We start from the raw sequence: 57,671 nt of genomic DNA on the forward strand, positions 1-57,671 counted from the left end.
GTGCGGATCTCGGTCCGCTGGGTGCGCACGCGGCGCCCGATGCGCAATCGGACATCCTCAACGCGCTGGTGGCGCTCGGCTACTCGGACAAGGAAGCGCTGGCCGCCGTGAAGAACGTGCCGGCCGGCAGCGGTGTGTCGGATGGCATCAAACTGGCGCTGAAAGCGCTGTCGAAAGGCTGATAACGCATGAGCATCCAGACCGACAGCTTCACGGAACAGCGCATCATCGACGCGGCGCCCATCTCGCACAACGAAGAGGCGATCGAACGGGCCTTGCGGCCCAAGCAGTTAGATGAGTACGTGGGCCAGGAAAAGATCCGCGACCAGCTGGAAATCTTCATCACGGCCGCGCGCCAGCGCAAGGAAGCGCTCGATCACACCTTGCTGTTCGGCCCGCCGGGCCTGGGCAAGACGACCCTGGCGCACATCATCGCGCGCGAAATGGGGGTGAACTTGCGCCAGACCTCCGGCCCCGTGCTCGAGCGCCCGGGCGACCTGGCGGCGATCTTGACGAACCTGGAAGCGAACGACGTCCTGTTCATCGATGAAATCCACCGCCTGTCGCCCGTCGTCGAAGAAATCTTGTATCCGGCGCTTGAGGATTATCAAATCGATATCATGATCGGCGAAGGCCCGGCTGCCCGTTCCGTGAAACTCGATCTGCAACCGTTTACATTAGTGGGCGCCACCACGCGCGCCGGCATGCTGACCAATCCGCTGCGCGACCGCTTCGGCATCGTCGCCCGGCTCGAGTTCTATAACACGGGCGAATTGACGAAGATCGTCACGCGCAGCGCCGCCTTGCTGAAGGCCCCGATCGACCCGGAAGGCGCGCATGAGATCGCCCAGCGCGCGCGCGGCACGCCGCGCATCGCCAACCGCCTGCTGCGCCGCGTGCGCGATTTCGCCGAGGTCAAGAGCAATGGCGAGATCACCAAGGTGGTGGCCGACCGCGCGCTGGCCATGCTCGACGTCGATTCCGCCGGCTTCGACGTGATGGACCGTAAATTGCTCGAAGCCGTGCTGTTCAAGTTCGGCGGCGGCCCCGTCGGCATCGGCAACCTGGCCGCCGCCATCGGCGAAGCGGCCGATACCATCGAAGACGTGCTGGAACCTTATCTGATACAGCAAGGCTTTTTGCAGCGCACGCCGCGCGGCCGGGTCGCCACGCCTGCCGCCTACCTGCACTTCGGCGTCAGCGCGCCGCGCATGGGCCCGGGCGGCGAAGCGTGGGAACTGTGATGGCGGACGAGGGAAGGCCTGGCATGCCGGGTATGCAAATCTGGATCGATGCCGATGCCTGTCCCGTGGTCATCAAGGACATCCTGTACCGCGTGGCCGACCGGCTGGAGTTGCCGCTCACCCTGGTGGCGAACCAGGGCTTGCGCGTGCCGCCGTCGCGCTTCATCCGCACCGTGCAAGTGCCGTCGGGCGCGGACGTGGCCGACCAGGAAATCGTGCGGCTGCTCAATCCCGGCGACCTGGTCATCACGGGCGACATCCCGCTGGCCGCCGACGTGCTGGCCAAGGGCGGCTTTGCGCTCAATCCGCGCGGCGAGTTTTATACGAAAGATAATATCGCCCAGCAACTGACGATGCGCGCCTTCATGGAAGAATTGCGCAGCGGCGGCGTGGACACGGGCGGCCCGGCCGCCTTCAGCCAGTCGGACCGGCAGCAGTTCGCCAACAGCCTGGACCGGCATCTGAGCAAGCATCACCGCAAGCCGGCAGCGCCGCAGACGTAAAAAAACCGGCGCAAGCCGGTTTTTTTTGTGCGCGTCAAACTTAACGCATGACTTTGCGCGTGCCCACCACTTCCACCGTCACGCGGCGGTTCTTGGCGCGGCCGGCGGCACTCGTGTTGTCGGCCACGGGCTGCGTTTCTCCCTTGCCTTCCGTGTAGACGCGGTTCGTTTCCACGCCTTGCGCCACCAGGTAAGCCTTGACGGCTTCGGCGCGGCGCAGGGACAGTTTCTGGTTGTAGGCAGCGGAACCGACGGCATCCGTATGGCCCACCGTGACGATCACCTCCACATCCATGCCGTGCAACTGGCCCAGCAGCTGGTCCAGCGCCGCCTTGCCTTGCGGCTTGAGCGTCGATTGATCGAAATCAAACAGCGCCTCCGCGGCAAACGACACTTTTTCCGAGACGGGGGCCGGGGCCGGTTCGGCCACGGCGACGGGCGCCGGCATGCTTTCGCTGATCGGCGGCAATGCCGCCGGTGGCGCGGGCTGGTAGGCCGGCGTGGCGCTGGCCGGGCGGCCCAGTTTATACACGAGGCTGACGGAATACAGGTCCGCATCGCCGCGGTTGCCGACGGCATCGTTCACGCGATAGCGCTCCACTTCGCCGCGCAGGGCCAGCGCTTCGCTGAACTTGTATTCCAGGCCCAGGCCCAGCTTGGCGTTGAGCTTGCGCTCGCTCGCATGCATGTTGGACGAACCCAGCAGGCGGTTGCCGCTGAACTCCGTGCTGGTCTTCGTGTAATGCATGCCGACGCGGCCCAGCAGTGACAAACGCTGCGACAGCGGAAGCTGGCCCAGCAAGTCCAGGTTCACGCCGCGAAAGCCCGCTTGCCCGTTGAGTACGCCGTTGCCGCTGGTGGTGGACTGGAAGTCGAACTTGCCCAGGTCAAAGTAGCCCGCTTCCACGGCGACATACTGGTTCAGTTGCCGGCCGACAAACAGTTTATAGCCGGTGTCGCGCTGGTCCTTGGTGAAACCGGTGACGGTTTCGCCGTTGGCGGCCAGGCTGGCGCGCAGGCGCGGTTCGTCGATGGTGGCGCGCGACTGGCCCACGCCCGCGCCGATGTACCAGGCGCTGTTGGCCCAGTCCGGGTTGATGAAGGTGTTGTCCTGCGCCTGCGCCGAGTGGGCCGCCAGCAAGGCGCCGGTCATCACGCTCAGGGCGCCCAGTGTGTGTGCGATCGTCATGGTCATGTCCCGTTTATTTGGTGATCTGGTTGTTGCGCAGGGTGACGGCGGCAGCCGTCAGCACGCGGCCGTTGAGCAGGGTCGTGTTGTCGCCCACCGTGATGGCGGCCGACTGGCCCAGGATGTTGCCCTTGAAGACGCTGTTGGCGGCCAGGGTGGTGGGGCCGACGGGCAGCCAGCTGACGTTGTCGGCCGTGGCGCCATTGTTCAGGGCCACCACCGAGTTGACGGTCGAATCGAGCGTCAATGCCGTGCGGAAGATGTACACGCCGGGACCGTTCAGGGTCAGCGTGCCCGTGATGCTGATGGCGCCCGCATAGCAATACACGCCGGGGCCGAAGGTCTGGCCGCCCAGATCGATGCCGCCGGCAAAGCTGACGTCGCAGGTCCGGCTGTTGCCGTCCGTGATAGCCGCTTGCAGATCCGTCATGGCGCCGGCCAGGATGGCGCCCGACTTGTAGTTATTGAAACCGGCCGCCTGGGTCGGATCGACCGTTTGCGATGGCGCGCCGACGTCGCCCGTGATCAAGGTGGTGCCGCCCGAATTGTTGGTGATCGAGGTGCCGGCCAGCACGCCGAACGGTGCCGCGCGGCCCAGGATGATCGGGTTGAGGACGGGCGGGATGGCGACTGCCGTAACGGTCAGCAGCGCGCTGCCCGACTGGCCGCCGGCCGTGGCCGTGATGCTGCTGGTGCCGGCGGCGATGCCGGTGGCGATGCCCGTGTTCAGTACCGTGGCGTTGGCGACGGTGCCCGAAGTCCAGCTGGCGCTGTTGGTGATGATGGCGCTTGAGCTGTCGGAATAGCTTGCCGTGGCAACGAATTGCTGCTGGGCACCGACGGCGACGCTGGCGGTGGCTGGCGTGACGGCGATGCTGACCAGGGTAAGGGCAGGGACGGTGACGGTGGTGCTGGCGGTCTTGCCGTTGAAGCTGGCGTTCATGACGCTGCTGCCAAAGGCAACGCCGGTGACGCGGCCGCTGCTGGCGACCGTGGCCGCCGCTGGCGTGACTGACACGAAGCTGCTGCCGGCCGTGACGTCAGCGGTGCTGTTGTCCGAGTAGGTGGCGATGACGGCCAGCTGGCGCGTGGCGGCCACCGGCACGATGGGGTTTTGCGGCGTGACGGCGATCGACAGCAAGGTCGCTGGCCTGACGGTCAGCACGGTGCTGCTTGTCAGCGTGCCCGTGCTGGCCGTGATCTGCGTCGTGCCGGCAACCTTGCCCAGCGCCAATCCGCCGGCGCCGATGCTGGCCGTGGCGGGACTGGCGGAAGCAAAGGCCGATATGCTCGTCACGTCGCGCGCGGAGCCGTCGCTGAAGCTGCCCGTCACCGCAAATTGCTGCGTGGCGCCGATGGCGATCGATGGCGCGAGCGGCGTGAGGGCGATGGCCGTCAAGGTGGCGGGCGAGACGGTCAACTGGGCCGCTGCGCTCTTGCCGCCGAACGCGGCAGCGATGCTCGAGGTGCCTGCAGCGATGCCGGTGCTCAAGCCCGTGCCCGCATTGACGCTCGCGCTGGCCGGCGTGGCCGACGTCCAGGCCGCCTTGGCGCTGACGTCTTGCGAGGAACCATCGCTATACGTGGCGACGGCCGTGAATTGCTGGCCGGCACCGATAGCGACCGTGGCCGTGGCGGGCGTGACGGCCAGGCTGGACAAGGTGGCGCCCGGCAAGCCGAGAATGGGATCGCGTCCCTGGTCGCCGCCGCCGCAGCCGGCCAGGATGGCCATGGCCAGCAAACCGGCCGGGACGAGCAGCGGGCTCAAAAATCGCTTGAAGAGTGTCATATAGTTCCTTTGTGCATGGCAGTCATTGCCGGGCATCCGCGGATGAGGTCATCCGGCAGAGCCATGCCGCCTTTCGCTGCAGGGCGATGGCGTCACAGGCATGCACTATTTCATTTAGGAAACTTCAAGTATGTTCGGTGGCGCGCATAGGCTGCCGGGATGGGCAGATAGCGTCAAAAATGTGCACTTCGGCCTGGAAAACAACAGCAGGGCAGGCGGACAGGCGCAAAAAAAGCCGGCGGGGCCGGCTTCGGTCGGGAAGCGATGAGGTTTATTCTTCGCGCACCCACGTCTGCGAGCGGCCAAACATCGGCACGCCCACATAGCCGCGCACTTGCAGCTTGGTGCCGCCTTCAATCAGTTCGGCCTTGCTCTTGTAGGTCTTGCCATTGGCCGGGTCCATGATTTCGCCGCCCGTCCATTCCTTGCCGTCATATTTCAGGCCGGACAGGATCACCATGCCGACGATGGGCTGGTCTTTCTTGGCGCCCGTACACTTGTCGCACTTGGGGTTTTGATCTTCGTCAGGCCCGCGGAACAGCTTGTCGATCTTGCCTTGCAAGACGCCGTTGCTTTCCGTGATGACGATCAGCGATTTCGGCTTGCCGCTGGCGTCGTCGATGGTTTTCCACGTGCCCACGGGGGTGTAGTTGCCGTCGCGCGCGGCGGCGCTGCCGGCGATGGCCAGGGCGGCCACCATGATGCTTGCTGTGATGCTTGCTTTGAATATTTTATGCATTGCCAGTCTCCAATGGTTTTTTTGATCGGGTCACGAACAGTTATATACCAAGGCAAGACCAGCAGTGCTGCGCGGCGTCACGGATGACGCCGCGCAATCCTTCCCAGCTTGCCTTATGCGCTGGCTAGTTTAGCAAACTGTTCGCGCAGTTTTTCAATTGTCGCCGAAAAACTGAGCAAACGCTCGTTTTCTTGCGCAACGATGGCGGCCGGGGCGCGCGCGACGAAGCTTTCATTGCCCAACTTGCTGTTGACCTTGGCAATTTCTGCTTCGATGCGGGCGATTTCCTTGCCCAGGCGCTCGCGTTCGGCAGCCACGTCGATTTCCACTTTCAGCATCAGCTTGGTGGTGCCGACGATGGCGACGGCCGCTGGCGAGTCCGGCAAGGCATCGACGATCTGCACGTCGGCCAGCTTGCCCAGCGACTGGATGTACGGCGCGTACGAGGCCAGCGCGGCCTTTTCCGTCGCATTGCCCGCTTCGACGATCAGCGGCACGCGCACGGATGGCGAAATCTGCATTTCACCGCGCAGGTTGCGCGTCGCATCCGTCAAGGCCTTCAGCTGCTGCATCCACGCTTCGGCCGACTCGTCGAGCTTGTCGGTGTTGGCGATCGGATACGGCTGCATCATGATGGACACGCCCTTGGGCTCACCGTCGGCCTTCGGCAGCTTGCCGGCCAGCGGCGCAACGCTTTGCCACAGCGCTTCCGTGACAAACGGGATGATCGGATGGGCCAGGCGCAGCACCACTTCCAGCACGCGCAGCAGGGTGTGGCGGGTGGCGCGCTGCTGGCCTTCCGTACCCTGCTGTACCTGGACTTTCGCTACTTCCAGGTACCAGTCGCAATACTCGTCCCAGACGAATTTGTAGATCGATGCGGCGATGTTGTCGAAGCGGAAGTCTTCGAAGCCCTTGGCCACGTCCAGCTCCGCTTTTTGCAGCAGGGAAATAATCCACTTGTCCGCTTGCGACAGATCAACATCGTTGGCCGTGCAATCCTTGCCTTCCGTATTCATCATGACGAAACGCGTGGCGTTCCACATCTTGTTGCAGAAGTTGCGGTAGCCTTCGCAGCGGCCCAGGTCGAAATTGATGTTGCGGCCCAGCGAGGCATAGCTGGCCATGGTGAAGCGCACGGCGTCCGTGCCGTAGGCCGAAATGCCTTCCGGGAATTCCTTGCGCGTCGCCTTGGTGATCTTTTCCGCGTCGCGCGGGTTCATCAGGCCCGTGGTGCGCTTGACGATCAAGCCTTCCAGGTCGATGCCGTCGATCAGGTCGATCGGGTCCAGCGTGTTGCCCTTCGACTTGGACATCTTCTGCCCCGTCGAGTCACGCACCAGGCCGTGCACGTAGACGGTTTCAAACGGTACCTTGCCCGTAAAGTGCGCCGTCATCATGACCATGCGCGCGACCCAGAAGAAGATGATGTCGAAACCCGTGACCAGCACGGACGAGGGCAGGAAAGCCTTCATGTCCGGTGTTTCTTCCGGCCAACCCATGGTCGAGAACGGCACCAGGGCCGACGAGAACCACGTGTCGAGCACGTCGTCGTCGCGCTTCAAGGGGCCCGTGCTGCCGGCGGCCAGGGCCTTGGCTTCCGCTTCGGCTTGCGTTTTCGCAACAAAGATATTGCCCTTGTCGTCGTACCAGGCCGGGATCTGATGGCCCCACCACAGCTGGCGCGAGATGCACCAGTCCTGGATGTTGTTGAGCCACTGGTTGTAGGTGGTGCTCCAGTTTTCCGGCACGAACTTGATTTCGCCATTGGCGACCTTGTCCAGCGCCGTCTCGGCGATCGACTTGCCTGGGAAGAAAGTGCCTTCCGGGGCCGGTTTGCTCATGGCGACGAACCACTGGTCCGTCAGCATCGGCTCGATGACGACGCCCGTGCGGTCGCCGCGCGGCACCATCAGCTTGTGCGGCTTGACCTGTTCCAGCAAGCCTTGCGCGTCGAGGTCGGCGACGATCTGCTTGCGCGCGGCGAAGCGGTCCATGCCGCGGTAAGCCTCGGGCGCGTCGTCGGTGATCTTCGCATCCAGGGTCAAAATGACGATCTGCGCCAGTTTGTGGCGCTGGCCGACGGCGTAATCGTTCATGTCGTGCGCCGGCGTGATCTTCACGCAGCCGGTGCCGAATTCCTTGTCGACGTATTCGTCGGCGATGATGGGGATTTCGCGGTCCGTCAATGGCAGTTTCAGCATCTTGCCCACCAGCGCCGTGTAGCGCTCGTCCGTCGGATCGACGGCCACGGCCACGTCGCCCAGCATGGTTTCAGGACGCGTGGTGGCCACCGTCAGGAAACCGCTGCCGTCGGCCAGCGGGTATTTGATGTACCACATGGAGCCGTCTTCTTCTTCCGACACCACTTCCAGGTCGGACACGGCCGTGCCCAGCACGGGGTCCCAGTTCACCAGGCGCTTGCCGCGGTAGATCAGGCCCTGCTCGAACAGGCGCACGAAGACGTCGGTGACGACTTTCGAGCGCGGTTCATCCATCGTGAAGTATTCGCGCTGCCAGTCGGCCGAGGCGCCCAGGCGGCGCATCTGGCCGGTGATGATGGAACCCGATTTTTCTTTCCATTCCCACACTTTTTCCACGAATTTCTCGCGGCCCAGGTCATGGCGCGAAATCTTTTGCGCGTCCAGCTGGCGTTGCACGACGATTTGCGTGGCGATGCCCGCGTGGTCGGTGCCCGGTATCCAGGCCGTGTTGTGGCCCAGCATGCGGTGGTAGCGGGTCAGGCCATCCATGATGGTCTGGTTGAACGCATGGCCCATGTGCAGGGTGCCGGTGACGTTCGGCGGCGGCAACTGGATGCTGAAGGAAGGTTTTCCGGCATCGAGGGTGGCGGTAAAGTAACCGCGCTGTTCCCACTCGGTGCGCCAGAATTGTTCAATGTCGGCGGGCTCGAAAGACTTGGCTAATTCCATGATTTGGCGTGTGATTGGCAAAAGGAACCATTATAGATGACACGGCAACGCCTGCAGCGTGGCAACAAGCCTTTTTCAGTGTTTTGGCGGCCTGGCGGGCCGCGAACTAAGTAATCCTCAGGAAATTATTGTGAAATTATGACGAACAGAACCGGATGCTATGCAAGGCGCCAGCCGCGACGCAGTGCGAGCACTGCTAGCAGCGGGCAACGCCGCAGAGCGCCGGTTATGGAAGTCAGAAATCACAATAATTTATTGGGGCTTACTTAACAACAGAGGGCGCAATAAAACGGGGCTGAAAGGGCGGCCGATGCTATAATGCCGGCCTCGGCGCCTCCTGCCCCATCCTTGCGGACGGCGCCAGCAGACGCGGTTGCATAGCAGTTTCATATCCAGCACTCGTCCGCGTCTCAAGGCCAGCGCATCAGCGATGCCAGCCACCTTCAGTGCGTCCCCTCCGGGCCGGGCGCCTGAGCCACGCGCACCGCCAGCGGTGCACCATTCACGGCGGAATCAAAGCGGAGCCTCATCGCTCGCCGCTGCCGCCACAGCTTAGCCAGGATCTGTTGTCCGGCGCGTCGTCTTGTGATACGGCACCCCCGCATGGCGCCTTGCCGCCTGTGGCCCCGCCGTGGCCGCCGCTTTCCTGGTTTCGCTTTTACAAGGAAATCATCATGAAAAAAATCGCCATCTTTGCCGGTCTTGCGACCACCCTGGGCGCCTTGCCTGCCGCCCACGCCCAGTCGTCCGTCGCCCCGTCTTCCGTTACCATGTATGGCCTGATGGATGCGGGCCTGGTGCAGGAAGGCGGCGTCAGCAAGCTCACCAGCGGTATCTCGGCCGGTTCGCGCCTGGGCCTGCGCGGCACGGAAGCGCTGGGCAATGGCTGGCAAGCCGTGTTCACCCTGGAAGCCGGTGTCCTGAGCGACACGGGCCGCTCGGACCAGGCGGGGCAATTGTTTGGCCGCCAGGCCTTTGTCGGCATCGACAGCCCGCTGGGCATGCTCACCGTGGGTCGCCAGTACAACCTGCAAAGCCAGGCCCTGACCGACGTGGCAGACCCGTTCGAAGGCGGCTTTGCCGGCGCGGCGACCAACCTGGCCGGCTATTCGGCCACGCGCATCGACAACACCGTGCGCTACACCTCGCCCGAGCTGCGCGGCGTCACCGCCACGGTGATGTACGGTTTTGGCGAACACACGGGTATGGTGGCGGATCAACGCTCGCTGGGCCTGTCCCTGGGCTATGTCAATGGTCCTTTGACCCTGCGCCTGGCGCGCCAGAGCCGTGGCGGCGAGCCGGGCAAGGCCGACGCGAACAACACTATCCTCGCAGGTAATTACAACTTCGGCGTGGCCACGGCGTTTGGCGGCTATGGTCGCAACACGGGCGAGGGCAGTTCCCTGTTCTTCGCGGAAAATCCGTATGGCGCGGCGCAGGCGCCCACCGCTTCGACGGACAGCCGCGACGCCATCGTCGGCGTCTCCGTGCCGCTCGGCGCGACCACCGTGCTGGCTTCCTATGTGCGCAAGGATGACCGCAATGCGGCCAACCGCGATGCGCAGCAGCTGGCCATCGGCGCCACGTACGCCTTGTCCCAGCGCAGCAAGGTGTATGTTGCCTATGCGCACATCCGCAACCGCAACGACGCCGCCTACATGGTGGGCAACGCCACGGAAGTGGGTACGGGCAACCGCGCCTTCAACATCGGCATGCGCCACTCTTTTTAAGCGGGCAGCATTTTTCTCTGCAGTAATAGTTGCTCGAAGGCGGGTGCGGCCAGCGGACGGCTGAACAGATAGCCCTGCATCTGGTCGCAGCCGTGCTGGCGCAGGAAGGCCAGCTGCTGCGGCGTTTCCACGCCTTCGGCAATCACCTTCAGGCGCAGGCTGTGCGCCAGCGAAATGATGGCGCGCACGATGGCCGCGTCGTCGTCGCTGTGCGTGATGTCGCTGACGAAGGTCTTGTCGATTTTCAGCACGTCGATGGGAAAGTGGCGCAGGTAGGCCAGGCTGGAATAGCCGGTGCCGAAGTCGTCGATGGACAGTTGCACGCCCAGCGCCTTGAGCTTGCCCATGATGGCCGTGGCTTGTTCCACGTCATGCATCACCATGCTTTCCGTCAATTCCAGTTCCAGCTGGGCCGCCCCGAGGCCTGTTTCCTCCAGCGCCTGCGCCACCGCGTGCAGCAGGTTTTTCTGCTTGAATTGCCGTGCCGACAGGTTGACGGCCAGGCGCAGCGGGCCATGGCCTTGCAGTTGCCAGGCGCGTGCCTGCGCGCAGGCCGTGCGCAGGACCCAGTCGCCGATGGGGATGATCAAGCCCATTTCCTCGGCCAGGCCGATGAAGCTGGCCGGCGCGATGCGTCCCAGCTGCGGATGCTGCCAGCGCAGCAGCGCTTCCATGCCCACCACCCGCCCGCTGGACAGTTCCAGCTGCGGCTGGTATTCGAGGTGGAACTGGCCGCGCGCCAGGGCGTGGCGCAATTCGCTTTCCAGTCCCAGCCGTTCCAGGGTGCCCGCATTCATGCCCGAGGCATAGAATTGCCAGTGGCCCCGTCCCTGTTCCTTGGCGCGGTACATGGCGATGTCGGCGTGCTTGATCAGGGTATCGGCATTACCGCCATCGTCGGGATATACGGCCACGCCGATGCTGCAGCTGAGAAAAAATTCATATTCGCCCAGCTGCAGCGGCTGCGCCACGGCGTCGAGGATGCGCTGCAGCATGGCCGGCCCCGGCTCGCCGTTGCCATGCTGGGGCAGCAGCAGCACGAATTCGTCGCCACCGAGGCGCGCCACCGTGTCGACTTCGCGCGTGGCGCAGCGCAGGCGCTCGGCCACGTTTTTCAGCACGCTGTCGCCCGCGTCGTGGCCCAGGGTATCGTTGACGAACTTGAAACGGTCAAGGTCGATGAACACCACCCACAGCGGCAACTGGTTGCGCCGTGTCACGGCCATCGCCTGTTCCAGCCGCTCGCGCAGCAGGGCGCGGTTGGCCAGGCCCGTGAGGATATCGTGCCTGGCCTGGAATTCCAGTTCCTGCTCGAAGCGCATGACGGTGCTGATGTCGTATTGCGCCACGACAAAGTGACTGACGGCGCCATCGCCATCGTCGCGCACGGGCGCGACGAACAGCTCGCTCCAGTAACTGCTGCCATCCTTGCGCGCATTGCGCACGATGGCCTTGCCTTCGCGCTGTTCGCGCAGGGCGGCCGTAATGGCGTGCATGTCCTGCCGTCCTTGTCCCTGTCCCTGCACGTCTTCCAGGCGCTGTCCGATGACTTCGCCGGCCGCATAGCCGGTGATGCGCTCGAAGGCGGGATTGACGTACTCGATCAGGTAGCCCGGCGCGTCGGCGCTGCACAGGATGATGGCATTGGCCGACACTTCGATGATGCGTTCGCGCAAGCGCAGCGACTTTTCATTGTGCATGCGCGCGGCGATGTCTTCGGACAGGCGCAAATTGGCGAACTGCAGCGCGGCCGTGCGCTCGCCCGTGATGCGGGCAATGACGCTGTTGCGCGACACCAGTTGGTATACATAGGCGGCCGCCAGCAGGCTCGACAGCACTCCGCCCAGCAGCACGTACAGCGAACCGCGGCGGTTGGCGTCCAGGCTCATGCCGTGGGCCGGCAGCATGGCCGCGCCCAGCGTCTTCATGCTGGCGTGGTCCTGCAGCAGCAGGCGGGCGGTTTCCGCTTCGATCTGCCGCGCTGAGGCATAGCACAGCGCCGTCAGGCACAGTCCGACGGCCAGCGTGATCAGGGCCGACGTGGAGACGGAAATGGAGATGCGCTTGAAGAATGATTGCATGATGGCGTCCGGTAGCAGCGCCGGCGCCGATCCGTGATACGGCAGCCCTGGCAGTGATGGACTGTAGGGCGGCAAGCGCCGCGGGGTCCGTTCGCTACCGAACGGACGGTCATGCCAACAAGAAATATAGTCGGACCACCGTGCGAGCAGTGTGTTACGCTGCGCACCATGGCGACCCTCGTTCGGACGCCTTTCATCTATCTCCCTAGCTGACGACTGGAAACCAGGAAACCTGCCCATGTCGAGTCCGCATGTCCAGCTGCACAACCCGAATCAAAACCATTTGCTCGCCGCCATGCTCGACGCCGATTTCGCGCGCCTGGCCCCTTATCTGGAGCAAGTCTCCATGCTGCTGGGCGATGTCATCTACGACTCGGGGGACAAGCTGCAGCATGTGTACTTCCCCACCACGGCCATCGTTTCCATCCACTACCTGCTGGAAAACGGCGGCTCGTCCGAAATCGCCGGTGTCGGCAACGAGGGCGTGGTGGGCGTGTCGCTGTTTATGGGCGGCAATTCGACGCCGAGCCGCGCCGTCGTGCAGACGGGCGGCGTCGGCTACCGCCTGAAGGCCCACCTGCTGATGGAAGAATTCGACCGCGCCGGTCCCGTCATGCGTTTGCTGCTGCGCTATACGCAAGCGCTGATCACGCAGATGTCGCAAACGGCCGTGTGCAACCGCCACCATACGGTGGAGCAGCAACTGTGCCGCTGGCTGCTGCTGACCATGGACCGCCTGCCGAACCGCGAGCTGACGATGACGCAGGAATTGATCGCCAACATGCTGGGCGTGCGCCGCGAAGGCGTGACGGAAGCGGCGGGGCGCCTGCAGCAGCGCGGCCTCATCAGTTACCGGCGCGGCCACATCACGGTACAGGACCGCGCCGGCCTCGAAGGCAATGTGTGCGAATGCTATGGCGTCGTCAAGAAGGAATTCGCGCGCCTGCTGTCGGACGTGCGCCAGCGCCAGGATCGCTAGGCGCCGCATTTCCGTCCCCTTTATTGTTGTCATAGCCCAGGCTACCCATGCACTCAGTTGAAAATAACCCTAATCGCGCGCCCTCGCGCTGGCCCATGGCATTGGCATTCTCGTTCAGTGCCTTCGCCCTGCTGGCCGTCGGCGCGCTGGCCTGGCAGGCGCCAGTCGAGACGGCTTATCTGATCGATGCGCTGGTATTCCTGCTGCTGCTGTTGCTGCTGGCACTGTACCGGCGCACGGTGGCGGCCAGCCTGCCGCGCCAGCTGCTCAAGGCGGGCGCCTTGCAGGATGCGATTTTCAACAGCGCCAATTTTTCGTGCATCGCCACCGATGCGCAGGGCGTGATCCAGATTTTCAATGTGGGCGCCGAACGCATGCTCGGCTATGCGGCCAGCGACGTGGTGGACAAGCTGACGCCGGCAGGTATTTCTGACGCGCAAGAAATCGTCGCGCGCGCCGCCGCCCTCAGTGCCGAGCTCGACACCGTCATCACGCCCGGCGTGGAAGCGCTCGTGTTCAAGGCCACGCGCGGCATCGAAGACATCTATGAATTGACCTACATCCGCAGCGATGGCAGCCGCTTCCCCGCCATCGTCTCCGTGACGGCCCTGCGCGACGCGCAGAGCAAGGTCATCGGCTATCTGCTGATCGGCACCGACAACACGGTGCGCAAGCAGGTCGAGGCGGAACAGGCGCTGCTGGACCAGCGCCTGCGCGAACAGCAGGCGTACACGCGCTCGCTGGTCGAGACCAATAATGCCGAGCTGAAGAAAGCGCGCCAGGTGGCGGAAAAAGCCAACCGCGCCAAGTCCGAATTCCTGTCGAGCATGAGCCATGAATTGCGCACGCCGCTGAATGCCGTGCTGGGCTTTGCCCAGTTGATGGCGTCCGACGTGCCGCCGCCGAGCCCGCCGCAGCAGCGCTCGATCGAGCAAATCCTCAAGGGCGGCTGGTATCTTTTGCGCTTGATCAATGAAATCCTCGACCTGGCCATGATCGAATCGGGCAAGGTCACCCTGTCGCAGGAAGCCATGTCGTTGCTCGACGTGCTGCAGGATTGCCAGGCCATGATCGCGCCGCAGGCGGAAAAGCGCGGCATCCGCATGCATTTCCCCCGCTGCGGCAAGGCCTTTTATGTGCATGCGGACCGCACGCGCGTGAAACAGGTGATGATCAACCTGTTGTCGAACGCCATCAAGTACAACCAGGGCGGCGGCGCCGTCACCGTCGAATGCAGCCGGCATGGCGAGCGCGTGCGCGTGAGCGTGCGCGACAGCGGCGCCGGCCTCGACGCGGCCCAGGTGGCGCAGCTGTTCCAGCCCTTCAACCGCCTGGGACAGGAAAACAGCACGGAAGAGGGCACGGGCATCGGCCTCGTCGTCACCAAGCAACTGGTCGAATTGATGGGCGGCACCATCGGCGTCGACAGCGCCGTCGGCGTGGGCACCACCTTCTGGTTCGAGCTGGCCGCCAGCAGCGCGCCGGAACTGGTGCTGGGCGACGGCGACGCGCTGCCGCAGGTGCAGGAACCGCAGGAAAGCCAGCGCACCTTGCTGTACGTGGAAGACAATCCCGCCAACCTGGCGCTGGTCGAGCAATTGATCGCCCGCCGCAGCGACTTGAAACTGCTGACGGCCATCGATGCCCACCTGGGCATCGACCTGGCGCGCACCTACCAGCCCGACGTGATCTTGATGGATATCAACCTGCCCGGCATCAGCGGCTATGGCGCGCTGCACATCCTGCATGATGATCCCCTCACCAGCCACATTCCCGTCATGGCCCTGTCGGCCAATGCCGTGCCGCGCGACATCGAGAAGGGCTTGCAAGCGGGTTTCTTCCGCTACCTGACCAAGCCGATCAAGGTCGTCGAATTCATGGATGCGCTCGACGTGGCCCTGCACCATGCGGCCGCGCACGGCCTGGCCGACGACACTCACGCAATACGCTAATTCAGCACTCAATTTTAGGAATACCGCCATGCTTCAAGCCACCGAGATCCTGAACGCCAGCATCCTCATCGTCGATGACCAGGAGGCGAACGTCATGCTGCTGGAACAGGTGCTGCGCAATGCCGGCTATACGCGCATCACGTCCACCATGGACCCGCAAGCCGTGCGCGCGCTGCACCAGCAGCACCGCTATGACCTGATCCTGCTCGACCTGCAGATGCCGGAAATGGATGGCTTCGAAGTGATGGAAGGCTTGCGCGACCTCGAGGCGGGCAGCTACCTGCCGGTGCTGGTGATCACGGCCCAGCCCGGCCACAAGCTGCGCGCCCTGCAGGCGGGCGCCAAGGATTTCGTCAGCAAGCCCTTCGACCTGGTGGAAGTCAAGACGCGCATCCACAACATGCTGGAAGTGCGCTTGCTGTACCAGAAGCTGGCCGAATACAACAAGTCGCTGGAGCAGATGGTGGAAGACCGCACGGCGGAATTGCGCGAAAGCGAAGCGCGCTTCCAGCGCTTCACGGAACTGTCGTCCGACTGGTACTGGGAACAGGATGCGCAGGGCAATTTGACGCGCTTTTCCGGCCCCGTGGCCGAGATGCTGGGCATCGGCAGCGAGGAAGAACCGCAGCGCTGGAACGCCACCGAGCGTGCCTTGCTCGATGCCAAGATCGCCGCGCGCGAACCGTTCCTCGACTTCATCTACAGCCGCGCCAACCTCGACGGCAGCACGCAATACCTGCAGGTCAGCGGCGAACCGATGTTCGACAATGGCAGCCGCTTCATCGGCTACCGCGGCATCGGCCTCGATGTCACGGAGCGCTTGCGAGGGGCGTGATTTATACTTGGTGCCATCCATATCGACAAGGAACGCATCATGGCTGACAAAATACCTCCGCAATACTGGTTTCCCGCCAAGACCTATGGCTGGGGCTGGGGCTTGCCCATCACCTGGCAGGGCTGGCTGGTGTTCCTGGCCGCGCTGGCGCTGTTCGCCTGCGGCGCCTTCCTGTTCCCGCCGCAAACCATGCTGCTCGGCTACATCGTCTATGAAGTGGCCATCGTCGCCGTGCTCATTTTCATCTGCCAGCGGAAGGGCGAACCGACCGCCTGGCGCTGGGGCAAGAAGAAATAAGCGTGACGCCGTCTGCTGCATTGCAGCAGATGCGCAAAGACTACACCTGCAAGAAATCATCTGGCCACGCGGCGCGAAGCGCGTATAATTGGCTCGCTGCCGCAAGGCGGCAAACGCTAGGGGTCCTGCCTTTCGCTGTAGAAATACAGTGCAAGCGCGGGTGAGAAATACCCTCCGAACCTGATCTGGATAATGCCAGCGAAGGGAAGCTTTAGGATGAACGCACCCCGCCTTTCCGCGTGCGCGCAGCCGAACCTCCTTAGCTGGCTCCAGGCTTAAAACAAGTCTAGCCAAGGAGCCAAAATGAACGCCAACCCGAAATTCCTCTCCGCCACCGCCACGGTCGACGAAGCCGCCATCGCGCCGCTGCCCAATTCGCGCAAGATCTACGTGCAGGGCAGCCGCCCCGACATCCGCGTGCCCATGCGCGAAATCAGCCAGTCCGACACGGAAGCGTCGTTCGGCGGCGAAAAGAATCCGCCGATCTACGTCTACGACACCTCCGGCCCCTACACGGACCCGGACGTGCAGATCGACATCCGCTCCGGCCTCGATACGCCGCGCCTGCCGTGGATCATGGAGCGTGCCGACACGGAAGAATTGCCCGGCCCCACCTCCGACTACGGCATCGCCCGCCTGGCAGATCCGAAGCTGGCCGAGCTGCGTTTCAACCTGCACCGCAAGCCGCGCCGCGCCATTGCCGGCAAGAACGTCACGCAAATGCATTACGCGCGGCGCGGCATCATCACGCCGGAAATGGAATTCGTCGCCATCCGCGAAAACATGCGCCGCCAGGAATATCTGCGTGAACTGAAAGCTTCCGGTCCCATGGGCGAGCGCCTGGCCGACCTGATGGGCCGCCAGCATCCGGGCCAGTCGTTTGGCGCCAGCATCCCGGCGGAAATCACGCCGGAATTCGTGCGCGAGGAAATCGCCCGCGGCCGCGCCATCATCCCCGCCAATATCAACCACCCGGAAGTCGAGCCGATGATCATCGGCCGCAATTTCCTGGTGAAAATCAATGCGAACATCGGCAATTCCGCCGTCACGTCTTCCATCGGCGAGGAAGTGGAAAAGATGACCTGGGCCATACGCTGGGGCGGCGACAACGTGATGGACTTGTCCACCGGCAAGCACATCCACGAGACGCGCGAATGGATCGTGCGCAACAGCCCCGTACCGATTGGCACCGTGCCCATCTACCAGGCGCTGGAAAAGGTCAACGGCAAGGCCGAGGATCTGACGTGGGAAATCTTCCGCGACACCCTCATTGAACAGGCGGAGCAGGGCGTCGATTACTTCACCATCCACGCAGGCGTGCTGCTGCGCTACGTGCCGATGACGGCCAAGCGCCTGACGGGCATCGTCTCGCGCGGCGGCTCCATCATGGCGAAATGGTGCCTGGCGCACCACCAGGAATCGTTCCTGTACACGCATTTCGAAGAGATCTGCGAAATCATGAAGGCGTACGACGTGTCGTTCTCGCTGGGCGACGGCTTGCGTCCCGGCTCCATCTATGACGCCAACGACGAGGCGCAGCTGGGCGAACTGAAGACCCTGGGCGAGCTGACGCAGGTTGCCTGGAAACACGATGTGCAGGTGATGATCGAGGGCCCGGGCCACGTACCGATGCAATTGATCAAGGAAAACATGGACTTGCAGCTGGAGCAGTGCGGCGAAGCACCGTTCTACACGCTGGGACCGTTGACGACGGACATTGCGCCCGGCTACGACCACATCACCTCGGGCATCGGCGCGGCCATGATCGGCTGGTACGGCACGGCCATGTTGTGCTACGTGACGCCGAAGGAACACCTGGGCTTGCCCAACAAGGCCGACGTCAAGGACGGCATCATCACCTACAAGATCGCGGCGCATGCGGCCGACTTGGCGAAAGGCCATCCGGGCGCGCAAATCCGCGACAATGCGCTGTCGAAAGCCCGCTTCGAATTCCGCTGGGACGACCAGTTCAACATCGGCCTGGACCCGGACAAGGCGCGCGAATTCCACGATGAAACCCTGCCCAAGGATTCGGCCAAGGTGGCGCATTTCTGCTCCATGTGCGGCCCCCACTTCTGCTCGATGAAGATCACGCAGGAAGTGCGCGAGTACGCGGCCGGCATGGGCATCGCGGAAGACAAGGCGCTCCAACAGGGCATGGAAGTCAAGGCCATCGAGTTCATCAAGAACGGCGCCGAGCTGTACCGCAAGGTCTGAAGGAGAGCGTGATGCCTGCATTGATATCCATCACGCTCAACGGCGCGCCGCACCAGGTGCCGCCGGGGCAAACCCTCGATCAATTGATCGCCGCGCTGTCGCTGGAAAACCAGGCGCTGGCGCTGGCCGTCAACCGCAACGTCGTGCCGCGCAAGGCGTGGCCGGGACAGGTCTTGCAAACGCAAGACCAAGTAGAGATCGTGCGCGCCATCGGCGGCGGCTAGTTTGAGAAAAGACAAGGAACAGAACATGAACACGGAAATAAACAACGACCTGCTGACCATCGCAGGCAAACAGTACCAATCGCGCCTGCTGGTCGGCAGCGGCAAGTACAGGGATTTGCCGCAGACGCGCGAGGCGACGGACGCGGCCGAGGCGCAGATCATCACGGTGGCGATCCGTCGCGTGAATATCGGGCAAGACCCGAACGCGCCCAGCCTGCTGGACTTCGTACCGCCGGACCAGTACACGATCTTGCCGAACACGGCCGGCTGCTACAACGCGAAAGACGCCGTCTACACCCTGCAGCTGGCGCGCGAACTGCTGGGTGGGCGCAATCTGGTCAAACTCGAAGTGCTGGGCGACGAAAAGACCCTGTTTCCGCACATGCCGGAAACGTTAATTGCCGCCGAAGCGCTGGTCAAGGATGGTTTTGACGTGATGGTCTATTGCAGCGACGACCCCATCCAGGCGAAGATACTGGAAGACATCGGCTGCGTGGCCGTCATGCCGCTGGCCTCGCTGATCGGCTCGGGCATGGGCATCTTGAATCCGTGGAATTTGTCCTTGATCATCGACCAGGCCAAAGTGCCGGTGCTGGTGGACGCGGGCGTGGGCACGGCGTCGGATGCGGCCATTGCCATGGAGCTCGGTTGCGATGGCGTGCTGATGAATACGGCCATCGCCGGCGCGCGCGATCCCGTGCGCATGGCGCGCGCCATGAAGCTGGCCGTGCGGGCCGGGCGCGAAGCGTTTCTGGCGGGACGCATGCCGCGCAAATTTGCCGCTTCCCCGTCGTCGCCGATGGCGGGCCGCCTGGCGTGATGGTGCCAACGTTGCCGACGGTGCTGGTGTTTGCCGGCGTCGATCCTTCCGGCGGCGCCGGCATCGCCGCCGATATTGTGGCCATTGCGGCGCAGGGCGCGCACGCCTTGCCCGTCGTCACGGCGCTGACGGTGCAGGACAACGACAGGGTCTTCGGCGTGCAGCCGGTGGCGCCGGAATGGCTGCGCCGGCAGGCGCTGGCGCTGAGCGACAAGATGGCGATTCACGCCGTCAAGATCGGCATCCCCGGCAGCGCCGCGAATGCGGCCGTCATCGCGCAGCTGATCGCGCAATGGCGGCAAACCCGGCCGCACTTGCCCGTGGTGCTCGATCCCGTGCTGGCCAGCGGCCATGGTGACGTGCTCAGCCGGGACGATGCCGTGCTGGCGCTGGCGCCCTTGCTGCCGGTGACGAGCGTGATCGTGCCGAACGGGCCGGAAGCGCTGGCCCTCGGCGGTGCAAGCCGCCTGCTTGCGCAAGGCTGTGCTCACGTGCTGGTGACGGGTGGCCATGGCGACGGCGCGACGGTCGTCAACCGCTGGTTCGGCGCCGATGGCGGCGAGCGCGAGTGGCGCTGGCCCCGTTTGCCCGGCGAATTCCACGGCAGCGGCTGTACTTTGGCCTCCGCCATCGCGGCGCGGCTGGCCTTGGGACAGGCGTTGCCGGAAGCGCTGGACCTGGCGCAAGCCTATTGCCATGCGGCCTTGTCCGATGCGTATGCGATTGCGCCCGGTCAACTTATACCGCAACGATTCATTCAATAAGGAAACATCATGCGTGGACTGTATCTGGTCACCCCGAACTGGGACGACACCGACCGCCTGCTCGATATCACGGAACAGGCCTTGCACGGCGGCGTGGCCCTGCTGCAATACCGCCACAAGAGCGCCGAGGCGCAGCAGCGGCGCGAGCAGGCGGGCGCCTTGCTGGCCCTGGCCCGCAAATATGGCGTACCCTTCATCATCAATGACTTTATCGAACTGTGCGAAGAACTCGACGCGGACGGCGTGCACGTGGGTGGCCTGGACGCGTCCGTCGCGCAGGTGCGCGCCCGCCTGGGCAAGGACAAGCTCGTCGGCGCCTCCTGCTATGGCGACATGGCGCTGGCCAGGACGGCCGAGGCCGGCGGCGCCAGCTACGTGGCCTTTGGCGGTTTTTATCCCTCGCTGGTGAAAAAGTATCCGGTCACCACACCCCTCGATATCGTGCCGCAGGCGAAGCGCGAAATCGCCTTGCCCTGCGTGGTGATCGGCGGCATGACGTCGGACAACGCCGCGCCGCTGGTCGCGCGCGGCGCCGACATGGTGGCGGCCATCAGCAGCGTCTTTAACGATGCTTACGGGGCGGACGATGTGGATATTGCGGTGCAGCAATTCAATCAGTTGTTTGCTGCATGAGCATGGGGGTGCAAGGCTGATTTGGGGCAATAATCGGCATATAATAAGAACATCATTCATTACCGAGGTCCCCCACCCATGAGTCAGCCAGCCGCCACGAAACGCCTTATCCTGATCGTTGACGATGACCAGCTGCTGTTGGAATTCCTCGGCGAAGTCCTGCGCCATGCCGGCTACGAGACGGCCCTGGCCCATTCGGCCGAAGTGGCGCTGCAGCTGATCGCCCAGCGCGAGCCGGACCTGGCCTTGCTCGATATCCATATGCCCGGCATGTCCGGCCTGGAACTGGCCAAGCGCCTGCATGGCGAGACGACCGTGCCGTTCATGTTCCTGTCCGGCAGCGGCGACAGCGAATCGGGCAAGCAGGCGGCCGCCTACGGCGCCGTCGGCTACGTGGTGAAACCCGTCGATGAAGGCCGCTTGATGCCCGCCTTCGAAGCGGGCCTGGCGCGTGCCGACGAGATCCGCCAGCTGCGGCGCACCGAGCTGAACCTGAATGCGGCGCTGGCCGCGGGCCGCGAGACGAGTCTGGCCGTTGGCTTGCTGATGGGCAAGTTCCAGACGGACCGCAACACGGCCTTCGAGGTGCTGCGCGACCACGCCCGCTCCAGCCGCCGCAAGATCAATGAAATCGCCAGCCAGCTGCTGCTGGCCGAGGAAACCCTGAACGGCTTGCACGGTGCGTTTTTGAACCGCGCGAAAAGCAAGTAAGCGTTGCACCGGCGCCGGCGTGGCACGTCGGCGCCTGCCTTGTTATGATGTGGCGATACGGCGCGCTGGCGCGCCTGGTTCAACCATAGACAGGACATACATGAAAACCAAAGCAGCGATTGCCTGGAAGGCGGGCGCCCCGTTGACCATCGAAGAAGTCGACCTGGCCGGCCCGCGCGAGGGCGAGGTATTGGTCGAGATCAAGGCCACCGGCATTTGCCACACCGATTACTACACCTTGTCGGGCGCCGATCCGGAAGGCATCTTCCCGTCCATCCTCGGCCATGAAGGCGCCGGCATCGTCGTCGACGTGGGCCCGGGCGTGAAAAGCCTGAAAAAGGATGACCACGTCATTCCCCTGTACACGCCGGAATGCCGCCAGTGCAAGTTCTGCCTGTCGCAAAAGACGAATCTGTGCCAGTCGATCCGCTCGACGCAGGGCCGCGGCCTGATGCCGGACGCCACCTCGCGCTTTTCCATCGACGGCAAGCCCATCTTCCACTACATGGGCACCTCCACCTTCTCGAATTACATCGTCGTGCCGGAAATCGCGCTGGCCAAGATCCGCGAAGACGCGCCGTTCGACAAGGTCTGCTACATCGGCTGCGGCGTCACCACCGGCGTGGGCGCCGTGCTGTTTACGGCCAAGGTCGAGGCGGGCGCGAATGTGGTCGTGTTCGGCCTGGGCGGCATCGGCCTGAACGTGATCCAGGCGGCGAAGATGGTTGGCGCGGACAAGATTATTGGCGTCGACATCAACCCGGCGCGCCAGGCCATCGCGCGCAAGTTCGGCATGACGCATTTCGTCAACGCCAACGAGGTGGACAACGTGGTCGATACCATCGTGCAGCTGACGGACGGCGGCGCCGACTATTCGTTTGAATGCATCGGCAACACCACCACCATGCGCCAGTCGCTCGAGTGCTGCCACAAGGGCTGGGGCCAGTCCATCATCATCGGCGTGGCGGCGGCCGGCCAGGAGATTTCCACGCGTCCATTCCAGCTGGTGACGGGGCGCGTGTGGAAGGGTTCCGCTTTCGGCGGCGCGCGCGGCCGCACGGACGTGCCGAAGATCGTCGACTGGTATATGGAAGGCAAGCTCAATATCGACGATTTGATCACGCACCGCCTGAAGCTTGACGATATCAACCAGGGTTTCGACTTGATGAAGAGCGGCGAATCGATCCGCTCCGTCGTGCTGTACTGATTGAAATACGCCGTACCACGGCGTTTTTTGCGGAGGCCTACGGCCTCCGTTTTTTTGTCCGCCTTTTCCACCGATCGCGCAAATCCGCCTTTCAGGCCATCATCCATGCAGTCTGTCGCACGGTGCTGGAAGCGCCTGCCATGCGGCGCTACAGTCCATGTTCGCCGTACCACGGCGGTTTTTGCGGGGGAATTCCGACCTCCGCTTTTTTTTTGCCTGGCGTTTCCCGTCTATCGTGCCAGCCTGCCTTCCAGGCTGTTTTTTTTGCAGTCTGTCGCATGCTGCTGGAGCCGCTTGCCGCTCGCCGCTACAGTCCATATTCCACTACTTTTGCGACGAGGCTAACATGTCCACTTCCCACCGTTTGATCTTCAGCCTGGCCGGCATGGTGTTTAGCGCCGGCGCCCTGGCCGTGCAGCCGCCGCAGCCGCCGGCGCCGCCCGTGCCGCCGGCGCCGCCCAGCAAGCAGATCAGTATTTCCATGGATGGCGGCGACGGCTATGCGCTCGTCGATGGCGGCAAGGACAGCGTCACCATGTCGGGCACCGATGTCGATCGCCGGCAGGTCAAGCAGCTGAAGGCGTCGATCAAGGGGCAATTCCTGTGGTTCCGCGACCAGGGCAAGAGCTACGTCACGCAGGACCCGGTGCTGCTGGCCAGGGTCAGCGCGGCGTGGAAGCCGTCGCAGCAGCTCGGCGAGCAGATGGGCAGCCTGGGCAAGCAGATGGGGGCGCATGGCAAGGCGATGGGCGAACTGGGCAGTAAAATGGGCAGCCATGGCCTGGCGCAGGCGCGGCTGGGCACGCGTGACACGGAGCAACTGCAGGCGCTGGGGCGCCAGCAGCAGGAACTGGGCCGCAAGCTGGGCGAGGCATCGCGCCGCCAGGCGCAGGCCGGCACGGATGCCGCGCGCCGCGCGGCCGAACGCGAGGTGGAACGCCTGCAACAGCAGATGGAAGACGCGCAGGATGCCATGGAAGAGGTCAACGACCGCATCGCTGGCGCACAAGAACGGGAAGCGGGCAAGGCCGATGCGCTGTCGCGCCAGATGGATGAACAGGGCAAGCCGATGGAAACGCTGGGCAAGCAAATGGGCGAACTGGGCCGTCAGCAGGAGAAGGCCAGCAAGGCCGCGGACAGGACCACGCGCCAGGTGATCGCGCAGGCGCTCAGCGAGGGCAAGGCCCGGCTGCTGCGCTAAACCCGCTGCCAGGTGGCGGCGACGGCGCGGTATTGCTCCGGCAGTTGCTGCCTGGCCTCGGCCACGCTGGCATACAGCTCATCCTGCATGCTGTCCCACTGCGCGTCGCAACTGAAACGGTAGATGCCTGTTTCGCCCGGGGCGCCCGGGTATTGGCACAGGGCCAGGCCATGGATGGCGACGGGGGCCGCGCCGGCCTCGCTGGCCACGTGGCCGAACGGCAGGTCGGACCAGGCCCAGGCCAGTACGCGGGCGCCGTCGATATGGCTGGGAGGTGTCATGTATGCCGGTTTCATCAACAATGCAGGAAGGCCGATTGTAGCGTGCGGGCGGCATGCATGGCGCGACCGCTGGACAAATGCACAGTATATTTAGCCATGCCGGTATAATCACGGCATGCACAATCTTCTTCACAACCTCAATCCCGAACAATACGCCGCCGTCACCTTGCCGGCCCAGCATGCGCTGATCCTGGCAGGCGCCGGCTCGGGCAAGACCCGCGTGCTGACTACCCGCATCGCCTGGCTGATCCAGACCCAGCAGGTATCGCCGGCCGGCATCCTGGCCGTGACCTTTACCAATAAAGCCGCCAAGGAAATGCTCACGCGCCTGTCGGCCATGCTGCCGATCAATACGCGCGGCATGTGGATCGGTACCTTCCACGGCCTGTGCAACCGTTTGCTGCGCACGCATTACCGCGACGCGGCCTTGCCGCAGACCTTCCAGATCCTCGACTCGCAGGATCAATTGTCCGTGATCAAGCGCTTGTTGAAGGCAAATAACATTGATGATGAGAAATTCCCGCCGAAGACGGTGATGTATTTCATCAACAATGCCAAGGACCAGGGCTTGCGCGCCACGGACGTGGAGGCGTATGACGCCCACGAGCGCAAGATGGTCGAGCTGTACCAGCTATACGACGACCAGTGCCAGCGCGAAGGCGTCGTCGATTTTGCGGAATTGCTGCTGCGCACATACGAATTGCTGAGCCGCAACCAGCCCCTGCGCGAGCATTATCAGGCGCGTTTCCGCCACATCCTGGTGGACGAGTTCCAGGATACGAACAACCTGCAATACAACTGGTTGAAATTGCTGGCCGGCCACGGCAGCCGCGATGGCGGCGCCCTGTTCGCCGTCGGCGACGATGACCAGAGCATCTATGCCTTCCGTGGCGCCAACGTGGGCAACATGAGCGCCTTCGAGCACGAGTTCCAGGTGCAGAACTTGATCAAGCTCGAGCAGAACTACCGCTCGCATGGTCACATCCTCGACAGCGCCAACTTGTTGATTGCAAACAATAGCAAGCGCCTGGGCAAGAATCTGCGCACGGACGCGGGCCATGGCGAGCAGGTGCGCGTGTACGAAGCCAGTTCCGACCTGCAGGAAGCGCAGTGGATCATCGAGGAAGCGAAAAGCCTGATCGCCGATGGCGCCTCGCGCAGTGAAATCGCGATTCTGTACCGCTCGAATGCGCAGTCGCGCGTGATCGAACATGCGTTGTTTTCAGCCGGCATGCCGTACCACGTGTATGGCGGCCAGCGCTACTTCCAGCGCGCCGAGGTCAAGCACGCGATTGCCTATTTGCAACTGATGGACAATCCGCACAACGATTCCGCTTTCTTGCGCGTGGTCAATTTCCCCACGCGCGGCATCGGCATGCGCTCGATCGAGCAGCTGCAGGCCGCGTCGGAACAGTACGGCATTTCGCTGTATGCGTCCGTGCCTTACGTGGCGGGCAAGGCGGGCAGCGTGCTGGCCGGCTTCGTCAAGCTGGTCGAGGGCGTGCGTTTCGAGACGCAGCAATTGTCGCTGCCGGAGATGGTGCGCGTGGTGCTCGAAGCGAGTACCTTGCTCCAGCATTATCAGAATGAAAAGGAAGGCGCCGACCGCATCGAGAATCTGGAACAGATGGTCAGCGCGGCCAGCCAGTTCGTCTCCGAGGAAGGTTTTGGACAGGGCGCACCGGCCCACCTGGGCCCTGCCGCCCAGGCCCAGTCGGGCGCGCCCGTCGTCAACCAGGACGGCATCGAGATTATAGATGCCGACGCGCCGCTGCCGGCCGTGATGTCGCCGCTCTCCGCCTTCCTCTCGCATGCGTCCTTGGAAGCGGGCGACAACCAGGCGCAGGCGGGCCAGGATGCGCTGCAGATGATGACCGTGCACTCGGCCAAGGGCCTGGAATTCGACAACGTCTTCATTACGGGCCTGGAAGAGGGCCTGTTCCCGCACGAAAGCAGCTCGAAGGAAGACAATGGCGTGGAAGAGGAACGCCGGCTGATGTACGTGGCCATCACGCGCGCGCGCAAGCGGCTGTACATGAGTTTTTCGCAGACGCGCATGCTGCATGGCCAGACGCGCTACAACATGAAGTCGCGCTTCTTCGACGAATTGCCGGAAGAGTCCTTGAAATGGCTGTCGCCGAAGGTGCAGGCGAACTGGTTCGGCAACCGCAAGTCGGCCTGGGACGAGGCGCCCAAGGTGGCCAGCCTCGGTTCGGACAATGCGATTGCGCAAAAGATCGCGCAAAAGTCGCCCGGCAGCGGCTGGCGCATCGGCGAATCGGTGGCGCATGCCAAGTTCGGCGAAGGCGTGATCGTCAATATTGAAGGCGGCGGCGGCAACGCGCGCGCGCAGATCAATTTCGGCCAGCACGGCATGAAGGTGCTGGACCTGGGCATCGCCAAGCTGGAACGGCTGGGACGGTGAAGTGGTACGCTGGATGGCTGACGATGGCGTCGGATTACGCGGCGTGCCGCCGCTGATCCGACCTACGCTGTGGCATTGCAAGGCATTCGGCGGCGCGTAGGTCGGATTAGCGCAGCGTAATCCGACAACATTGTTGGCCTCGCAGCGTCGGATTGCGCGGCATGCCGCCGCTGATCCGATCTACGCCTGACCGGCGATCACTCGCCGGTCTTATCCAGCGACACCGTCTTGCTCTCATCGACGGGCAAGCCGAAGATCTGGCGGTAGGCGGCGTAGAACGAGCAATGCATGATCACGGTCAATATCATCGACAGCGGCATCATCAGTTGCACGGCCATGGGCGTGCGCCCGACGATCATGAACAGCAGCTGGCTGGTGACGACGCTGATGGCGAACCAGGTGGTGGCAAACACGATGAAGGCGGACAGCGACCGCCAGACGGCGAAAAAGCTGAAGAACAGCGACTTGCCCAGGCTGACTTTTTTCCAGTAGATCAGCGGCGCGGCAAAGCAGAAGGCCATGGCGGCCGGCACGTACAGGATGATGGTCAGCAGGATGGCCATGCCGATATTGGAATCGCGTATGACTTCGGGCGAGGCTTGCGGGTTGAGCTGGCCCGTGGCCAGCTGCCACAGGACGCCGCCGTCGACCAGCGACGAGGCGCCGATGGCCACGATGGCCATGATGATGTACAGCACGCCCAGTGCCAGCAGCACGGGGAAGGCAGGCTTGCGGAAACCCGACATCAACAGGCTGGGCAGGACGCGCTTGCCCTGGTCGATATTCAGGCAGCCTTGCACGAATGCCACGGAAAACACGGGCACGAGTATGACGGGCAGCAACTGCCCCAGCAGGGGGACGATGCTGACGGCCAGCATGCAAAACATATAGCCGAGAAACAGCATCGACAGGCCGCCAGGTTGCTTGCGAAACAGGCCAAAGCCTTGTTTCACCCATTGCCAGCCTGTACTTGCAGGTAATTTTTCCATTTTTTAAAACAGTTCCGGGGCAGGTGTGGCGATACGTTCGCGCAGGATGCGTTCGAAATGCGCGGGATCGTGCGGGGTCAGCATTTCTGCTTCGCGCGGCTGGTAATAATCGTACAGGCGCGACAGCCAGAAGCGCAGCGCGGCGGCGCGCAGCATCGCTTGCCATGCCGTATGTTCCTCGGCCGTGAACGGGCGCACGGCGTGGTAGGCGTCGAGCAGGGCGCGCACGCGCACCGTGTCGAGCACGCCCGTGGCCAGGTCCACGCACCAGTCGTTGACGGTGACGGCCACGTCGAACAGCCAGGTGTCGCAGCCGGCAAAGTAAAAGTCGAAAAAGCCCGTCAGTTGTTCGCCGTCAAACATGACATTGTTGCGGAACAGGTCGGCGTGCACGGGACCGCGCGGGATGGCCTTATACGTGTCGCAGGCGGCAAAGGCGTCCTGGAAATGGATTTCCGCGCGCAGCAAGTGCGCCCTGGCATCGTCGAGGTGGTGCAAGACCAGCGGCGTGGTGGTGTTCCACCAGTCCAGGCCCCGCAAATTCGGCTGCTGCAGGGGAAAATCGCGCCCCGCCAGGTGCATCTTGGCCAGCATGGCGCCGACGGCCGCGCAATGCACGGCTTGCGGCGCCATCTGCGAGCTGCCGTCGAGCTTGCTGACGATGGCGGCCGGCTTGCCTTGCAGCGCCGTCACCAGCGCGCCGTCGGCGTTGGCGATCGGCGCCGGCACCAGCACGCCCCGGTCCGCCAGGTGGCGCATCAGTTGCAGATAGAACGGCAATTGCTCGAAGCTCAGGTTTTCAAAGATCGTCAGCACATATTCGCCGCGCTCCGTGCTGAGGAAGAAATTGCTGTTTTCGATGCCGGAGGCGATGCCCTTGAGCGCCAGAGGCTTGCCAAGTGGAAATTGCGTGATCCACTGGCCGATATCGTCCAGGTGTAGCGCGGTAAAAACTGCCATGGGAAAGAGGGGAGGTCAAAAATGGTCAAAAAAAGCCGGCTGCCCCGCAGGTGGCCGGGGCATGGCGTAGGAGAGTGGCTGCTTACTTCGCTGGTGCCGGTGGTGCCGGCGCGTCCGCTGCCTCTTCGTCGCGTTGTTTCTGTTTCTTCTTGCCCAGGTCGAATTCCAGCACTTTCCATTGCGGGCCGCGCAGGGCGTTGCCGTTGGCCTGGTCGGCGCCTGCGGCCGGCTTCATGTAATAGGTGCTGCCGCCCGAGGTCACTTTGACTTCGGAGGTGACGCCCGCTTCGCGTTTTTCGGTGATCTGCTGCTTGGCGGCGGCCGGCACCACGGTGATGGGCGCTTCGCCCATTTCCTCGATCCGCTCCAGCTGCGGTGGTGCGTCGCTCGGTTTGGCCGGCGTCTGGGCGCTGGCAAGGGCCGAACATGCCAGCAGGGGCAGGGCGAGGAATGTCCAGAGTGTCGATGTACGCATCATGATGGGTTCGCTTCCATGTGTGGGACTGCAGCACGTGCAGTGGTGTAATGCCGTCAATTTATCTATAAGGCATTGTAACAAACTGGTAGGCAATGCTGCTTAATACGGCTGATTAAATGCGGCGAAATGGCTGGCAGCGGCAGCCCGCGCGCACGCACGGGGCCGCCAGGGCGGCAAAAACAGCAGGAACGGCGCGCGTGGCGGCCGGTGGCGCGGCCTTAAACTCTGCGATAATTGGGCGATATTCCACCCGCCCGCCGCTGTTTCTTCCAGGCCGGCGCGGCTCACCTTATTTTATTGGCATTATGCAAAACACCCTGCTGTTAGTCGACGGTTCCAGTTACCTTTATCGCGCCTTCCACGCGCTGCCCGACCTGCGCAGCCCGGACGGTTATCCCACGGGCGCCATGCACGGCATGGTCAACATGCTGCGCCGCCTGCGCGCCGACTACCCGGCCGCCTACATCGCCTGCGTCTTCGATGCCAAAGGTAAAACTTTCCGTGATGACATGTATCCCGAGTACAAGGCCACGCGCGCCTCGATGCCGGACGACCTGCGGCTGCAGATCGAACCGATCCACGAAGCCGTGCGCGCCATGGGCTGGCCTATTTTGATGGTCGACGGCGTGGAAGCCGATGACGTGATCGGTACCCTGGCCGTGCAGGCGGCCGCCGCCGGCATGAACGTGGTGGTCTCCACGGGCGACAAGGACCTGGCGCAGCTGGTCAACAGCCAGGTGATGCTGATCAATACCATGAGCAATGAAAAGCTCGACGAAGCGGCCGTGCTGGCCAAGTTCGGCGTGCCGCCGAACCGCATCATCGATTATCTGTCGCTGATCGGCGATACCGTCGATAACGTGCCCGGCGTGTCGAAATGCGGCCCGAAGACGGCCGTCAAGTGGCTGACCCTGTACGACAGCCTGGAAGGCGTGATGGAAAACGCGGCCAAGGTGGGCGGCGCCGTCGGTGAAAACCTGCGCACGGCCCTGCCATGGCTGCCGCAGGCGCGCGCCTTGATCACCGTCAAGACCGATTGCGATCTGTCCGGCCACATGACGACCATCGCCGACTCGCTGGTGGCAAAACACGAAGACAAGGAAGCGCTGCTGGCCTTCTTCAACCGCTACGGCTTCAAGGCCCTGCTGCGCGAACTGGGCGCGGCGCCGCCGCCGATGTCGCCCGTCGGCGCACCGCCTGCCGCCGGCGCCTCCGCCGTCAACACGACGGGCGACATGTTTGCCGACGCCGCGCCTGCGGTGGAAGCCGTGTATGAAACCGTCTTGAGCGATGAACAGCTCGATAAATGGATCGCCCTCATCGATGCCGCTGCCCTGACGGCCGTGGACACGGAAACCACCTCGCTCGAACCGATGACGGCGCAAATGGTCGGCATTTCCCTCTCGGTGGCCGAACACAGCGCCTGCTACATCCCGCTGGCCCACGATTACGCAGGCGCGCCGGAACAGTTGACGCGCGAACACGTGCTGGCGAAATTGCGCCCGTGGCTGGAAGATGAAACCAAGCCCAAGCTGGGCCAGAACCTGAAATACGACAGCCACATCTTCGCCAACCATGGCGTGACGTTGCGCGGCATCGCCCACGATACCTTGCTCGAATCGTATGTGTTCGAATCGCACAAGAAACACGACATGGACAGCCTGGCCCTGCGCCACCTGAACTACACGACGATCCCGTTCGAGGACGTGTGCGGCAAGGGCGCCAAGCAGATCACCTTCAATCAGGTCGAGGTGGAACAGGCGGCCAAGTATGCTGCCGAGGATGCGGACGTCACCTTGCGCTTGCACAATGCCATGTGGGGCAATGTGGCGAATGATGAAAAACTCACCTTCATCTATGAAAAGATCGAGATGCCGACGGCCGTGGTCTTGCAAAAGATCGAGCGCAACGGCGTGCTGATCGACAACGAACTGCTCAACATCCAGTCGGCCGAGCTGGCCGTCAAGATCCTGGAACTGGAAAAGAAGGCGTATGAACTGGCCGAGCAGCCGTTCAACCTCGGTTCGCCCAAGCAGATCGGCGAAATCTTCTTCGAGAAATTGAAGCTGCCGGTGGTCAAGAAGACCCCGACGGGCGCGCCATCGACGGATGAAGAAGTCTTGCAAAAGCTGGCCGAGGATTATCCGCTGCCGAAAGTCCTGCTCGAATACCGCGGCATGGCCAAGCTGAAATCGACCTACACGGACAAATTGCCGAAGATGATCAACGTCACGACGGGCAGGGTGCACACGAACTATGCGCAAGCCGTGGCCGTGACGGGACGCCTGGCGTCGAACGACCCGAACCTGCAGAATATCCCCATCCGCAGCGCGGAAGGCCGCCGCATCCGCGAAGCGTTCATTGCGCCGCCGGGCAGCCACATCGTCTCGGCCGACTATTCGCAGATCGAATTGCGCATCATGGCGCATATCTCGGGCGATGAAGCCATGCTGCGCGCGTTTGCCGACGGCATCGACATTCACCGCGCCACGGCGGCCGAGATCTTCGGCGTGCCGGCCGCGGAAGTGCAGAGCGAGCAGCGCCGTTACGCCAAGGTCATCAACTTCGGTTTGATCTACGGCATGAGCGCGTTTGGCCTGGCCGGTAACCTGGGCGTGGACCGCACGGCCGCGCAAAGCTATATCGACCGCTACTTTGCCCGTTTTTCCGGCGTGAAACAGTACATGGAAGACACGCGCCAGCAGGCGAAGGCGCGCGGCTACGTGGAAACCGTGTTCGGCCGCCGCTTGTGGTTGCCGGAAATCAATTCGCCGAACGGCCCGCGCCGCCAGGGTGCGGAACGGGCGGCGATCAACGCGCCGATGCAGGGCACGGCTGCCGACCTGATCAAGCTGGCCATGATCGCCGTGCAAGGCTGGCTGGAAACGGACGGCTTGCAAACAAAAATGATCATGCAGGTGCACGATGAGCTGGTGCTGGAAGTGCCGGACGCCGAGCTGGAGCTGGTCAAGCGCAAGCTGCCGGAACTGATGGCGGGCGTGGCCGCGCTCAAGGTGCCGTTGACGGCCGAAGTGGGGATTGGAAAAAACTGGGACGAAGCGCATTGATGCTGCGTCGGCTGACGCGGGGCATGCCCCGCTAAGCCGACCTACATGTTGAATTCAGCCATGACCGTAAGGCGAACACCAGTTTACTTGAGCAATGAGCGTAGGTCGGCTTAGCGCAGCGTCAGCCGACATTTTTTTGTCAACACCCCTTTCAGGAGAAACGCATGAGCGACATGATCACCGATTGTGAAAGTTTGCTGGGCCAGAGCAGCTTGTCCGGATCGGACGGCCGGCGTGGTTTCCTGAAGGTGGCGCTGGGCACGGGCTTTGCCGTGGCCGTGCTGCCGGTGGCGGCGCAAGACGTGATCAGGACGGATTCCGCCGGCCTCGTCACGGCCACCGTGTCCGTCATGGTCGACGGCCAGGCCGTGCCCGTGTATGCGGCCCAGCCGGAAGGCAAGACGGGTTTGCCCGTTGTGCTCGTCATTTCGGAAATCTTTGGCGTGCACGAACATATCGCCGACATGGCGCGCCGCTTCGCCAAGCAGGGCTACCTGGCGCTGGCGCCCGATTTGTTCGTGCGCCAGGGCGATCCCACCAAGGTGGCCAGCATCCCGGAATTGATGAAAGGCATCATCGCCAAGACGCCGGACGCGCAAGTGATGGCGGACCTCGACGCGGTCGTGGCGTGGGCGAAGCAGAATGGCGGCGACACGGGCCGCCTGGGCATCACGGGCTTTTGCTGGGGCGGGCGCATCACCTGGCTGTACGCGGCGCACAATCCGGCCGTCAAGGCGGGCGTGGCCTGGTATGGCCGCCTCGTGGGCGAAGCGACTGCCTTGCAGCCGAGCAACCCCATCGACATCGCCGCCAGCTTGAAAGTGCCCGTGCTGGGCTTGTATGGCGGCAAGGACACGGGCATCACGCAGGAATCGATTGGCAAGATGAAGGCGGCGCTGGCCAAGGGCGGCAACCAGTCGGAATTCGTCGTGTATCCCGATGCGGGCCACGCCTTCAACGCCGATTACCGCCCCAGCTATGTGGCGGCCGATGCGAAGGATGGCTATGCGCGCTGCCTGGCCTGGTTCAAAAAGCATGGGGTTGCCTGAGGTTGCAAGCTGAACGGCGCTGAAACTGCCTGATGGCGACATTTTTTGCAACAGTTAAGGCTAAGGCGCACCGGGCGGGAATATGCCCGCTGCGCGCCAATGCAGTACAATTGCATCTTCACTGCGCTACGCCGCCGCCATGCGCGCAAATGTAAATAATAAGTAATAGTCATCAGGCCAGACGCCAGCACAGCGGGCGCCAGTGACCCGGCGCCATTTTGAGGTAAGAAAATCATCGATCCCGTCCTTTTATCCATTTTGCTCGCGACCACGATCGCGGGCGTGTTCAGCATTACCGCGGCGGCGATCTTTTCGTTTGCATTCCTGTCCAAGGTGGTCGAGCGCATGGTCAGCTTGTCCGTCGGCATCATGCTGTCGACGTCCTTGCTGCACGCCTTGCCGGAAGCGTTCGAGTCGCAGGCGGACCCGCGCAGCCTGTTCGCCACCCTGCTGGCGGGCTTGCTGGCCTTCTTCATGCTGGAAAAATTCGCCATCCTGCGCCATTCGCACCACCACGAAGGCGATGGCCACCACCATGCGCACGGCCACGACAAGCACGAGGCGGGCAAGGCCGGCTGGATGATCCTGGTCGGCGACGGCATGCACAATTTTACGGACGGCATTTTGATCGCGGCCGCCTTCCTGGCCGATCCGAAACTGGGCCTGGTGACGGGCCTGGCCATCATCGCGCATGAAATCCCGCAGGAAATCGGCGATTTTATTGTCTTGCTCAACGCGGGTTTCTCGCGCCTGCGCGCCTATGTGTTCAACCTGCTGTGCAGCCTGATGGCGGTGGCGGGCGGCTTGCTCGGCTACTTCACCCTGGACCGCGCCAGCAATTTGATCCCTTACGTGCTTGTGTTCGCCTCGTCCGGCTTCATCTATATTGCCCTGTCGGACCTGATGCCGCAGATGCAGCGCCGCGCCACCCTGCGCGAAACCATCCCGCAAGTGCTCTTGATCGCGCTGGGCGTGTGCATCGTGCTGTTTTTGACGCGGCACAAGCACGGCGGTTGATACACTGGCTCGCTGGGTGTAATATTGCTTTTCTGACTAACTTGCACAGAAAGGAGGAAAATATAATGGAAGAAAACTTGTTGCTCGCCTTGTGGCGCGCACGCTCTTTAAGCGCATTTGCCAGCTCTTGCCCACGTTCTATCGCGCTGCGATAACCTGGCCAGAGCAAAGTCACCCTCCTAGACGAGTCCTTTCCTGGTACTCCGTTGTCGTTAGCGCTCCTGTTAACGCGGATGCTTGCATCCCGAACAAAGACAAGAGCCATGACTACCCTTATCTCTACCCAAGCATTACAGCTGGATACCCACGACGGTTTCCTCTTCAATGAACTCGCCTTTACCTTGCGCCAGGGCGACCGCATCGGCCTGATCGGCCACAATGGCTGCGGCAAATCCACCTTGCTCGGCTTGCTCAGCGGCACGCGGGAAGCCACCGCCGGCACCATCCACTATGCCCGTGCCTGCCGCTTGCAGCACGTGGAGCAGCACTTGCCGCCGGAACTTGCCAGCCTGAGCCTGTACGACGCCTTGCTGGCGCCCGTGCTGGACCAGCCCGAGCTGCATTGGAGGATCGACAGCCTGCTGGCCGAGCTGGGCTTCGATCTTGATACGGCGCAAGTGCCCGTGCATTCCTTGTCCGGCGGCCAGCACACGCGCTTGCTGCTGGGGCGCGCCCTGCTGCAGGAGCCGAACGTGCTGCTGCTCGATGAGCCGAGCAATCACCTGGACTTGCCGTCGCTGCTGTGGCTGGAGCAATTCCTGCTCGCATGGCGCGGCGCCTTCATCCTCGTCTCGCACGACCAGCGCCTGCTCGACAACGTGGCCACGCGCAGCTGGATCTTGCGCGATAGCCGCCTCTACGATTTTGACTTGCCCTGCGGCCCCGCGCTGGCGGCGCTGGTCGAGATGGACGCGGCCGCCGCCGCCAGGCATGCGGCCGAACAGAAGGAAATCGACCGTTTGTCCGCCAGCAGCGCCCGCCTGGCCCTGTGGGGCCGCACCTATGACAATGAAGATCTGGCGCGCAAGGCCAAGACCATGCAGCGGCGCATCGACAAATTGAAGGATGCGCAATCGTTCGTCAGCGATGGCGCGCCCTGGCGTTTGAGCCTGCGCGGCAAGGCGCTGGCGGCCGACCAGCTGCTGGCGCTCGACGGGCTCGACGTGCGTGCCGTGCCGGCCTCTCCCGTGCTGTTCCAGGCTGGCCCGCTGTGGCTCAAGCCTGGCGACAGGGTCGCCTTGCTGGGCGCCAACGGCAGCGGCAAGTCGTCCTTGCTGCGCCTGTGCTGGCAAGCGATCCAGGCGCAGGACGAGCGGCCCGACCTGCGCTACCACCGCGCCGCCAGCATCGGCTATTACGACCAGTCGCTCAGGCAGCTGGCCGATACGGCCGACCTGTCCGATGCCTTGTATCCGTTTGCCGTGCAGAACGAGGCGGCGCGCAGCCAGGTGGCGCGCAGGCAGGCCTTGATTGCGGCCGGTTTCCCGTATGCGCGCCATGGCCAGACGGTGGCGACGCTGAGCGGCGGCGAGCGGGCGCGGCTGCTGTTCCTGGGACTGTCGCTGGCCAGCTACCACCTGCTGCTGCTCGATGAACCGAGCAATCACCTGGACATGCAGGGCAAGGCGGAGCTGGGGCAAGCCTTGCGCGGCTTTGCGGGCGGCTGCCTGCTGGTATCGCACGACCGCGACCTGATCGAGACGGCCTGCAACCGTTTTTGGGTGGTGGCCGACGGCCGGCTGGAAGAGTGGCCGGACGCGGCCAGCGCGTATGCACGGCTGAGCGAGGAAGACGGGCAGGCGCCGGCACCGGTGGCGCGGGGGGAAAGCGCATCGCTTGCGCCAGCGCAAACTGATGTAGATCAACAGCTGGAACGCTTGTGCGAACTGGAGCAATTGCTGGCGGAAGACCAGGCGAGAAAGCCGCGCCACCAGAAGCGGGCCAGCCAGCAGGCGTGGCAGGCGGAGCTGGAGCGGTTGAATCAATCGCTGGGGATAACGTCGTAGTTATCCACCGGACATGAAAAAGCGGACCGAGGTCCGCTTTTTTTTTTAGTTACCCGTCGCCACAGGCCGCGCCGGATCCGCGCACCATTCGCTCCACGAACCCGGATACAGGGCCGCGCCGCTTAAACCGGCCACTTCCAGGGCCAGCAGGTTGTGGCAGGCCGTCACGCCGGAGCCGCACTGCATGATGGCCGCTTGCGGTGCATCAAACAGGGCGCTGAAATCGCGCCGCAGTTCTTCCGCGCTTTTAAAGCGGCCATCGGCTTGCAAATTATCCTTGAAGAAACGGTTTTTCGCACCGGGGATATGGCCGCCCACGGGATCGATGGTTTCGTTTTCGCCCCGGTAACGGTCGGGGGCGCGCGCGTCGATCACCGTCAAGGCTTGCGTTTCCAGGTTGGCGACGATGTCTTGCACGCTGACCGTGCGCACCAGGCTGGCTTTTTCCGTGAGCTTGCCGACCGGGCGCGGTGCCACGGGCGTGACCAAGGGTAAACCTTGCGCCTGCCACGCGGCCAGGCCGCCGTCGAGCACGGCCACATTCGGATGGCCGAGCCAGCGCAGCAGCCACCACAAACGGGCGGCGAACATGCCGCCCTGGCCGTCGTAGGCCACCACTTGCGTGTCGTCATCGATGCCCCAGCCGCGCAGGGTGGCCAGCAGGGTGTTGCGGTCGGGCAAGGGATGCCGTCCCGTAAAGTCCGGGCCACGCGCCGTCTTGGGGCCGGACAGGGCCGTGTCGATGTCGGCGAACTGCGCGTTCTGGATATGCCCGGCGGCAAACGCGTCGCTGCCGGCCGTGGGGTTGAGCAAGTCGTGGCGGCAATCGAGGATGACCCAGCCGCTGTCATGCAGGTGGTCGGCCAGTTCGCTGGCCTGTAACAAGGTGGTGTACATCGGGAACGCTCCTTTACACTTCGCTGGCGATGGGATCCGTGCGCGCGATCGCCGCGCCACGGGCCGTGTTGCGGGTATTGTAATAGGTTGCCGCGATGCCCGAGGCGAGGATGATGCCGATGCCGGCCCAGCCGTGCCAGTCGAACAGGTCGCCGAAGATCACCACGCCCCAGAAGCTGGAAAAGACGATGCCTGTATATTGCAAATTGGCAACAACGAGGGTCTTGCCCAGGCGGTAGGCGCGCGTCATGGCCATCTGTGCCATGGTGGCGCACAGGCCGATGGCGGCCAGCAAGCCGATGCCGTAGGCGCTCGTGTGCGCATGCCAGACGACGGGGCCGCCGCCGGCGCTGGCCACGTGGCCGATCACGCCGGCGAGGAAATTGACGACCGAGAAATAGAACACGACGCGGTATTCGGGCTCGCCCAGCAAGCCCAGCTTGCGCACCTGCAAGTAGGCGAGGGCGGACAGCATGCCGGAAATCAAGGCCGTGATGGCACCGGCCGCCTGCTCCGTCTCGAACACGGGCTGCAGCAGCAAGGTCACGCCGACAAAGCTCATGGCAATCGCCGCCACCAGCGGCCATTCGACCTGCTGCATGCCCTTGAACCAGCCGCCCGCGAGCAGGATCACGGCGATCCAGATGGGCGCCATATAGTTCAGGGTCATGGCCGTGGCCAGCGGCAGGATGGCGATGGCATAAAACCACAGCCACAGGGCGATCACGCCCACCACGCCGCGCCACAGATGCTGGCCCGGCATCGTGGTTCTGAAGCTGCCGCCCTGGTACAGAATCGTGCAGCTCATGACGAGCATGCCGATGATGCCGCGATACATGACGATTTCGGAGGTCGAATACAGATCCGACGCCAATTTGACGCACACGCCCATGATGGCGAACATGAAACTGGCAAACAGCATCCACAACGATTGCATTGGATTCCCGGGAAATGAAAGGATAAAAAAAGGGCCGCGCAATGCGGCCCTTCTGCTAATTACAGTTCGATATTGTTGCGGTACCACTCGTGGAAATGCTGCATGCCATCTTCCATCGGCGATTGGTAAGGGCCCACTTCGTTCACGCCGCGCGCCATCAGGACCTTGCGGCCCGCATCCATGCGCTGGGCGATTTCATCGTCCTCGACGCAGGTTTCCATGTAGGCGGCCCGTTCCGCCTCGACGAGTTCACGCTCGAACAGCACGATTTCTTCGGGGTAATAGAACTCGACCACGTTGCGCGTCTTTTGCGGACCATCGGGCCACAGCGTGGAGACGACGAGCACGTGCGGGTACCATTCGACCATGATGTTCGGATACAGGGTCAGCCAGATGGCGCCGTACGGCGGCGGTTCGCCGCCGCGGAATTGCAGCACCTGTTCCTGCCATTTCTTGTAGGCGGGCGAGCCGGCCTGCTGCAGGCCGCGGTGCACGCCCACGGTCTGCACGCTGTAATCCTTGCCGAATTCCCAGCGCAGGTCGTCGCAGCTGACAAAGCTGCCCAGGCCCGGATGGAACGGTTCGACGTGATAATCCTCGAGGTAGACTTCGATGAAGGTCTTCCAGTTGTAGTCGCACTCGTGGATTTCCACGTGGTCGAACATATAGCCGGAAAAGTCGAGGTCTTTCGAGACGGACAAATCTTTCAATTTTTCCATCACGTTGTAGCCATTTTGCTCGAACAGCAAGCCATTCCAGCTTTGCAGCGGCGTCTTCGACAGGTTCAGGCACGGCGTCTCGGGGAAATGCGGCGCGCCGATCAGTTCGCCCTTGAGGTCGTAGGTCCAGCGGTGCAGCGGGCACACGATGTGGTTCGCATTGCCGCGGCCGTTGAACATCAGCGCCTGCCGGTGGCGGCACACGTTGGACAGCACTTCGATGCCATTGGCGTTGCGCACGAGCATGCGCCCTTCGTTCTCAGACGCCAGGGTCGCAAAATCGCCGGTTTCCGGCACCATCAGCGCATGCCCGACATAGCGCGGGCCGGCCTGGAACAATTGCTGCATTTCACGCTGCAGTAGCGTTTCGTCAAAATAGACGTGGACCGGAAGTTGCGCGTTTGAGCGCGCCAGCTTGGCGTGAGTAGCCAGATCGGACATCCCAACCCCCCATAAATGTACAACGGTCAGCAGTGCCCCAGGCCATTCCCTGGGCAACCGCTACAGAGAGAAAGAATCCGCAAAGACCTGAATTCAAAATTGTTGAAACGGTATTTCGGACAGAACCGGCGATTATAGCGCGGATCGGCCTCGGCATTGCCAAAACTCCCGGCAAATGGGTACTTTCATGAGAAACGCTGTCATTTGCCGTGCAATTTCAGGAAGATGGGGGCGATTGCGCTAAAATCCACGGGCAGGCTGGCAACGTCCCCTTCTTTGAGCGCGCCGATTGCGCTTTAGTTTTCACTTAATAGTGTGGTTTGTTCTAAAATAACGCTTCTATGCTGGCCGGGAGTCCCCGGCGTCTCCCTACAAGCCCCTCGTGCCACGAAGAGATCTGAGTTTATGTCGAAGAAATTAACTGCCGCTGCCGCAGCGCCGGCCTCGTTTGAAGAGGCGATGGCGGAACTGGCGCAGCTGGTAACGCAAATGGAAGCGGGCCAGTTGCCGCTGGAAGCATCGGTCGCGGCCTACCAGCGCGGCTCGGAACTGGTCAAGTATTGCGCTACCCAGCTCGATAGCGTCGAAGCGCAGGTGAAAGTACTGGAAGGCGACATGCTCAAACCGTTCGTCGATGCCGGCGAGGCCGCGCAATGATGGCCAGCGTACAAGATAACACCGGCGTGACCTTCGGCGACTGGATGCAAGCGACCCAGGCCGGCGTGGAAGGCCGGCTCGACCAGTTCCTGCCGGCGGCGGACGTGGTGCCGCACAAGCTGCACGCGGCCATGCGCTATGCGCTCCTGGGCGGTGGCAAGCGCGTGCGCCCGCTGCTGGTGATGGCGGCCGGCGAGCTGTTTGATGCCGATCAAGATACCCTTGCGCGCGCGGCCTGTGCGCTGGAAATGATCCACGTGTATTCGCTCGTGCACGACGACATGCCGTGCATGGATGACGATGCCTTGCGCCGTGGCAAACCCACCGTGCACATCGCCTACGATGAAGCGACGGCCCTGCTGGTCGGCGACGCGCTGCAATCGCAGGCCTTCATGCTGCTGGCCGACGGCGCGGCGATTCCTCCCGCGCGGCAGATGGCGATGATCCGGCTGCTGGCGCACGCGTCCGGCTCGGCAGGCATGTGCGGCGGCCAGGCGATCGACCTCGACAGCGTCGGCCTGGCCTTGACCCTGCCGCAGCTGGAACAGATGCATCAACTCAAGACGGGCGCCCTGCTGCGCGCGGCCGTGATCCTCGGCGCGCTGGCGGGCAAGGACTTGACGGCGGACGAGATGACGGCGCTGAACGCCTATGCGCGCGCCGTCGGCCTGGCCTTCCAGGTGGTCGACGACGTGCTCGACGCGACGGCCGATTCGGCCACCCTGGGCAAGACGGCAGGCAAGGATGCGGCGGCCAACAAGCCCACTTACGTATCGATACTGGGGCTGGAACCATCGCGGGCCCTGGCAGAACAATTGCGGTGCGACGCCCATGCGGCGCTGGCGCCATTCGGGGACAAGGCACGCCGCCTGCGCGAGCTGGCAGACCTGGTCGTGCAGCGGAAGGCTTAAATGAAACTGTTAGAAACCATCAATGAACCAGCGCAAGTGCGCAAGCTGGCCCGCTCGCAACTGGTGCCGCTGGCCCAGGAATTGCGCAGCTTCCTGCTCGACTCCGTTTCCAAGACGGGCGGCCATTTGTCGTCCAACCTGGGCACGGTCGAGCTGACCGTCGCGCTGCACTACGTGTTCAACACGCCGCACGACCGCATCGTGTGGGACGTGGGCCACCAGACCTATTCGCACAAGATTTTGACGGGCCGGCGCGAGCGCATGCATACCTTGCGCCAGAAGGATGGCATTTCCGGCTTCCCGAAACGCGACGAAAGCGAATACGACACGTTCGGCACGGCGCACTCGTCGACGTCCATTTCCGCCGCGCTGGGCATGGCGCAGGCCGCCAAGATCAAGGGCGACCCGCTGCACGCGATCGCCGTGATCGGCGACGGTTCGATGACGGCCGGCATGGCCTTCGAGGCGATGAACAATGCGGGCGTGCAGGAAGACGTCAATTTGCTGGTGATCCTGAACGACAACGACATGTCGATCTCGCCGCCCGTGGGCGCGCTGAACCGCCACCTGGCGCGGCTGATGTCGGGCCAGTTCTATGCGGCGGCCAAGAATGTCGGCAAGTCGGTGCTGCCCGGCCCCGTGCTGGAATTGGCGAAGCGCTTTGAAGAGCACGCCAAGGGCATGGTCGTGCCCGCCACCATGTTCGAGGAATTCGGTTTCAATTATATCGGCCCCATCGACGGCCACGACCTCGATTCGCTGATCCCGACCTTGCAAAATATCAAGCAATTGAAGGGGCCGCAATTCCTGCACGTGGTGACCAAGAAGGGGCAGGGCTACAAGCTGGCCGAGGCGGAACCGATCCTGTACCACGGCACGCCGAAGTTCAATCCCTTGGAAGGCATCAAGCCGGCCAGCGCGCCGGGCAAGATGACGTACACGGAAGTGTTCGGCAACTGGCTGTGCGACATGGCCGCCCACGACAAGCGCCTGGTGGGCATCACGCCGGCCATGCGCGAAGGCTCGGGCATGGTCAAGTTCGAACAGCAATTTCCGAACCGCTACTTTGACGTCGGCATCGCCGAGCAGCATTCCGTGACCTTCGGCGCCGGCCTGGCCTGCGAAGGCTTGAAACCCGTCGTGGCCATCTATTCGACCTTTTTGCAGCGCGCCTACGACCAGCTGATCCACGACGTGGCCCTGCAAAACCTGGACGTGACGTTCGCGCTGGACCGCGCCGGCCTGGTGGGCGCCGACGGCGCCACGCACGCGGGCAACTACGACATGGCGTTTTTGCGCTGCATCCCGAACATGGTCGTCATGGCCGCGTCCGACGAAAACGAATGCCGCCAGATGCTGACAACGGGCTACCATTATCCGGGCCCGGCCGCTATCCGCTATCCGCGCGGCGCCGGTGCGGGCGCGGCCATCGTGCCGGAATTGACCAGCATCGAGATCGGCAAGGGCGAACTCAAGCGCCAGGGCAAGCGCATCGCCATCCTGGCCTTCGGCTCGATGGTGGCACCGAGCGTGGCGGCCGGTGACAAGCTCGACGCGACGGTGGCCAATATGCGCTTCGTCAAGCCGCTCGACGTGGCACTGGTGAAGCAGCTTGCTGCCGAGCATGATTACCTGGTGACGGTGGAAGAGGGCTGCATCATGGGCGGCGCCGGTTCGGCCGTGGCCGAGGCGCTGGCGGCGGAAGGGATCGTCAAGCCTATCCTGATGCTGGGCTTGCCCGACACCTTCATCGACCATGGCGACCCCGTGCAACTGCTGAAAAGCGTGGGCCTCGATGCCAGCGGCATCGTCGCCTCGATCGAGCAGCGCTTCCCGGCCGCCGGTCCGCGCCTGGCCATGGTCAGCTAAGCTTGTTTGTACGCATGAAAGCGGCACTGCGGTGCCGCTTTTTTTTCGTCGATGGCCTATTTACATTGCACTGCAACATTTTTCGCCCGGGAATGCTACGATGACGCTTTGATACCTTCTCAAAGTTCACCTTGCATTTCAGGAAACTCCACCGCCGTGCGCGCGCACTGGCCGGCCGCTGGCTGACGGGCTTGCACGCCTATACCGACACCCTGGCGCAGCGCCGTCCCCTGTGGATGGTCAGCCTGGCCATCGACGAAACGAATCTGTCCGAAGGCTTGCGCGCCGCCTGCGCCTCGAGCGCCATGCTGCTGCTGGGCCTGCTGTTCGACCACCCCGATTTTTCCTGGGCCGCCATCGGCGCCTTCTGGACTTGCCTGGCCGACGCGGCCGGCACGCGGCGCATGCGTTTTGTGTCGATGCTGGGCTTCGGCCTGCTGTCGACGGTGGCCGGCGGCTTGGCCGCGCTGGCGGCCGGCCATGGCCTGGCGACGGCGGCCATCGCCGTGCTGCTGTTTTCCTGGGCCGGCGCGCTGGCGCGCATCTGGGGCGCGGCCACGGCGCAAGTGGCCATCCTGGCGGCCACGGCCTGTGTCGTCATGGTCACGCATCCGCTCGAGTCGCTGACGCAGAGCGCGCCTTTCCTCGGCCTCTACATGGTCGGCTGCCTGTTTGCCACCGTGCTCAGTTTTACGGTATGGCGCATCCACCCGTTCGGCCCCAGCAGGCGCGCCATCCGCGCCGCATATTCGCGCCTGGCCGGCATTGCGCGCGACAATGCGCGTTTTCTCGAACGCGATGTGGCGCAGGCGGGCGTTGCCGCGCATGGTGCCAGCTACCGTTCGCAGGCGCGCGCCGCGCTGGAAGCGGCGCGCGTGGCGCTGGCCGCCGTGCCGCCGTCGCGCGCTGGCCGCAGCGCCCTGTACGACAACCTGCTGCTGGCGCTCAGCGACGCCGAGCGCATCTTCGCCTACCTGATCGCCGTCACGCATACCTGCGAGCGCGAACAGCAGCGGCTGCGCCAGGACGCGCGCGCGCGGCGCAGCCTGGAAGTGATGGCCGTGCTGCTGCGCCGCCTGGGGCAGGCCGTGCAGCGCCGGCCGGAAACGCCGCCTTTGGCCCTGCAGCGCCGCCTGGCCGCCTGCGGACGGCGCCTGGAAGCGGCGCTGGGCGCCTTGCTGCCGCTGCGCCTGAACGTGGAATTCATGGACCTGGGCATGCCGCGCGCGACGCAGCTGCCGTGGCGCGAGGCGGCCCTGCTGGCGTTGGGGCAGGCGTGGCAAATCGTCAAGGTCAACGCCACGCCGCAGTCGCTGAGCTGGCGCCATGCGGCGCGCGTGTCGCTGGCGACGACGGCCGGCTTCCTGCTGGTCGAGGCGCTGCACATCCCGTTCGGCTACTGGGCCACCATGGCCACCTTGTTGATATTGCAGCCGTCCGTGTCGAGCACCTGGCCGCGCGGCATCGAACGCGTGGCCGGCAGCGTGCTGGGCGCCGCGCTGGCCGTGCTGATCGGCCTGGCGGTACACACGCCGCTGGGCATCTCGCTGGTGGTGTTTCCCCTGATCGTCGCCACCATGGCCTTGCGCCGCGTCAGCTACAGCCTGCACGTGCTGTTCATGACGCCGGCCTTCGTGCTGGTGGCCGACTATGCGATGCCGGCCAGCGAGATGGCGTATGCCGCGAGCCGCCTGGGCAACAATGTGCTCGGCTGCGTGCTGGCCCTGCTGGCCACGTTCTTCCTGTGGCCCGACCGCGAAGCGGATGACCTGGACCAGCGCCTGGCGCAAGCCGTGTCGGCCAACCTGAAGTACCTGCTGGCCGTGCTGGCGGCCGGTGGTAAATGGGATAGCGCGATCGCGCGCCTGCGCCGCGAGGCGGGGCTGGCCAGCAATAACGCGGAACAGGTACTGCAGCGCCTGCGCATCGAGCGCCGCCTGGACCGCAGCAGCGGCGTGGGCCTGGCGGCGCTGCGCACCTTGCCGCTGCTGCGCCGCGTGGCGGGCAGCACGGCGCGCATCAGCCTGAGTCCCCAGGCCGAGCCGGCCACGCCCGAGCTGCAGCGCTGGAGCGCCGCCGTCAGCGCCGAGATCGACGCGCTGCTGCGCGGCGAATCGGGCACGCCGTCGCCCGCGCCCTGCGGCAGCGAGGGCTTGACGGCCCTGCAAGCCGATGCCGTGGCCCAGGTGCAGCTGCTGCGCGGCTTGCTGCGCGAGCATGTGCATGCGCAGCCGCAGCCAGCCAGCGCGCCGGGCTAGGCCGGGGACGTGGTGCGGATGCAACAGGGCGCCATGATTTTTTTACCAGTGTCAAAAAACCGGGGATCTTGGTTTTCCTGCATTGCCAATGTAAATAGTAATGGTTATCATTTGCAACTGGCAGCATGAGAAGGCGACACTGGCAGCGCGGGTGAAGGACGGCATCATGAGACTGCCTTTTCCTATCCGCAGTTGCAAGGTGTCCATGTCTTCCATTCTTACCGTGCGCCAGTCCGTACTGGCCATCGGCCTGGCCTTTGGCGCCAGCGCCGCCACGCCATTGCTCCTTGCCGCGGAGGCCGGCACTGAAGAGTCCATGCCGCAGGTGCTGCCCGAAGTGCGCACGCAGGCCGAACGTGTCTCCGTGGGCGAACAGCGCCTGGACAAGCGCCAGATCGAGGCCATGAATGGCGTCGACGGCAATCTCACGAGTTTGCTGCGCATCAACCCCAGCGTGCAATTCGATAACAAGCAGCAATCTTCCGTCAGCCAGGGCGAGCTCGCGCCGGCCGACATCAGTATCAACGGTGCCAAGTTCTACGACAATCTGTACCAGATCGATGGCATGGCGTTCAACAACGATATCGGTCCCGCCAGCAATGGCAGCAACGCCAATGTCTCGCCACCATCGGCCAGCCAGGGCTTTGCCATCGATACCAGCCTGCTGTGCGACGTGACGGTGCTCGACTCGAACATCGGCGCCGAATATGGCCGCTTCAAGGGCGGTGTCGTACAAGCCAATACCTGCGCCCCCACGCGCAAGCTGGCCGGCCAGGTCTCGGTCGAAAGCACGCGCTCGGCATGGATGCAATACAAGCTCAGCGACAGCCAGAAGGACAGCGCCGCCGAATCGGCGTCGGCCGCGCTGCAGCCCGCATTCGAGAAATGGACCTACCGCGCCGCGCTGCAGGGCAAGGTGACCGAGGATTTCAGCCTGATCGGCAGCTTTATCCGCAAGACCTCGGAAATTCCCCTGCAGGGCTATGCCAACGGCATGCAAAGCGCGGGCGACGCCAACCGCAAGGTGCAAAAGCGCGGCAGCGACAATGCCTTCGTGCGCGGTTTCTGGACCATCCGCCCCGGCGTGCTGGCCGACTTTTCCCTCATGCACGCGCCATCGGACGGCGACTATTTCATTGCCAGCGCCCGGAACAGCAACTTCCGCCTGAAAAGCGGCGGCCATGGCGTCAACCTGGGACTGACCCATCCGCTGCCGCTGCTGGGCAAGGCCACGGTCGAACACCGCCTGAGCTGGAAGACCATGGACAGCTCGCGCAGCGCGGATGAGAGTGTCTGGAAACTGTGGCGCTACTCGAGCGACAAGAACTGGGGCGTCAAGACGGGGACTGGCACCTCGGGATGGAACAGCGCTGAAGGCGGCTGGGGCGACGTCGACCAGCAACAGGAAAATACCGAGTACCAGGGCAAGCTGAAGTGGGAGCCGCTCGACCTGCTGGGCGCCGCGCACACCTTGCAGGCCGGCGTGGAACTGGGCACGCAACGTTCCAGCTACCGCCGCAACACACGCTATGAACAGTACATCGGCTCGCTCAACACCCATACCTGCGCTATGCTCGGCGGCGGGATCGATACGCAGTTTTGCTCCCTGGGCACGCCCTGGAATGCGGCCTCGAACGTGCGCGGCCAGTACCTGGCGTCGCGCATCATTTTTTATGCGGGCGCCTATGAACTGAGCAACAAGACGCGCGGCGCCTTCCTGCAGGATGACGTCCGGGCGGGCGACGTGCGCGTGCGCCTGGGCGCGCGCTACGACAGCGACGAGCTGTCGCCGAAGTCGACCATCGCGCCGCGTTTGTCCGCCTTCTGGGATGTGGCGGGCAAGGGCACGACGCAGCTGGAGGTGGGCGCCAACCGCTACTATGGCCGCAATTTCTTTGAATACTATGCCAGGTCGAAACGTCTGGCGCTGCAGACCGCGCCGCAAACGCGAACCCTGTCGGGCGGCTTGCTGAAGGATTGGGCGGCGCCCGTGATGGCCTCGAACGGGAGCTGGCTCAAGCTGGGCGACATGAAGGTGCCGTACACGGATGAAACAATGCTGGGCATCAGCCAGCAATGGGGCGGCGTGCAGTGGAGCGCCAAGCGCGTGCTGCGCGAAGGCCGCGACGAGATGGTGTACCACGTGGTGTCGGCCGCCAATTTCTACTGGGATAACGTGGGCCGCAGCGACAGCAAGGTGTGGACCCTGGCGGCCGAAACGCTGCGCCCCTTGCGCTGGGGCGCGTCGGCCACGCGCGTGCAGTTCGGCTATGACCACACGCGCACCACCAGCACGCATGCCGATTACGACGACAGCCTGAGCGACCTGGCGGGCGACCTGGACGACTATATCTATTTCCAGGGCAAGTTCATGCGCTGGGCCGAGCGCCCGGCCAATAATTACAACCGGCCATGGACGGCGCGCCTGCTGCTGTCGACCGACGTGCCCGCCTACCGCCTGAAGGTGGATAACTTCCTGCGCATGCGGGGACCGGAAACGGGCATGGTGACGACGGGCGAGGCCAAGCTGTTCGAGGGGGGCGTGGCCACCGTCTTCAAGGACATTACGGTGGGCAAGTCGATCACCTGGGACTTGCGCGTGCAATACGCGCTGCCGAAGACGGGGCCGGGCGAGGGCTTTGTGAACCTGGGCATCGAGAACGTCAGCAACCGCGGCAATCCCCTGTTCAATGCCAGCAACGAGGCGGTGTACGAAAAAGGCCGCCAGTTCACGCTGGAACTCGGTTACCGTTTCTAATGAATTGATCGGCAGGCGCATGAATATGGCATCCCACCTGAAAAAAACCTCTGTCGCCGTGGCCGCCGTGCTGGCGGGCGGCGCCCTGTTGCTCAGCCTTGATGGCCAGGCGCGCGAAGGCGCGCCATCCGCCAGTGATCCTTGCGCTGGCGCAAGCGGCTGGAACCTGGCCTGTCTGCGCCAGACGTACGCGCAGCCGATCGCCGGCTGGCCCCGGCCGCAGGTGGCCGATGGCATCACGCCGCAGGAAATGGCGCCCGTCTCGGCCATGCCCGCGCCGCCCGTGGCGCCGGCCGTCGCGGCGCTGGGCCAGCGCCTGTTCAACGACCCGCGCCTGTCGCGCTCGAACGCGGTGGCTTGCCTCAGCTGCCACAGTCCGGCGCACAGCTTTGCCGACAGCAAGCGTGTTTCCGTCGGGCATGAAGGGCGGCAGGGCCAGCGCAATACGCCGGGCTTGCTGGGCGTGGCGCAGATCAAGCCGCTGTTCTGGGATGGCCGCGCCAGCACCCTGGAAGAGCAGGCGCTGGGTCCCTTGCAGCATCCGGACGAGATGGCCATGGACGTGCCGGCCCTGGCGGCCAAGCTGGCCGCGCTGGACGATTACCCGGCGCAATTCAATGCCGCTTTCGGCAAGAAAGAGGGCGTGACCCTGCCGCGCATCCTGACGGCGCTGGCCGACTACCAGCGCACCCTGCTGCCGCCCGTCACGCGCTTCGATACCTTCCTGGAGGGCGAACGCACGGCCCTGAACGACCGTGAACTGCTGGGCCTGCATTTGTTCCGCACCAAGGCGCGCTGCATGACCTGCCACAGCGGCGCCCTGCTGACGGACCAGCAATTCCACAACCTGGGACTGACGTATTACGGGCGCAAGAAATATGAAGACCTGGGGCGCTACCTGGTGACGGGCAAGGACGAGGACGTGGGCAAGTTCCGCACGCCGGGCTTGCGCGGCGTGGCGGAGTCGGGACCATGGATGCACAACGGCCTGTTCCCGCAGATGGTGGGTTTGCTGAACATGTACAACGCGGGCATGTCGCGCCCCGTGCCGCACAACGCGCAGCAGGCGGCCGATCCGAAGTTTCCCGTCACGTCGCCGCTGCTGCAGCCATTGCAGCTGACGTCGGCGGAAATCATCGCCCTGAAGAGTTTTCTGGAAGCCCTGTAGGCGCGGCGCGTCATGCAGGCCCGTGACCATTTGTCACTGCCTGTTTTACCCTCTGGTGCGGTCATGCCGCCACAGCACGTCGCTGCCGCCGGCAAAGCGGTTCAGCACGCGCGACAGCACGAACAGCAGGTCCGACAGGCGGTTCACGTACTGGCGCGGATGTTCGTGCAGGGGCTCCGCATTGGCCAGCGCGACGATGCTGCGCTCGGCGCGGCGGCACACGGTGCGGCACACGTGCGCCAGCGAGGCGGCGCGCGAGCCGGCCGGCAGGATGAATTCGGAGAGGGCCGGCAAGTCCGCATTGTATTTCGCCAAGAGCGCATCGAGGCGCAGCACATGCTCTTCCTTGATCAGCTGGTAGCCGGGGATGCAGATTTCCCCGCCCAGGTCGAACAGGTCGTGCTGGATGGCCACCAGTTCGTCGCGCAGGGCGTCGGGCATGGCTTCGCACAGCAGCAAGCCGATATTGGAATTGAGTTCGTCCACGTCGCCCATGGCGTGGATGCGCACGCTGTCCTTGCTGGTGCGGCTGCCGTCGCCCAGGCCGGTGCTGCCATTGTCGCCCGTGCGCGTGGCGATTTTCGAGAGTCGGTTGCCCATGATGCTGATCCTGTCAAAGAAGAATGGGGGCAGCATACGACACTGCGCGCCGCCTGGCGCCGGATTTGCCTGCAAATCGGACAAAAAATGCGCCGCGCGCCACTTTTGTGCTTACAATCATTGCACGCCCATGCATTTTTGCCCCCTTAAGTTGCCCTTTATGCTCAATGCCGCCCCCGAACCCGGATTGACCGCCGCCCGCCAGCAAGCCGTCGTCGCGGCCCTGCTGGCCGTGCTGCCGGCCCGCTGCGTGCTGTCCCACGCCGAAGATACGCGCCCCTACGAATGCGACGGCCTGGCCGCCTACCGCCAGTTGCCGATGGTGGTGACCTTGCCGGACACGGAGGAACAGGTCATCGCCATCCTCGGCGTCTGCCGCGAGTTGAACGTGCCGATCGTGCCGCGCGGCGCCGGCACCGGCTTGTCGGGCGGCGCCCTGCCCATCGCCGACGGCGTGGTGCTGTCGACGGCGCGCCTGAACCGCATCGTGCGCCTCGACGCCTATGCGCGCACGGCCGTGGTGCAGCCGGGCGTGCGCAACCTGGCCATTTCCGAGGCGGCCGCGCCCTACGCGCTGTATTACGCGCCCGACCCGTCATCGCAGATCGCCTGCAGCATCGGCGGCAACGTGGCGGAAAACTCGGGCGGCGTGCATTGCCTGAAATACGGCTTGACCGTGCACAATGTGCTGCGCGTGCGCGTCGTGACCATCGCTGGCGACGTGCTGGAACTGGGCGGCGAATGCCTGGACTCGCCCGGCCTCGACCTGCTGGCCGTCTTCATCGGCTCCGAGGGCATGCTGGGCATCGTCACGGAAGTGACGGTCAAACTGATACCGAAACCGGCCACGGCGCGTGTCATCATGGCTTCGTTCGGCGACGTCGTCACGGGCGGCAACGCCGTGGCCAATGTGATCGCCGCCGGCATCATCCCGGCCGGGCTGGAAATGATGGACCAGACGTCCTCGCGCATGGTCGAACCCTTCGTCAAGGCCGGCTACGACACCGATGCCGCCGCCATTTTGCTGTGCGAGGCCGATGGCACGCACGAAGAGGTGGAGGAAGAAATCGCCCGCATGACGGCCGTGCTGGAAGGGGCGGGCGCCAGCGCCATCGCCGTCTCGCAGTCGGAAGCGGAGCGCATGAAGTTCTGGTCCGGCCGCAAGAACGCGTTTCCGGCCGCCGGGCGCATCTCGCCCGATTACTACTGCATGGATGGCACCATCCCGCGAAAAAAACTGGCGGAAGTGCTGACCGGCATCGCCGCCATGGAAAAGACCTACGGCTTGCGCTGCGCCAACGTGTTCCACGCGGGCGACGGCAACCTGCACCCGCTGATCCTGTTCGACGCCAACATGCCCGGTGAATTTGAACGTGCCGAGGCATTCGGCGCCGACATCCTGGCCCTGTGCGTGGCCGTCGGCGGCACGATTACAGGCGAACATGGCGTGGGCATGGAAAAGATCAATTCCATGTGCGTGCAGTTTACGCGCGCCGAACTCGATGCCTTCTTTGCCGTCAAGCGCGCCTTCGATCCCCACACCCTGCTCAACCCGGACAAGGCCATCCCCACCTTGAACCGCTGCGCCGAATTCGGCAAGATGCACGTGACGGCGGGGCGGCTGCCGTTCGCCAACCTGCCCCGTTTTTAACCGCCGGAGACTCCTTTGCAAGCGATAGTGGAACAATTCAGGCAGCGCATCGTCGCTGCCAGCGCGTCGGGCAGCCCCTTGCGCCTGCGCGGCGGCGGCACGAAAGACTGGTATGGCCAGCAATTCGATGGCGAGGTGCTCGACACGCGCGCGTACGCGGGCATCATCGACTATGAACCGACGGAGCTGGTGATCACGGCCCGCTGCGGCACGCCGCTGGCGGACATTGAGGCGGCGCTGGCCGCGCGCAACCAGATGCTGGCCTTCGAGCCGCCGCATTTCGGCCCCGGCGCGACCGTGGGCGGCGTCGTCGCCTGCGCGCTGTCCGGCCCGCGCCGCGCCAGCGCGGGGGGCTTGCGCGATTTCGTGCTGGGCGCCGTGCTGATGGACGGCCACGGCGAACGCCTGGCCTTTGGCGGCCAGGTGATGAAAAACGTGGCCGGCTACGATGTCTCGCGCCTGCTGGCCGGGTCCATGGGCACGCTGGGCCTGATCCTGGAAGTGTCGCTCAAGGTGCTGCCGCTGCCGCTGCGCGAAGCGACGTTCCGCGTGGCCTGCGCGGAAATCGCCGCCTTGCGCCTGCTCAATGAATGGGCGGGCAAGCCGCTGCCGATTTCCGCCAGCTGCTGGCATGACGGCGTCCTGAGCGTGCGCCTGTCCGGCGCCGAGGCGGCCGTGTCGGCGGCCTTGCACGTGCTGGGCGGCGAGGTGCTGGCGCCCGGTGACGCGGCCGCCTTCTGGCTGTCCCTGCGCGAGCAGACGCACGCCTTTTTTGCGGGCGCGGGCAGCCTGTGGCGCCTGTCGCTGCCATCGCACGCCAGCGCCGTGATCCTGAAAGGGCGCCAGCTGGTCGAGTGGGGCGGCGCGCAGCGCTGGCTCAAGCTCGATGGCGATGCCGATGCGGCAGGCAGCCAGCGCATCCGCCAGGCCGTGGCCGCTCTCGGGGGCCACGCCACCCTGTTCCGCGGCGGCGACAAGGCTGTCGGCGTGTTTCATCCGCTGGCGCCGGCCGTCGAGCAAGTCCACCAGGGCCTGCGCCAGGCTTTCGACCCGGCCGGCATCTTCAACCCGCACCGAATGTATTGAGCGCGCATGCAAACCAATCTCGCCGATTTCATCAAGAACACGCCGGCAGGCGACGAAGCCGAAGCCATCCTGCGCGCCTGCGTGCATTGCGGCTTTTGCACGGCCACCTGCCCCACCTACCAGCTGCTGGGCGACGAGCTCGATGGCCCGCGCGGACGCATCTACCTGATCAAGCAGGTGCTCGAAGGCGCGCCCGTCACCAGCAAGACGCAGACCCACCTGGACCGCTGTCTGACCTGCCGCAACTGCGAGTCGACCTGTCCCTCGGGGGTGCAGTACGGGCGCCTGGTCGACATCGGCCGCAACGTCGTCGAGCAGCGCGTGCAGCGCCCCTTGCGCGAGCGCGCGCTGCGCTTCGCCCTGAAGGAAGCCTTGCCGCGCCGCTGGCTGTTTACGCCCGTGTACAAGGCGGGGCAGGCGCTGCGTCCCTTGCTGTCCAAAGGCTTGCAGGATAAATTGCGCCCGGGCGCCGCCGCCGGCGCATGGCCCGCGCGCCGGCACGCGCGCAGCATGCTGCTGCTCGACGGCTGCGTGCAGCCGGCCATGTCGCCGAACATCAACGCGGCCACGGCGCGCGTGCTCGACGCGCTGGGCGTGCAATTGATCGTCGCGCCGAAGGCCGGCTGCTGCGGCGCGCTGCGCCATCACCTGAACGACCAGGAGGCGGCGCTGGACGACATGCGCCGCAATATCGACGCCTGGTGGCCGTACGTCGACAGCGCGGAAGCCATCGTCATGACGGCCTCCGGCTGCGGCGCCACGGTGAAGGAATATGGCCACCTGCTGGCGCACGATGCGCAGTATGCGGAGAAGGCGCGCCGCATCGCGGCACTGACGCGCGATTTGTCCGAGATCATGCCGGCGTTCGAGGCGCAGCTGGTGGCGCTGCTGCAAGGGCGCATCGGCAAGAGGGTGGCATATCACCCGCCGTGCACCCTGCAGCACGGCCAGCAGGTGCGCGGCAAGGTCGAACAGGTGCTGCGCGCCGTCGGCGTCGACGTGCGCCTGTGCGCGGACAGCCATCTGTGCTGCGGTTCGGCCGGCACGTATTCGATCCTGCAGCCGGAATTGTCGCAGCAGCTGCGCGACAACAAGGTGGCGAACCTGGAAGCGTGCGAGCCGGAGATGATCGTGTCGGCCAATATCGGCTGCCTGAGCCATTTGCAGTCGGGCACGCAGACGCCCGTGCGGCACTGGATCGAGCTGATTGATTCGGCCTTGACGCCCGTCAAATAGGTACTTCGCTGTATTGCGCGATACGCCATTGCGGCGCGGGGATGAATTTATCCGCCCATTCCAGCACGGCGTCGGCCGGCATGGGGCGGGCGATGCCGTAGCCTTGTGCCAGGTCGCAGCCCAGCTGTATCAGGCGCGCGCCGTGCTCGATGCTTTCCACGCCTTCGGCGATCACCGTCAGCGAGAAGGAACGGGCCAGGCCGATCACGGCGCGCACCAGGTGCAGGTCGTCGCGGTCGTTGAGCATATTGCGCACGAAGCTCTGGTCGATCTTGACGATGTTCGCCGGCAGGCGTTTCAAGTACGACATCGAGGAATAGCCGGTGCCGAAATCGTCGAGCGCGAAGGTGATGCCCAGCGCCTGGCAGGCGCGGATGATGCGGCGCACGTGCTCGATGTCGTGCAGGGCCGACGATTCGAGGATTTCCAGTTCCAGCATGCTGGCGCGCACGCCGGGAAATTCACCGAGGATGGTTTTCAGCCGCGAGACGAAATCGGGCTGCTGGAAGTGGCGCGCCGCGATGTTGACGCTGACCACCCAGTGCTTGCCCGACGCGCTCCAGCGCTGCATCTGCCACAGGGCCTGGCGCAGCACCCATTCGCCGATGTCGATGATCAAATCGGTCTGTTCCACCAGGGACAGGAACTGCGCCGGCGCCAGCACGCCGCGGCGCGGGTGCTGCCAGCGCAGCAGCGCTTCCATGCCGACCACCGCGCCGGCGCGCATGTTCACCTTGGGCTGGTAGTACAGCCGCAGTTCGCCGTTGATCAGCGCCTGGCGCACTTCCGTGCGCTGGTTGTGGTGCGTGCGCACCTCTTCGTCGAGGTTAGTGTCGAAGAAGTGGTACTGGTTGCGCCCGGTCAATTTCGCCTGGTACACGGCGTGGTCGGCGTGGCGCAGCAGGCTTTCCGTATTCAAGTCCTTGCCCGCATACACGGCGATGCCGGCGCTGGCCGTCATGTGCAGCGCCTGCTGGTCGCACTGGTAGGGCCGGCTCAGCTCGCCCATCAGTTGCGTGACGTTCTGTTCGATGCTGGCGATGCTGGCCTGGCCGCACAGCAACATGACGAATTCATCGCCGCCCAGGCGCGCCGCATAGTGCACCTGTCCCGTAAAGCCGTGCAGGCGGCCGGCCACCTGCTTGAGGATTTCATCGCCCGCTTCGGCGCCGTAGCGGTCATTGATGGCCTGGAAGTGGTCGAGGTCGAACAGGCAGACGGCGAGCAGGCGCTGGCGTTCGCGCGCGAGGAAGAGTTCCTGTTCAAAGCGGGCGGCCAGCGCGGCGCGGTTGGGCAAGCCCGTCAGCACGTCGTTGTAGTTTTGCCACGACAGCTTTTGCAGCGCCTGCTGCATGTGCACGGTCTCGTTCAATTGTTCGCCCAGGCGCAGCTGGCTGGCCTGGAGCGAAGCCAGCAGTTCCTGGATGTCGCCGGCCATGCCGTTGAACGATTGCGACACCGCCTGCGCCTCGGGCGTGGCGCCGGCGGCCATGCGCACGGCGAAGTCACCGGCGCGGAAGCGGTCGCTCGCCAGCACCAGCCGCGCCAGCAGCTTACGGTGCGCGAGCAGTATCAGGCCCAGCAGCACGTAGATGAGGACGATATTGATGGCGCTCAGCATGGCCTGGTGGCGCACCGTCTGCCACACCTGCGTCAGGGCGCGGCCGGGCGTGTAATGCAGGTCGAGGATGCCGTCGTCGCCGCCGGGCAGGGCCACCGTCAGGCGGCTGCTGATGGCCGTGATGCCGGCCAGGCGCGCGAACCACTGCGGCACGCTGGCCGAGAAGTCATCGGCCAGCTGACTGTCGGCTAGCACTTCGATATGCTCGGAGGCGCTGTTCCAGCGCACGGAAGCGAGGCTGCGGTTGAGCGGCAGGGCGTTGCGCAAGGCCTGGCGCACGCTGTCCATATTCGTTTGCACGGCCAGCGGCAGGACGGTATTGGCCAGGTAGAGATTGAGTTGCCGCGCGTCGCGCTGGTAGCGCGAATTGGCCAGCGCCGCTTCCGTGTCGAGCAGGGCGTGATAGCGAATGGCGGTAACGGCGAGTATCAGGAAGAAAATAGGAATGAAAAGACGGGAATAAATGCCCATCCGCATCCAAGAAGAGATTATTTTCCCAAAAGCTGGCATCGTTTTCTGATCGACATTGGCGAATAATTATGCAAACATTATCACCGAAAAATTGCTGTTTGAAACACAATATTGATATCAGTCATGAAATAAATACAGATTTATTGATTTCACATGATTGTTGTTATTAATCAATCTATGCCGGATTTATTCCTGTAGCAATTTCTCTATGTCGTTTGCCAGCGTCGCCGGCTTGGCGGTCGTCGCATAACGGCGATATACGCTGCCGTCCTTGCGCACCAGGAATTTGGTGAAATTCCATTTGATCGCCTGCGTGCCCAATATGCCCGGTGCCGCCTGTTTTAACTGCGCAAACAAAGGATGGGCATGGCGGCCATTTACGTCGATCTTGGCGAACAGGGGAAAGCTGACGCCGAAGTTCTTTTCGCAAAAGGCGCCGATCTCTTCATTGGAAGCCGGTTCCTGGTGACGGAATTGATTGCAGGGAAAACCCAGGACGACCAGGCCGCGTTGCTGGAATTGCCGGTACAGCGCCTCCAGTCCCCGGTACTGGGGCGTAAAGCCGCAGGCGCTGGCTGTATTGACGATCAACAATACCTTGCCCTTGTATTGCGCCAGGTCGATGGGCCTGCCATCGAGGCTGTTTGCCTGGAAATCATGGATGCCCGCCATCTCAGAGCAGCCCCAGTTTGCTGCCGCCGCTGCCCGCGGCAGGGGCGGGCGCGGTCTTGCTGTTGAGCTTGATCGCCAGCCGCAGGTCGTTGACGGAATCGGCATTGCGCAGCGCGTCTTCATAGCCGATCTGGCCCGCTTCATGCAGGTCGAACAGGGCCTGGTCGAAGGTCTGCATGCCCAGCTCGCGCGATTTCTTCATCAATTCCTTGATGTCATGCACCTGCCCCTTGAAGATCAGCTCGCTCATCAGCGGTGAATTGAGCAGCACTTCCATCGCCACCTTGCGTCCGCGGCCATCGCTGGCGGGGATCAGCCGCTGCGAAATCATGGCCTTCAAATTGAGCGACAGGTCCATCAGCAATTGCTGGCGCCGCTCTTCGGGGAAGAAGTTGATGATGCGGTCCAGCGCCTGGTTGGCGTTGTTCGCGTGCAGGGTCGCCAGGCACAGGTGGCCCGTCTCGGCAAACGCGATGGCGTGGTCCATGGTGTCGCGGTCGCGTATCTCTCCGATCTGTATCACGTCGGGCGCCTGGCGCAGGGTGTTCTTCAGGGCCGTGGCCCAGTCTTGCGTGTCGACGCCCACTTCGCGCTGGGTGACGATGCAATTGCCATGCGGGTGGATGAATTCCACGGGATCTTCGATGGTGATGATGTGGCCATGGCTGTGCGCGTTGCGGTGGCCCACCATGGCCGCCAGCGTGGTCGACTTGCCACAGCCGGTGGCGCCCACCATGATGACCAGGCCCCGCTTGCTCATCACCACCTCTTGCAGGATGGCGGGCAAGCCCAGCGCGTCCAGCTGCGGGATGGCGGTATTGATGGTGCGCAAGACCATGCCCGCCTGTCCCATTTGCACGAAGGCGGAGACGCGGAAACGCCCCAGTCCCTGCGGGCTGATGGCGAAATTGGCTTCGCGGCTGGCGGCGAAGTCCGCCGCCTGCCGTTCGTTCATGATGGCGCGGATGTAGCCGGCCGCCTGCGCGGCATCGAGCGGGCCTTCCGCCAGCGGCGTCATCTTGCCGTCGAGCTTGATCGCCGGCGGAAAGCCGGCCGTGATGAACAGGTCGGAGCCGCCCTGTTCCCGCATCCGCGCCAGCAGCGCGTGCATGGCGCCATAGTGCTCATGGTTTGTCTGCATGCTGCCTATCCGGGAAAGTTTTCAGGCGACTTGGCGGCCGAACGCGCCGTTTCCGCCGTAATCGTGCCGCGCCGCACCAGGTCCGTCAGGCACTGGTCCAAGGTCTGCATGCCCACGTTGGCGCCCGTCTGGATGGCCGAATACATCTGCGCCACTTTCGCCTCGCGGATCAGGTTGCGCACGGCCGGCGTGGCCAGCATGATTTCATGCGCGGCCACGCGGCCCGTGCCATCCTTGGTTTTGAGCAAGTTTTGCGA

General features: G+C 63.9%; 47 protein-coding genes and 1 riboswitch (2 of these 48 running past the window's edge). Of the genes, 30 read left to right on the forward strand and 17 right to left on the reverse strand.

Features of this window, described 5'->3' with window-relative positions:
- The 3 genes in view from ruvA to AC3RCJ_RS05355 are tightly spaced (at most 32 nt apart) and all read left to right on the forward strand, a layout consistent with a single transcriptional unit that may run on beyond the window.
- Nucleotides 1-182, forward strand: partial view of a Holliday junction branch migration protein RuvA gene (gene ruvA, locus AC3RCJ_RS05345; protein ID WP_034784779.1) — the 3' portion only. The gene continues 397 nt to the left of window position 1, outside the view; the window shows 182 of its 579 coding nt (coding positions 398-579); its start codon lies beyond the left edge, outside the window; its stop codon occupies nt 180-182.
- A 6-nt stretch (nt 183-188) separates the two neighbouring features.
- The gene (gene ruvB / locus AC3RCJ_RS05350) at nt 189-1,244 is read left to right on the forward strand and encodes a Holliday junction branch migration DNA helicase RuvB (RefSeq protein WP_034749202.1); all 1,056 of its coding nucleotides are present in this window, start codon (nt 189-191) and stop codon (nt 1,242-1,244) included.
- A 32-nt stretch (nt 1,245-1,276) separates the two neighbouring features.
- Nucleotides 1,277-1,747: a YaiI/YqxD family protein gene (locus AC3RCJ_RS05355; RefSeq protein WP_492959968.1), complete on the forward strand. Its 471-nt coding sequence runs from the start codon at nt 1,277-1,279 to the stop codon at nt 1,745-1,747.
- A 40-nt stretch (nt 1,748-1,787) separates the two neighbouring features.
- Here the strand turns inward: AC3RCJ_RS05355 and AC3RCJ_RS05360 are convergent, their stop codons facing one another.
- The 4 genes from AC3RCJ_RS05360 to AC3RCJ_RS05375 form a co-directional block, all read right to left on the reverse strand.
- Nucleotides 1,788-2,936 (reverse strand): OmpA family protein, encoded by a 1,149-nt coding sequence (locus AC3RCJ_RS05360; protein ID WP_492959821.1) that lies wholly within the window; start codon nt 2,934-2,936, stop codon nt 1,788-1,790.
- 13 nt (nt 2,937-2,949) lie between these two features.
- Nucleotides 2,950-4,725 carry an ice-binding family protein gene (locus AC3RCJ_RS05365; RefSeq protein WP_492959819.1) on the reverse strand — a complete coding sequence of 592 codons (1,776 nt, stop codon included), beginning with the start codon at nt 4,723-4,725 and terminating at the stop codon, nt 2,950-2,952.
- A 271-nt stretch (nt 4,726-4,996) separates the two neighbouring features.
- Nucleotides 4,997-5,464, reverse strand: coding sequence for a DUF2147 domain-containing protein (locus AC3RCJ_RS05370; protein ID WP_492959817.1), 468 nt, complete (start codon nt 5,462-5,464; stop codon nt 4,997-4,999).
- A 113-nt stretch (nt 5,465-5,577) separates the two neighbouring features.
- Nucleotides 5,578-8,397 carry a valine--tRNA ligase gene (locus tag AC3RCJ_RS05375; protein WP_492959815.1) on the reverse strand — a complete coding sequence of 940 codons (2,820 nt, stop codon included), beginning with the start codon at nt 8,395-8,397 and terminating at the stop codon, nt 5,578-5,580.
- A 674-nt stretch (nt 8,398-9,071) separates the two neighbouring features.
- On the opposite strand from AC3RCJ_RS05375, the gene AC3RCJ_RS05380 reads away from it, so the two are divergent.
- On the forward strand, nt 9,072-10,127 hold the full coding sequence (locus tag AC3RCJ_RS05380; RefSeq protein WP_492959813.1) for a porin: 1,056 nt from the start codon (nt 9,072-9,074) through the stop codon (nt 10,125-10,127).
- On the opposite strand, the gene AC3RCJ_RS05385 is transcribed toward AC3RCJ_RS05380, so the two are convergent.
- The gene (locus AC3RCJ_RS05385) at nt 10,124-12,208 is read right to left on the reverse strand and encodes a putative bifunctional diguanylate cyclase/phosphodiesterase (RefSeq protein ID WP_492959811.1); all 2,085 of its coding nucleotides are present in this window, start codon (nt 12,206-12,208) and stop codon (nt 10,124-10,126) included. The two genes, AC3RCJ_RS05380 and AC3RCJ_RS05385, sit on opposite strands and share 4 nt — an antisense overlap.
- A gap of 238 nt (nt 12,209-12,446) precedes the next feature.
- Between AC3RCJ_RS05385 and AC3RCJ_RS05390 the strand changes: the two genes are divergently transcribed.
- The 12 genes from AC3RCJ_RS05390 (at nt 12,447) to AC3RCJ_RS05445 (ending at nt 24,048) form a co-directional block, all read left to right on the forward strand.
- A complete protein-coding gene (locus tag AC3RCJ_RS05390) occupies nt 12,447-13,187 on the forward strand; it encodes a Crp/Fnr family transcriptional regulator (protein WP_492959809.1) in 741 nt (246 codons plus the stop codon).
- Between the two features lie 95 nt (nt 13,188-13,282).
- Complete coding sequence (locus AC3RCJ_RS05395; protein WP_492959807.1) at nt 13,283-15,139, forward strand: PAS domain-containing hybrid sensor histidine kinase/response regulator; 1,857 nt, start codon at nt 13,283-13,285, stop codon at nt 15,137-15,139.
- A gap of 28 nt (nt 15,140-15,167) precedes the next feature.
- Nucleotides 15,168-15,974, forward strand: coding sequence for a response regulator (locus AC3RCJ_RS05400; RefSeq protein ID WP_492959805.1), 807 nt, complete (start codon nt 15,168-15,170; stop codon nt 15,972-15,974).
- A gap of 39 nt (nt 15,975-16,013) precedes the next feature.
- Nucleotides 16,014-16,271: a hypothetical protein gene (locus AC3RCJ_RS05405; protein ID WP_492959803.1), complete on the forward strand. Its 258-nt coding sequence runs from the start codon at nt 16,014-16,016 to the stop codon at nt 16,269-16,271.
- A gap of 108 nt (nt 16,272-16,379) precedes the next feature.
- Nucleotides 16,380-16,495, forward strand: a riboswitch (TPP riboswitch).
- A 79-nt stretch (nt 16,496-16,574) separates the two neighbouring features.
- Nucleotides 16,575-18,488 carry a phosphomethylpyrimidine synthase ThiC gene (thiC, locus tag AC3RCJ_RS05410; protein ID WP_492959801.1) on the forward strand — a complete coding sequence of 638 codons (1,914 nt, stop codon included), beginning with the start codon at nt 16,575-16,577 and terminating at the stop codon, nt 18,486-18,488.
- A gap of 20 nt (nt 18,489-18,508) precedes the next feature.
- Complete coding sequence (gene thiS / locus AC3RCJ_RS05415; protein ID WP_070222852.1) at nt 18,509-18,712, forward strand: sulfur carrier protein ThiS; 204 nt, start codon at nt 18,509-18,511, stop codon at nt 18,710-18,712.
- A 25-nt stretch (nt 18,713-18,737) separates the two neighbouring features.
- Nucleotides 18,738-19,532, forward strand: a complete 795-nt coding sequence (locus AC3RCJ_RS05420) for a thiazole synthase (protein WP_492959799.1) — start codon at nt 18,738-18,740, stop codon at nt 19,530-19,532.
- Nucleotides 19,532-20,296: a bifunctional hydroxymethylpyrimidine kinase/phosphomethylpyrimidine kinase gene (gene thiD / locus AC3RCJ_RS05425; protein ID WP_492959966.1), complete on the forward strand. Its 765-nt coding sequence runs from the start codon at nt 19,532-19,534 to the stop codon at nt 20,294-20,296. Before AC3RCJ_RS05420 ends, thiD begins: the two co-directional genes overlap by 1 nt.
- Before the next feature lie 9 nt (nt 20,297-20,305).
- On the forward strand, nt 20,306-20,929 hold the full coding sequence (thiE, locus tag AC3RCJ_RS05430) for a thiamine phosphate synthase (RefSeq protein WP_492959797.1): 624 nt from the start codon (nt 20,306-20,308) through the stop codon (nt 20,927-20,929).
- 78 nt (nt 20,930-21,007) lie between these two features.
- Complete coding sequence (locus AC3RCJ_RS05435) at nt 21,008-21,640, forward strand: ANTAR domain-containing response regulator (RefSeq protein ID WP_492959795.1); 633 nt, start codon at nt 21,008-21,010, stop codon at nt 21,638-21,640.
- Between the two features lie 100 nt (nt 21,641-21,740).
- Nucleotides 21,741-22,847 carry an S-(hydroxymethyl)glutathione dehydrogenase/class III alcohol dehydrogenase gene (locus AC3RCJ_RS05440; protein ID WP_102120082.1) on the forward strand — a complete coding sequence of 369 codons (1,107 nt, stop codon included), beginning with the start codon at nt 21,741-21,743 and terminating at the stop codon, nt 22,845-22,847.
- 346 nt (nt 22,848-23,193) lie between these two features.
- Entirely contained in the window at nt 23,194-24,048 is an 855-nt protein-coding gene (locus tag AC3RCJ_RS05445) for a hypothetical protein (RefSeq protein ID WP_492959793.1), read from the forward strand.
- Here AC3RCJ_RS05445 and AC3RCJ_RS05450 read toward each other — a convergent pair.
- On the reverse strand, nt 24,045-24,329 hold the full coding sequence (locus tag AC3RCJ_RS05450) for a hypothetical protein (RefSeq protein ID WP_492959791.1): 285 nt from the start codon (nt 24,327-24,329) through the stop codon (nt 24,045-24,047). The genes AC3RCJ_RS05445 and AC3RCJ_RS05450 overlap by 4 nt on opposite strands.
- A 115-nt stretch (nt 24,330-24,444) precedes the next feature.
- Here AC3RCJ_RS05450 and AC3RCJ_RS05455 point away from each other — a divergent pair, with 115 nt between their 5' ends.
- The gene (locus AC3RCJ_RS05455; protein WP_492959789.1) at nt 24,445-26,754 is read left to right on the forward strand and encodes a UvrD-helicase domain-containing protein; all 2,310 of its coding nucleotides are present in this window, start codon (nt 24,445-24,447) and stop codon (nt 26,752-26,754) included.
- Between the two features lie 197 nt (nt 26,755-26,951).
- Here the strand turns inward: AC3RCJ_RS05455 and AC3RCJ_RS05460 are convergent, their stop codons facing one another.
- From AC3RCJ_RS05460 to AC3RCJ_RS05470, 3 genes are all read right to left on the reverse strand, one after another.
- Nucleotides 26,952-27,743: a BPSS1780 family membrane protein gene (locus AC3RCJ_RS05460; protein ID WP_492959787.1), complete on the reverse strand. Its 792-nt coding sequence runs from the start codon at nt 27,741-27,743 to the stop codon at nt 26,952-26,954.
- Between the two features lie 3 nt (nt 27,744-27,746).
- Nucleotides 27,747-28,703, reverse strand: coding sequence for a homoserine kinase (locus AC3RCJ_RS05465; RefSeq protein ID WP_492959785.1), 957 nt, complete (start codon nt 28,701-28,703; stop codon nt 27,747-27,749).
- A gap of 82 nt (nt 28,704-28,785) precedes the next feature.
- Nucleotides 28,786-29,181, reverse strand: coding sequence for a hypothetical protein (locus tag AC3RCJ_RS05470; protein WP_492959783.1), 396 nt, complete (start codon nt 29,179-29,181; stop codon nt 28,786-28,788).
- Nucleotides 29,182-29,486: 305 nt separating this feature from the next.
- On the opposite strand from AC3RCJ_RS05470, the gene polA reads away from it, so the two are divergent.
- From polA to AC3RCJ_RS05490, 4 genes are all read left to right on the forward strand, one after another.
- Nucleotides 29,487-32,249: a DNA polymerase I gene (gene polA, locus AC3RCJ_RS05475; protein ID WP_492959781.1), complete on the forward strand. Its 2,763-nt coding sequence runs from the start codon at nt 29,487-29,489 to the stop codon at nt 32,247-32,249.
- Between the two features lie 164 nt (nt 32,250-32,413).
- Nucleotides 32,414-33,298 (forward strand): dienelactone hydrolase family protein, encoded by an 885-nt coding sequence (locus AC3RCJ_RS05480; RefSeq protein ID WP_492959779.1) that lies wholly within the window; start codon nt 32,414-32,416, stop codon nt 33,296-33,298.
- A gap of 258 nt (nt 33,299-33,556) precedes the next feature.
- A complete protein-coding gene (locus tag AC3RCJ_RS05485; RefSeq protein ID WP_492959777.1) occupies nt 33,557-34,315 on the forward strand; it encodes a ZIP family metal transporter in 759 nt (252 codons plus the stop codon).
- Nucleotides 34,316-34,578: 263 nt separating this feature from the next.
- The gene (locus AC3RCJ_RS05490) at nt 34,579-36,321 is read left to right on the forward strand and encodes an ABC-F family ATP-binding cassette domain-containing protein (RefSeq protein WP_492959775.1); all 1,743 of its coding nucleotides are present in this window, start codon (nt 34,579-34,581) and stop codon (nt 36,319-36,321) included.
- A 45-nt stretch (nt 36,322-36,366) separates the two neighbouring features.
- Here the strand turns inward: AC3RCJ_RS05490 and AC3RCJ_RS05495 are convergent, their stop codons facing one another.
- Genes AC3RCJ_RS05495 through AC3RCJ_RS05505 form a run of 3 tightly spaced genes read right to left on the reverse strand, consistent with a single transcriptional unit; the run spans nt 36,367 to nt 39,315 of the window.
- Complete coding sequence (locus tag AC3RCJ_RS05495; RefSeq protein WP_492959773.1) at nt 36,367-37,218, reverse strand: sulfurtransferase; 852 nt, start codon at nt 37,216-37,218, stop codon at nt 36,367-36,369.
- A 13-nt stretch (nt 37,219-37,231) separates the two neighbouring features.
- Nucleotides 37,232-38,155, reverse strand: a complete 924-nt coding sequence (locus tag AC3RCJ_RS05500; RefSeq protein WP_492959771.1) for a DMT family transporter — start codon at nt 38,153-38,155, stop codon at nt 37,232-37,234.
- Between the two features lie 59 nt (nt 38,156-38,214).
- On the reverse strand, nt 38,215-39,315 hold the full coding sequence (locus tag AC3RCJ_RS05505) for an aromatic ring-hydroxylating oxygenase subunit alpha (protein WP_492959769.1): 1,101 nt from the start codon (nt 39,313-39,315) through the stop codon (nt 38,215-38,217).
- Nucleotides 39,316-39,720: 405 nt separating this feature from the next.
- On the opposite strand from AC3RCJ_RS05505, the gene AC3RCJ_RS05510 reads away from it, so the two are divergent.
- The 6 genes from AC3RCJ_RS05510 (at nt 39,721) to AC3RCJ_RS05535 (ending at nt 48,936) form a co-directional block, all read left to right on the forward strand.
- Nucleotides 39,721-39,972, forward strand: a complete 252-nt coding sequence (locus tag AC3RCJ_RS05510) for an exodeoxyribonuclease VII small subunit (RefSeq protein ID WP_046683420.1) — start codon at nt 39,721-39,723, stop codon at nt 39,970-39,972.
- Nucleotides 39,972-40,883 carry a polyprenyl synthetase family protein gene (locus tag AC3RCJ_RS05515; protein WP_492959964.1) on the forward strand — a complete coding sequence of 304 codons (912 nt, stop codon included), beginning with the start codon at nt 39,972-39,974 and terminating at the stop codon, nt 40,881-40,883. The genes AC3RCJ_RS05510 and AC3RCJ_RS05515 overlap by 1 nt, the downstream gene beginning before the upstream one ends.
- On the forward strand, nt 40,884-42,752 hold the full coding sequence (dxs, locus tag AC3RCJ_RS05520; protein WP_492959767.1) for a 1-deoxy-D-xylulose-5-phosphate synthase: 1,869 nt from the start codon (nt 40,884-40,886) through the stop codon (nt 42,750-42,752). It begins immediately after the preceding gene.
- Nucleotides 42,753-42,883: 131 nt separating this feature from the next.
- A complete protein-coding gene (locus AC3RCJ_RS05525; protein WP_492959765.1) occupies nt 42,884-45,010 on the forward strand; it encodes an FUSC family protein in 2,127 nt (708 codons plus the stop codon).
- A 205-nt stretch (nt 45,011-45,215) separates the two neighbouring features.
- Nucleotides 45,216-47,768, forward strand: a complete 2,553-nt coding sequence (locus tag AC3RCJ_RS05530; protein ID WP_492959763.1) for a TonB-dependent receptor plug domain-containing protein — start codon at nt 45,216-45,218, stop codon at nt 47,766-47,768.
- Between the two features lie 19 nt (nt 47,769-47,787).
- Nucleotides 47,788-48,936, forward strand: a complete 1,149-nt coding sequence (locus AC3RCJ_RS05535) for a cytochrome-c peroxidase (protein ID WP_492959761.1) — start codon at nt 47,788-47,790, stop codon at nt 48,934-48,936.
- A gap of 45 nt (nt 48,937-48,981) precedes the next feature.
- On the opposite strand, the gene AC3RCJ_RS05540 is transcribed toward AC3RCJ_RS05535, so the two are convergent.
- A complete protein-coding gene (locus AC3RCJ_RS05540; protein WP_492959759.1) occupies nt 48,982-49,536 on the reverse strand; it encodes a cob(I)yrinic acid a,c-diamide adenosyltransferase in 555 nt (184 codons plus the stop codon).
- 160 nt (nt 49,537-49,696) lie between these two features.
- Here AC3RCJ_RS05540 and AC3RCJ_RS05545 point away from each other — a divergent pair, with 160 nt between their 5' ends.
- From AC3RCJ_RS05545 to glcF, 3 genes are read left to right on the forward strand one after another with little or no spacing between them, the layout of a single operon-like run.
- Entirely contained in the window at nt 49,697-51,187 is a 1,491-nt protein-coding gene (locus AC3RCJ_RS05545; protein ID WP_492959757.1) for an FAD-linked oxidase C-terminal domain-containing protein, read from the forward strand.
- A 15-nt stretch (nt 51,188-51,202) separates the two neighbouring features.
- Nucleotides 51,203-52,273: a glycolate oxidase subunit GlcE gene (gene glcE / locus AC3RCJ_RS05550; protein WP_492959755.1), complete on the forward strand. Its 1,071-nt coding sequence runs from the start codon at nt 51,203-51,205 to the stop codon at nt 52,271-52,273.
- A 6-nt stretch (nt 52,274-52,279) separates the two neighbouring features.
- Nucleotides 52,280-53,509 (forward strand): glycolate oxidase subunit GlcF, encoded by a 1,230-nt coding sequence (gene glcF, locus AC3RCJ_RS05555; RefSeq protein WP_492959753.1) that lies wholly within the window; start codon nt 52,280-52,282, stop codon nt 53,507-53,509.
- Here the strand turns inward: glcF and AC3RCJ_RS05560 are convergent.
- The 4 genes from AC3RCJ_RS05560 to AC3RCJ_RS05575 form a co-directional block, all read right to left on the reverse strand.
- On the reverse strand, nt 53,502-55,601 hold the full coding sequence (locus tag AC3RCJ_RS05560; RefSeq protein WP_492959751.1) for a putative bifunctional diguanylate cyclase/phosphodiesterase: 2,100 nt from the start codon (nt 55,599-55,601) through the stop codon (nt 53,502-53,504). The two genes, glcF and AC3RCJ_RS05560, sit on opposite strands and share 8 nt — an antisense overlap.
- Nucleotides 55,602-55,787: 186 nt before the next feature.
- On the reverse strand, nt 55,788-56,273 hold the full coding sequence (locus AC3RCJ_RS05565) for a glutathione peroxidase (RefSeq protein ID WP_492959749.1): 486 nt from the start codon (nt 56,271-56,273) through the stop codon (nt 55,788-55,790).
- 1 nt (nt 56,274) lies between these two features.
- The gene (locus tag AC3RCJ_RS05570; protein ID WP_492959747.1) at nt 56,275-57,414 is read right to left on the reverse strand and encodes a PilT/PilU family type 4a pilus ATPase; all 1,140 of its coding nucleotides are present in this window, start codon (nt 57,412-57,414) and stop codon (nt 56,275-56,277) included.
- Nucleotides 57,415-57,419: 5 nt separating this feature from the next.
- Nucleotides 57,420-57,671, reverse strand: the final stretch of a protein-coding gene (locus AC3RCJ_RS05575; protein WP_492959745.1) for a type IV pilus twitching motility protein PilT. Its footprint extends 792 nt past the window's final position; only the last 252 of its 1,044 coding nucleotides appear in the window; its start codon lies off the right edge, out of view; the stop codon is at nt 57,420-57,422.

It is taken from the genome of Janthinobacterium sp. GW822-FHT07H11, assembly GCF_058798615.1.

Bases quoted from the DNA above. Each gene is read 5' to 3' on its own strand.
- AC3RCJ_RS05445 (WP_492959793.1), top strand. From the start codon at position 23,194: ATGTCCACTTCCCACCGTTTGATCTTCAGCCTGGCCGGCATGGTGTTT.
- AC3RCJ_RS05565 (WP_492959749.1), bottom strand. From the start codon at position 56,273: ATGGCGGGCATCCATGATTTCCAGGCAAACAGCCTCGATGGCAGGCCC.
- AC3RCJ_RS05570 (WP_492959747.1), bottom strand. From the start codon at position 57,414: ATGCAGACAAACCATGAGCACTATGGCGCCATGCACGCGCTGCTGGCG.
- AC3RCJ_RS05535 (WP_492959761.1), top strand. From the start codon at position 47,788: ATGAATATGGCATCCCACCTGAAAAAAACCTCTGTCGCCGTGGCCGCC.
- polA (WP_492959781.1), top strand. From the start codon at position 29,487: ATGCAAAACACCCTGCTGTTAGTCGACGGTTCCAGTTACCTTTATCGC.
- AC3RCJ_RS05505 (WP_492959769.1), bottom strand. From the start codon at position 39,315: ATGTCCGATCTGGCTACTCACGCCAAGCTGGCGCGCTCAAACGCGCAA.
- thiE (WP_492959797.1), top strand. From the start codon at position 20,306: ATGCGTGGACTGTATCTGGTCACCCCGAACTGGGACGACACCGACCGC.
- AC3RCJ_RS05495 (WP_492959773.1), bottom strand. From the start codon at position 37,218: ATGTACACCACCTTGTTACAGGCCAGCGAACTGGCCGACCACCTGCAT.
- thiC (WP_492959801.1), top strand. From the start codon at position 16,575: ATGAACGCCAACCCGAAATTCCTCTCCGCCACCGCCACGGTCGACGAA.
- AC3RCJ_RS05370 (WP_492959817.1), bottom strand. From the start codon at position 5,464: ATGCATAAAATATTCAAAGCAAGCATCACAGCAAGCATCATGGTGGCC.
- AC3RCJ_RS05540 (WP_492959759.1), bottom strand. From the start codon at position 49,536: ATGGGCAACCGACTCTCGAAAATCGCCACGCGCACGGGCGACAATGGC.
- AC3RCJ_RS05440 (WP_102120082.1), top strand. From the start codon at position 21,741: ATGAAAACCAAAGCAGCGATTGCCTGGAAGGCGGGCGCCCCGTTGACC.
- AC3RCJ_RS05465 (WP_492959785.1), bottom strand. From the start codon at position 28,703: ATGGCAGTTTTTACCGCGCTACACCTGGACGATATCGGCCAGTGGATC.
- AC3RCJ_RS05450 (WP_492959791.1), bottom strand. From the start codon at position 24,329: ATGACACCTCCCAGCCATATCGACGGCGCCCGCGTACTGGCCTGGGCC.
- AC3RCJ_RS05515 (WP_492959964.1), top strand. From the start codon at position 39,972: ATGGCCAGCGTACAAGATAACACCGGCGTGACCTTCGGCGACTGGATG.
- AC3RCJ_RS05435 (WP_492959795.1), top strand. From the start codon at position 21,008: ATGAGTCAGCCAGCCGCCACGAAACGCCTTATCCTGATCGTTGACGAT.
- AC3RCJ_RS05500 (WP_492959771.1), bottom strand. From the start codon at position 38,155: ATGCAATCGTTGTGGATGCTGTTTGCCAGTTTCATGTTCGCCATCATG.
- AC3RCJ_RS05380 (WP_492959813.1), top strand. From the start codon at position 9,072: ATGAAAAAAATCGCCATCTTTGCCGGTCTTGCGACCACCCTGGGCGCC.
- AC3RCJ_RS05405 (WP_492959803.1), top strand. From the start codon at position 16,014: ATGGCTGACAAAATACCTCCGCAATACTGGTTTCCCGCCAAGACCTAT.
- AC3RCJ_RS05545 (WP_492959757.1), top strand. From the start codon at position 49,697: ATGCTCAATGCCGCCCCCGAACCCGGATTGACCGCCGCCCGCCAGCAA.
- thiD (WP_492959966.1), top strand. From the start codon at position 19,532: ATGGTGCCAACGTTGCCGACGGTGCTGGTGTTTGCCGGCGTCGATCCT.
- AC3RCJ_RS05510 (WP_046683420.1), top strand. From the start codon at position 39,721: ATGTCGAAGAAATTAACTGCCGCTGCCGCAGCGCCGGCCTCGTTTGAA.
- AC3RCJ_RS05420 (WP_492959799.1), top strand. From the start codon at position 18,738: ATGAACACGGAAATAAACAACGACCTGCTGACCATCGCAGGCAAACAG.
- AC3RCJ_RS05360 (WP_492959821.1), bottom strand. From the start codon at position 2,936: ATGACGATCGCACACACACTGGGCGCCCTGAGCGTGATGACCGGCGCC.
- AC3RCJ_RS05490 (WP_492959775.1), top strand. From the start codon at position 34,579: ATGACTACCCTTATCTCTACCCAAGCATTACAGCTGGATACCCACGAC.
- glcF (WP_492959753.1), top strand. From the start codon at position 52,280: ATGCAAACCAATCTCGCCGATTTCATCAAGAACACGCCGGCAGGCGAC.
- AC3RCJ_RS05460 (WP_492959787.1), bottom strand. From the start codon at position 27,743: ATGGAAAAATTACCTGCAAGTACAGGCTGGCAATGGGTGAAACAAGGC.
- dxs (WP_492959767.1), top strand. From the start codon at position 40,884: ATGAAACTGTTAGAAACCATCAATGAACCAGCGCAAGTGCGCAAGCTG.
- AC3RCJ_RS05455 (WP_492959789.1), top strand. From the start codon at position 24,445: ATGCACAATCTTCTTCACAACCTCAATCCCGAACAATACGCCGCCGTC.
- AC3RCJ_RS05390 (WP_492959809.1), top strand. From the start codon at position 12,447: ATGTCGAGTCCGCATGTCCAGCTGCACAACCCGAATCAAAACCATTTG.
- AC3RCJ_RS05385 (WP_492959811.1), bottom strand. From the start codon at position 12,208: ATGCAATCATTCTTCAAGCGCATCTCCATTTCCGTCTCCACGTCGGCC.
- AC3RCJ_RS05480 (WP_492959779.1), top strand. From the start codon at position 32,414: ATGAGCGACATGATCACCGATTGTGAAAGTTTGCTGGGCCAGAGCAGC.
- AC3RCJ_RS05355 (WP_492959968.1), top strand. From the start codon at position 1,277: ATGCAAATCTGGATCGATGCCGATGCCTGTCCCGTGGTCATCAAGGAC.
- AC3RCJ_RS05365 (WP_492959819.1), bottom strand. From the start codon at position 4,725: ATGACACTCTTCAAGCGATTTTTGAGCCCGCTGCTCGTCCCGGCCGGT.
- ruvB (WP_034749202.1), top strand. From the start codon at position 189: ATGAGCATCCAGACCGACAGCTTCACGGAACAGCGCATCATCGACGCG.
- AC3RCJ_RS05530 (WP_492959763.1), top strand. From the start codon at position 45,216: ATGTCTTCCATTCTTACCGTGCGCCAGTCCGTACTGGCCATCGGCCTG.
- AC3RCJ_RS05470 (WP_492959783.1), bottom strand. From the start codon at position 29,181: ATGATGCGTACATCGACACTCTGGACATTCCTCGCCCTGCCCCTGCTG.
- AC3RCJ_RS05560 (WP_492959751.1), bottom strand. From the start codon at position 55,601: ATGGGCATTTATTCCCGTCTTTTCATTCCTATTTTCTTCCTGATACTC.
- AC3RCJ_RS05375 (WP_492959815.1), bottom strand. From the start codon at position 8,397: ATGGAATTAGCCAAGTCTTTCGAGCCCGCCGACATTGAACAATTCTGG.
- AC3RCJ_RS05400 (WP_492959805.1), top strand. From the start codon at position 15,168: ATGCTTCAAGCCACCGAGATCCTGAACGCCAGCATCCTCATCGTCGAT.
- AC3RCJ_RS05395 (WP_492959807.1), top strand. From the start codon at position 13,283: ATGGCATTGGCATTCTCGTTCAGTGCCTTCGCCCTGCTGGCCGTCGGC.